This window comes from Sinorhizobium saheli (assembly GCF_001651875.1).
GTDB classification, from domain to species: domain Bacteria; phylum Pseudomonadota; class Alphaproteobacteria; order Rhizobiales; family Rhizobiaceae; genus Sinorhizobium; species Sinorhizobium saheli.
The window spans coordinates 57,672-115,342 of the sequence record NZ_LNQB01000083.1; the positions used below are offsets into that span (position 1 = coordinate 57,672).

Annotated in this window: 41 protein-coding genes and 1 pseudogene (1 of these 42 only partly in view); 17 read left to right on the forward strand and 25 right to left on the reverse strand. The window is 64.5% G+C overall.

Features of this window, described 5'->3' with window-relative positions; genetic code table 11:
* Nucleotides 1-103 precede the first annotated feature (103 nt).
* Complete coding sequence (locus ATB98_RS20170) at nt 104-295, forward strand: DUF2735 domain-containing protein (protein ID WP_066876754.1); 192 nt, start codon at nt 104-106, stop codon at nt 293-295.
* Nucleotides 296-373: 78 nt separating this feature from the next.
* Here the strand turns inward: ATB98_RS20170 and ATB98_RS20175 are convergent, their stop codons facing one another.
* The 8 genes from ATB98_RS20175 to ATB98_RS20210 form a co-directional block, all read right to left on the reverse strand.
* Nucleotides 374-1,369, reverse strand: coding sequence for a ScyD/ScyE family protein (locus ATB98_RS20175; protein WP_066876756.1), 996 nt, complete (start codon nt 1,367-1,369; stop codon nt 374-376).
* Nucleotides 1,348-2,166, reverse strand: coding sequence for a formylglycine-generating enzyme family protein (locus ATB98_RS20180; protein ID WP_084435617.1), 819 nt, complete (start codon nt 2,164-2,166; stop codon nt 1,348-1,350). Before ATB98_RS20180 ends, ATB98_RS20175 begins: the two co-directional genes overlap by 22 nt.
* Nucleotide 2,167: 1 nt before the next feature.
* The gene (locus ATB98_RS20185) at nt 2,168-3,241 is read right to left on the reverse strand and encodes an ABC transporter ATP-binding protein (RefSeq protein WP_066876758.1); all 1,074 of its coding nucleotides are present in this window, start codon (nt 3,239-3,241) and stop codon (nt 2,168-2,170) included.
* Nucleotides 3,242-3,261: 20 nt separating this feature from the next.
* A complete protein-coding gene (locus tag ATB98_RS20190; protein WP_066876760.1) occupies nt 3,262-4,125 on the reverse strand; it encodes a carbohydrate ABC transporter permease in 864 nt (287 codons plus the stop codon).
* Nucleotides 4,126-4,131: 6 nt separating this feature from the next.
* On the reverse strand, nt 4,132-5,022 hold the full coding sequence (locus tag ATB98_RS20195; protein WP_066876762.1) for a carbohydrate ABC transporter permease: 891 nt from the start codon (nt 5,020-5,022) through the stop codon (nt 4,132-4,134).
* A gap of 62 nt (nt 5,023-5,084) precedes the next feature.
* Nucleotides 5,085-6,344 carry an ABC transporter substrate-binding protein gene (locus tag ATB98_RS20200; protein WP_066876764.1) on the reverse strand — a complete coding sequence of 420 codons (1,260 nt, stop codon included), beginning with the start codon at nt 6,342-6,344 and terminating at the stop codon, nt 5,085-5,087.
* Nucleotides 6,345-6,774: 430 nt separating this feature from the next.
* Nucleotides 6,775-7,011, reverse strand: coding sequence for a hypothetical protein (locus tag ATB98_RS20205; protein WP_066876766.1), 237 nt, complete (start codon nt 7,009-7,011; stop codon nt 6,775-6,777).
* Nucleotides 7,012-7,251: 240 nt separating this feature from the next.
* Nucleotides 7,252-8,316, reverse strand: a complete 1,065-nt coding sequence (locus ATB98_RS20210; protein WP_066877383.1) for a glycosyltransferase family 2 protein — start codon at nt 8,314-8,316, stop codon at nt 7,252-7,254.
* A 420-nt stretch (nt 8,317-8,736) separates the two neighbouring features.
* Here ATB98_RS20210 and ATB98_RS20215 point away from each other — a divergent pair, with 420 nt between their 5' ends.
* Entirely contained in the window at nt 8,737-10,203 is a 1,467-nt protein-coding gene (locus tag ATB98_RS20215; protein WP_066876768.1) for a mannitol dehydrogenase family protein, read from the forward strand.
* A gap of 121 nt (nt 10,204-10,324) precedes the next feature.
* On the opposite strand, the gene ATB98_RS20220 is transcribed toward ATB98_RS20215, so the two are convergent.
* The 3 genes from ATB98_RS20220 to ATB98_RS20230 all read right to left on the reverse strand — a co-directional run bounded on the left by ATB98_RS20220 (nt 10,325) and on the right by ATB98_RS20230 (nt 14,515).
* Nucleotides 10,325-11,113 carry an ATP-binding cassette domain-containing protein gene (locus tag ATB98_RS20220; RefSeq protein WP_066876770.1) on the reverse strand — a complete coding sequence of 263 codons (789 nt, stop codon included), beginning with the start codon at nt 11,111-11,113 and terminating at the stop codon, nt 10,325-10,327.
* Nucleotides 11,106-13,361, reverse strand: a complete 2,256-nt coding sequence (locus ATB98_RS20225; protein ID WP_066876772.1) for an ABC transporter permease — start codon at nt 13,359-13,361, stop codon at nt 11,106-11,108. Before ATB98_RS20225 ends, ATB98_RS20220 begins: the two co-directional genes overlap by 8 nt.
* A gap of 71 nt (nt 13,362-13,432) precedes the next feature.
* Nucleotides 13,433-14,515 carry a substrate-binding domain-containing protein gene (locus tag ATB98_RS20230; RefSeq protein ID WP_066876774.1) on the reverse strand — a complete coding sequence of 361 codons (1,083 nt, stop codon included), beginning with the start codon at nt 14,513-14,515 and terminating at the stop codon, nt 13,433-13,435.
* Nucleotides 14,516-14,916: 401 nt separating this feature from the next.
* Here ATB98_RS20230 and ATB98_RS20240 point away from each other — a divergent pair, with 401 nt between their 5' ends.
* The gene (locus tag ATB98_RS20240; RefSeq protein ID WP_066876779.1) at nt 14,917-15,669 is read left to right on the forward strand and encodes a carbonic anhydrase; all 753 of its coding nucleotides are present in this window, start codon (nt 14,917-14,919) and stop codon (nt 15,667-15,669) included.
* A gap of 149 nt (nt 15,670-15,818) precedes the next feature.
* Entirely contained in the window at nt 15,819-16,568 is a 750-nt protein-coding gene (locus tag ATB98_RS20245; protein WP_066876782.1) for an SDR family oxidoreductase, read from the forward strand.
* A 131-nt stretch (nt 16,569-16,699) separates the two neighbouring features.
* Here the strand turns inward: ATB98_RS20245 and xdhC are convergent, their stop codons facing one another.
* From xdhC to uraH, 4 genes are read right to left on the reverse strand one after another with little or no spacing between them, the layout of a single operon-like run.
* Nucleotides 16,700-17,557, reverse strand: coding sequence for a xanthine dehydrogenase accessory protein XdhC (gene xdhC, locus ATB98_RS20250; protein ID WP_066877385.1), 858 nt, complete (start codon nt 17,555-17,557; stop codon nt 16,700-16,702).
* 18 nt (nt 17,558-17,575) lie between these two features.
* A complete protein-coding gene (gene xdhB / locus ATB98_RS20255; protein ID WP_066876784.1) occupies nt 17,576-19,921 on the reverse strand; it encodes a xanthine dehydrogenase molybdopterin binding subunit in 2,346 nt (781 codons plus the stop codon).
* Between the two features lie 12 nt (nt 19,922-19,933).
* Complete coding sequence (gene xdhA, locus ATB98_RS20260; RefSeq protein WP_066876786.1) at nt 19,934-21,415, reverse strand: xanthine dehydrogenase small subunit; 1,482 nt, start codon at nt 21,413-21,415, stop codon at nt 19,934-19,936.
* Between the two features lie 6 nt (nt 21,416-21,421).
* Nucleotides 21,422-21,784: a hydroxyisourate hydrolase gene (gene uraH / locus ATB98_RS20265; RefSeq protein WP_066876789.1), complete on the reverse strand. Its 363-nt coding sequence runs from the start codon at nt 21,782-21,784 to the stop codon at nt 21,422-21,424.
* 179 nt (nt 21,785-21,963) lie between these two features.
* On the opposite strand from uraH, the gene puuE reads away from it, so the two are divergent.
* The gene (puuE, locus tag ATB98_RS20270) at nt 21,964-23,391 is read left to right on the forward strand and encodes an allantoinase PuuE (protein WP_066876791.1); all 1,428 of its coding nucleotides are present in this window, start codon (nt 21,964-21,966) and stop codon (nt 23,389-23,391) included.
* Nucleotides 23,392-23,506: 115 nt separating this feature from the next.
* On the opposite strand, the gene ATB98_RS20275 is transcribed toward puuE, so the two are convergent.
* From ATB98_RS20275 to ATB98_RS20285, 3 genes are all read right to left on the reverse strand, one after another.
* A complete protein-coding gene (locus ATB98_RS20275; protein ID WP_066876793.1) occupies nt 23,507-24,799 on the reverse strand; it encodes an NCS2 family permease in 1,293 nt (430 codons plus the stop codon).
* Nucleotides 24,800-25,214: 415 nt separating this feature from the next.
* On the reverse strand, nt 25,215-27,755 hold the full coding sequence (locus tag ATB98_RS20280; protein WP_066876795.1) for an NAD-dependent epimerase/dehydratase family protein: 2,541 nt from the start codon (nt 27,753-27,755) through the stop codon (nt 25,215-25,217).
* A gap of 172 nt (nt 27,756-27,927) precedes the next feature.
* The gene (locus ATB98_RS20285; protein ID WP_066877387.1) at nt 27,928-29,517 is read right to left on the reverse strand and encodes a winged helix-turn-helix domain-containing tetratricopeptide repeat protein; all 1,590 of its coding nucleotides are present in this window, start codon (nt 29,515-29,517) and stop codon (nt 27,928-27,930) included.
* Between the two features lie 194 nt (nt 29,518-29,711).
* Between ATB98_RS20285 and ATB98_RS20290 the strand changes: the two genes are divergently transcribed.
* From ATB98_RS20290 to ATB98_RS20305, 4 genes are all read left to right on the forward strand, one after another.
* Nucleotides 29,712-30,464 carry an SDR family oxidoreductase gene (locus tag ATB98_RS20290; protein WP_066876797.1) on the forward strand — a complete coding sequence of 251 codons (753 nt, stop codon included), beginning with the start codon at nt 29,712-29,714 and terminating at the stop codon, nt 30,462-30,464.
* Nucleotides 30,465-30,535: 71 nt separating this feature from the next.
* Nucleotides 30,536-30,949, forward strand: coding sequence for a cupin domain-containing protein (locus ATB98_RS20295; protein ID WP_066876799.1), 414 nt, complete (start codon nt 30,536-30,538; stop codon nt 30,947-30,949).
* Between the two features lie 75 nt (nt 30,950-31,024).
* Nucleotides 31,025-32,119, forward strand: a complete 1,095-nt coding sequence (locus ATB98_RS20300; protein ID WP_066876804.1) for an HlyD family secretion protein — start codon at nt 31,025-31,027, stop codon at nt 32,117-32,119.
* Nucleotides 32,116-33,858, forward strand: a complete 1,743-nt coding sequence (locus tag ATB98_RS20305) for a DHA2 family efflux MFS transporter permease subunit (RefSeq protein ID WP_153435417.1) — start codon at nt 32,116-32,118, stop codon at nt 33,856-33,858. The genes ATB98_RS20300 and ATB98_RS20305 overlap by 4 nt, the downstream gene beginning before the upstream one ends.
* On the opposite strand, the pseudogene ATB98_RS30455 reads toward ATB98_RS20305, so the two are convergent.
* Together ATB98_RS30455 and ATB98_RS20310 are read right to left on the reverse strand one after the other, a co-directional pair.
* A pseudogene (locus tag ATB98_RS30455) lies at nt 33,783-34,712 on the reverse strand (PQQ-dependent sugar dehydrogenase); the annotation flags it as partial. The gene ATB98_RS20305 and the pseudogene ATB98_RS30455 overlap by 76 nt on opposite strands.
* A 237-nt stretch (nt 34,713-34,949) precedes the next feature.
* Nucleotides 34,950-35,735: a response regulator transcription factor gene (locus ATB98_RS20310; protein WP_066876805.1), complete on the reverse strand. Its 786-nt coding sequence runs from the start codon at nt 35,733-35,735 to the stop codon at nt 34,950-34,952.
* Nucleotides 35,736-36,478: 743 nt separating this feature from the next.
* Here ATB98_RS20310 and ATB98_RS20315 point away from each other — a divergent pair.
* From ATB98_RS20315 to ATB98_RS20350, 8 genes are all read left to right on the forward strand, one after another.
* The gene (locus ATB98_RS20315; protein ID WP_153435416.1) at nt 36,479-37,741 is read left to right on the forward strand and encodes an O-antigen ligase family protein; all 1,263 of its coding nucleotides are present in this window, start codon (nt 36,479-36,481) and stop codon (nt 37,739-37,741) included.
* Nucleotides 37,742-37,803: 62 nt separating this feature from the next.
* Entirely contained in the window at nt 37,804-38,622 is an 819-nt protein-coding gene (locus ATB98_RS20320; RefSeq protein ID WP_066876808.1) for an AAA family ATPase, read from the forward strand.
* A gap of 17 nt (nt 38,623-38,639) precedes the next feature.
* Entirely contained in the window at nt 38,640-39,662 is a 1,023-nt protein-coding gene (locus ATB98_RS20325) for a hypothetical protein (protein WP_066877389.1), read from the forward strand.
* Nucleotides 39,663-39,773: 111 nt separating this feature from the next.
* Nucleotides 39,774-41,954 (forward strand): pyruvate kinase, encoded by a 2,181-nt coding sequence (locus ATB98_RS20330; protein ID WP_066876809.1) that lies wholly within the window; start codon nt 39,774-39,776, stop codon nt 41,952-41,954.
* Nucleotides 41,955-41,986: 32 nt separating this feature from the next.
* The gene (locus ATB98_RS20335) at nt 41,987-42,541 is read left to right on the forward strand and encodes an adenylyl-sulfate kinase (protein WP_066876810.1); all 555 of its coding nucleotides are present in this window, start codon (nt 41,987-41,989) and stop codon (nt 42,539-42,541) included.
* Between the two features lie 65 nt (nt 42,542-42,606).
* Entirely contained in the window at nt 42,607-43,863 is a 1,257-nt protein-coding gene (locus tag ATB98_RS20340; protein WP_066876811.1) for a cation:proton antiporter, read from the forward strand.
* A 104-nt stretch (nt 43,864-43,967) separates the two neighbouring features.
* Nucleotides 43,968-45,071: an aldolase gene (locus ATB98_RS20345; RefSeq protein ID WP_066876812.1), complete on the forward strand. Its 1,104-nt coding sequence runs from the start codon at nt 43,968-43,970 to the stop codon at nt 45,069-45,071.
* Entirely contained in the window at nt 45,071-46,069 is a 999-nt protein-coding gene (locus ATB98_RS20350) for a nucleotidyltransferase family protein (protein ID WP_066876813.1), read from the forward strand. Before ATB98_RS20345 ends, ATB98_RS20350 begins: the two co-directional genes overlap by 1 nt.
* 1,016 nt (nt 46,070-47,085) lie before the next feature.
* On the opposite strand, the gene ATB98_RS20355 is transcribed toward ATB98_RS20350, so the two are convergent.
* The 5 genes from ATB98_RS20355 to ATB98_RS20375 all read right to left on the reverse strand — a co-directional run.
* Entirely contained in the window at nt 47,086-51,156 is a 4,071-nt protein-coding gene (locus ATB98_RS20355; protein ID WP_084435621.1) for a metallophosphoesterase, read from the reverse strand.
* A 172-nt stretch (nt 51,157-51,328) separates the two neighbouring features.
* Nucleotides 51,329-54,028, reverse strand: a complete 2,700-nt coding sequence (locus ATB98_RS20360; RefSeq protein WP_066876814.1) for an RTX toxin — start codon at nt 54,026-54,028, stop codon at nt 51,329-51,331.
* A gap of 236 nt (nt 54,029-54,264) precedes the next feature.
* Nucleotides 54,265-55,767: a lipopolysaccharide biosynthesis protein gene (locus ATB98_RS20365; protein ID WP_084435623.1), complete on the reverse strand. Its 1,503-nt coding sequence runs from the start codon at nt 55,765-55,767 to the stop codon at nt 54,265-54,267.
* Between the two features lie 84 nt (nt 55,768-55,851).
* Nucleotides 55,852-56,784, reverse strand: a complete 933-nt coding sequence (locus tag ATB98_RS20370; protein WP_066876815.1) for a sulfotransferase family protein — start codon at nt 56,782-56,784, stop codon at nt 55,852-55,854.
* A 39-nt stretch (nt 56,785-56,823) separates the two neighbouring features.
* Nucleotides 56,824-57,671 carry the 3' portion of an HlyD family type I secretion periplasmic adaptor subunit gene (locus tag ATB98_RS20375; RefSeq protein ID WP_066876816.1) on the reverse strand. It continues 472 nt past the right edge of the window, so only the last 848 of its 1,320 coding nucleotides appear in the window; its start codon lies beyond the right edge, outside the window; it ends in the stop codon at nt 56,824-56,826.

Consider the following 57,671-nt stretch of genomic DNA (forward strand, 5'->3'; position numbering starts at 1 on the left):
CCGGCAGGCAATTGAATATTTTTTCGGCATTTCGCGTAAATGATGTGCAAATCCCGCCGGCCCGTATTATCTTTCTCAAGCAGAACTCACGGGAGACCAGAACATGGCCACGAGTTTTCACGGCAAGTCCGCGAAGATCCTGCAGTTCCCGACGCGAGTTCCGCGGCGGGGTGAGGAACGCCGATCCGACGCGCAGTGGAAGACGGATCCCGCCGCGTCGGAGGTATGTGCCGCCATCGATGGCTGCTGGTATCACGAGGAAGCGGTTCGAGACGAATCGAGCACGAAGCACTGAGCGGGCGGTCTTCGCCGGTCCTCGCACCGTTTATAGCCCCCGAGACGTCAGGTGTTTCCACCTGACTGCAAAAACGCCCTAACGTTTCAGAAAATGAAGGTTGCCGACCAGATCGGAAACGACGAGTTGGCGCTCGTCCCACACGAGGACGGATACCGGCCGCGTCAGGCCGGCAAGGACGGTCTCCCGGCGGCGCGTCTTGCCATCGAACTTCAGCAGACGACCGGTGCCCTCCCCGAAACCGCGGCTTTGATCATAAGTCCCGTGCTCCAGGACGAGCATCGTCCCATCGTCGGCGAAGGTGATCGCCACCGGCGCATTCAGGCCCTGCGCCTCGACCCGCGGCGCTGATCTATCGCCGGTCTCCGGGACCGAGACGACCTTACCCGCGCCCGCCGCGAAAGGAAAACCGCTGAAAAGGGTGATATAAAGCCGGCCGTCGCGCCGCGCGATGCCGGCCGGTACCGCGTCGGTCTCGTACTCCTCGTCTTCCGAAAACTCCGTCGGCGACAGGCGCTGCAGCGTTCGCGCCGCCTGCTTCATGCGCTTGAAGCTGACGACGGTATTTCGCTCCCCATTTGCGCGCAGGTGCTCGACGCTGTTGCGCGCGGCGTCGACCACGTAAAAGCCATCGGCGGCCGCGACGAAATCGAAGGGGTTCCAGAAATCGTTGCCGACGACGCGGGTTCCGCCGGCCTCGTCAAGCGCGACGAGCGCGTGGTCGAGCCGCCCCGGCTCCGCATTGGCCGGCGTCCAGCCCTGGGCGACGACGAACACGTCACCCACCCGGGCGACACGGTACGGCCCGGTCGGATCGCCGATCACGTCCTTGCCGTGCGGGAAGATCGGGCCAAATGCGGCGAGGCGGCGCTCCGCGTCGCGGCGGTAAAGCCGCCCGCCCGCGAGATCGGTTACAAGCAGCGCATCGCCGTCGCGAGCGAGGCCTCCAAAGGCAGCAGCCGGCACATGAACGGTCTCGAGCCTGTAGTTCGGCGAACCCGACGGTCCGGCACCCGCATGGGGTGCCAGGAAGACAAGCACGGCGGCAGCGATCAGGGCGCGGAGCGTAGGCATCGGAAGCCGCCATTGGCAGAGAAACGGAAATCCGGATCGTAGGCGAGCCGGTAGGTCGCCGTCAGGTGACGTGGATCGCTGTTCCAGGCGCCGCCGCGAAGCACGCGGAACACAGCCCCGCCCTGCTGCGGGGCTTCTCCGGCCGGCTCGTCAGGGGCGTAGACATCGCTTGTCCACTCCCAGACATTGCCGACGAGATGGAGCACGCCCTCGCTGCTCGCGCCGCCCGGGAAAGAGTCTGCCGGCGCCGTCATCGCATAGCCGTCGCGCGCGTCTCCAGCGCAGCAGACCTCGGCACCGGCGTTGACCCGGGTCGCGTCCGGTGGCGCCGCCCCCCACGGAAACGGTTGGCCGGCAGTACCCCGCGCGGCCCGCTCGTATTGCTCTTCCGACGGCAGCGAGAGACCATAGTGGCGGCAGAAGGCGTCGGCATCGGCCCAACTGACGCCAACGACGGGACGCTCGTCGAGCCCAAGCACCGGGTGATCGGCATAGAAGGCGGGCCGATGACCGGTTTCGGCAACGAAGTGGGCATATTGCCGGTTGGTGATCTCCGTGCGGTTGATCGCGAAGGGCCGCCCCTCTACCACGAGGCGCGGGCGCTCGTTGTCGGGCCCGTCGTCGCGGCCGAAGACGAAAGGCCCGGCCGGGATATCGACAAGCGGGTTGCCGGTGATCGGCCCGCTCTCGCCGGCGAGCGCACCGGAGGCAATGAAGAGAGCGACTGCGGCTGCCCCTGCCCCTCTCCTAGGGACTATCGCGACAACCGCCGCGCCTTGTCCACCCGCATCCGGCATCTCAACCCTCCGGCTTGAAATCGACACGCCGCTCTGTGTCGGCATCGAACAGGAACATGCGATCCCTGGCGATCTTGACGCCGGCGGGCTGGTCGATCTGCCCGGCGAAATTCTTGTCGGCGCGCAAGGTCATGAGCCGGCCGCCCAGTTGCAGGCTGACGAGCGTATTCTCGCCGGTGAGCTCGACCGAATAGATCGGCGCGACCAGGTTGGCCTGGGCGTCGTCTGCAGCGGTGACGAGAGCGTCTTCGGGACGTACGCCGAGAACCGCGCGCGGGATGGTGACGCGGCCGGCACCGCCCACCCTCAAGCCCGCGCTCTCGAAGACGCCGTCCTTCACCTCGCCCGGGATCAGGTTCATCGACGGCGAACCGATGAAGCCGGCGACGAACAGGGTGCGCGGATCATTGTAGATTTCCCGCGGCGTCCCGAGCTGCTCGATCACGCCCTTGTTCATGACCGCCACACGGTTGGCAAGCGTCATCGCCTCGATCTGGTCGTGGGTGACATAGATCGTCGTCACCTGCAATTCGTGCTGCAGGTGCTTCAGTTCCGCGCGCATCTGCGTCCTGAGCTTGGCATCGAGGTTCGACAGCGGCTCGTCCATCAGGAAGACGCGCGGCGTGCGCACGATGGCGCGCGCGAGCGCCACGCGCTGGCGCTGGCCGCCGGAAAGCTCCTTCGGCAGGCGCTTGAGCATGGTATCGAGCTCGACCCGCCGCGCCACCTCGCTCACCCGGCGCTTGTATTCCTCCGGCGGCACTTTGCGGATCTTCAGCGGGTAGCCGATATTGTCCTCGACCGTCAGGTGCGGGTAGAGCGCGTAGGACTGGAAAACCATGGCCACGTCGCGGTATTTCGGCAGGACGTCGTTGATACGGTCGGCATCGATATAGATGTCGCCGGAGGTCGCCTCCTCGAGGCCCGCGACCATGCGCATGGTCGTCGTCTTGCCGCAGCCCGATGGCCCGAGCAGCACGAGGAACTCCTTGTCGCGGATCTCGAGGTCGAAGTCGTGGACGGCGACGAACTCGCCGAACTTCTTTGTGACTCTCTCGAACCTGACGGACGCCATAGGCCTCGACCCCTCTCCCTTCACCCCTTGACGGCACCGAGGGAAAGCCCCCGGACGAGATGCTTCTGGACGATGAAGGCGAAGATGACGATCGGCACGCAGGCCATGAAGCCGGCGGCGCTGATTTCGCCCCAATAGGTGTTGTACTGCGTCACCCGCCCTGCAATGCCGATCGGGAGCGTCTGTGACTGCTCGGTCAGCGTAATTACCAGCGACAGCAGGAATTCGTTCCAGGAGATGATCAGGGAGAAGATGGCCGTTGCCGCAAGTCCCGGCCGCGCGAGCGGCAGCGCCACATGCAGGAACGCGCCCCAGCGCGTATCGCCGTCGACGATCGCCGCTTCTTCGAGCTCGATCGGCAGGTCCTGGAAATAGCTCTTCATCATCCAGGTCGCAAACGGCAGGTTGAAGGCGGTGTAGGCGATGATCAATGCCGACTTCGTGTTGAGCATGTCGAAATAGTTGAAGAACAGGTAGAGCGGAATGATGCTTACGATCGGCGGCATCATCCGGGTCGACAGGATCCAGAAGGAGATCTGCCTTCGCCACTGCCAAGGATAGCTGAACCGCGCGAGTGCATAGCCGGCCATGGTGCCGAAAGTCACGGAGACCACGGTCGTGCCGACCGCGACGAGGAAGCTGTTCAGCGCATAGCGCAGGAACGGACGCTCGATGAAGGCTTCGTCGTAATGTTTCAGCGTTGGGTTCCGCGGCACCCATTCTGGCGGCACCGCGAAGATGTCGATGTCGAATTTGAAGGAGTTCGCCGCGATCCAATAGACGGGGAAGAGCGTCAGAACGAGGGCGACGAGGATCGTAAGATAGGCAGCGATGCGCAGCGCCCTCTCCCAGGCGCGGCTGCGGGTTCTGATCGCGGTCGCCATCGCCACTCACTCCGCCAGCCGCATGCGTTTCATGAACCAGGTGCTGAGGATGATCGTCACGAACAGCACGAAGAGCGATATCGCCGCCGCATAGCCGGGATCGGCGAAGCGGTAGGCAACCTGGTAGATATAGAGGCTCAGGACCTTGGTCCGGTCCGCCGGCCCGCCTCCCGTCAGAATGAAGACAAGATCAAAGAGACGCAGCGCGTCCATCACGCGAAGCAGAAGCGCGATGGCGATGACGGGCTTCAGGAAGGGGAGCGTCAGGTCCCAGAACTGCCGCCAGGATGAGGCGCCGTCGAGCGCCGCCGCCTCGTAGGGCTCGACCGGCAGGCTCGCGAGCCCCGCCAGCATCAATAGAAAGATGAACGGCGTCCATTGCCAGACATCCGCGACGATAATGGAGAACATCGCCAGGTTCACATCGCCCGCCCAGGCCTGGGTCGGAAGCCCGAGACGGAACATGATCTCGTTCAGGACGCCGAACTGCGGCTCATAGATAAGCTTCCAGGTGATCGCAACGGCGATCGGCGGCAGCATCATCGGAACCATCAGCACTGTCTTCAGAAACGTGAGCCGGCGGATGAACCTGTCGAGGAGCAGCGCCAGGCCAAGGCCGAGGAGGAACTCGATCGATACCGCGATGATGGTGAAGACGGCGGTGTTGCGAAGCGCCACCTGAAACTGCGCGTCGACAAGAAGCCTGCCGAAATTGTCGAATCCCACGAACTGCCAGGGCAGGTCCGGATTGGGGCTGACACGGTGCACCGCCGCATAGAACATGTAGATGCTGGGGAAGATCGTCAGCGCCAGCAGGATGAGCACCGTCGGAGCGAGCATCAGGTAGCGCAGATGACGCTCCGCCCAGCACTCCAGACCGCCTCCCGCCTTCACCATCGGACCCTCCCGTGAGCCGTGCGGGGGGCGGAAAAGCCCCGCCCCCCGGGCACGTTGGTCGCCTATTTGAGCCCGGTGATCTGCTCGATCGCGGCCTGCGAGTTCTTCAGCGCCTCTTCCGGCGTGATCGTGCCGGCGACCGCCTTGGAAAGCTCGATGCCGAAGGCATTCTCGATCTCAGGCCATTTCGGGTGGCGCGGACGCGGCGTCGAGGCCTGGATCGCCTCCATCAGCACCGGATAGTGCCGGAACTTCTCCTGCTTCGTCAGTTCCGGATCGGTGAAGACCGAGGCGCGGACGGGCGGATTGCCGCGCTCGGCGGAAACCTTGATCTGTTCGGCCGAGGTTGCCCAGAGCATGAAATCGAAGGCCTCCTGTTTGTTCTTCGAGGCTGCCATGATTCCCATGGTCCAGTGGCCGATTTCCGAGCTCCCCGGCTTGGTGCCGGCCGGGATCGGGCTGTAGGAAATCTTGCCGACCATCTTCGACTGGGTCGGATCCTCGAAGGTGGCGACCCAATTCGGCCAGTTGATCGACGAGGCGGCGGTACCGGCGGCAAGCGCGGTTCCCACCTCGTTGGCGTTATAACTTTCAACTCCCTTGGGCGAGACGTCGCGTAGCGCCATGAATGTCTTCATGGCCGCAGCGCCCTCGGGCGTGTCGATCGTCACCTTCGTCCGGTCCGCGTTGAACATGTCGGCCCCGTAGGACCAGAAGATCGGCATGAAATCGGCAACGACCGGGTTGCCCTGGCCGCCGCGGAAGACGTAGCCGAAATAGCGGCCGCCGCCCTGCTCCGTCAGCGTCTTCGCAGCCTTCAATACATCGTCCCAGGTCTTCGGCGCGTCGACGCCAGCCTCCTTGAATTTCGCGGCGTCATAGAAGAACATCTGGGCGTTGCCCACATAGGGCAGGCATACATACGGCCCCGTGTTGTAGGGATTGCGGCAGATCGCCAGCGACTTCGACAGGAAGTCGTCATCCGGGCCTTCCAGGCCGGCCTTCTTGAAGTATTCGGTCAAGTCCTCGAGGTGCCCGTTCTCGGCGAAGAACGGAATCCACGGATCATCCATGAGAATGATGTCAAAGACGCCGGACTTCGTCGCGCCTGCATTGGCGCCCTGTTCGAAGACATTGGCATAGGGCGCCTGGACCGCCTCCACCTTCGTGCCCTTCATCTTGGCGTAGTCGGCGGCGGCGGCTCTCAAGCCGTCGCCTTCGCTGCCCGAGGGCACGAGGATCGTAATATCGGCCCAGGCTAGCCCGCTGATCGCGAGCGCCGATGCCCCTACCGCCAAGGCGAGACACAGTTTGCGCACCATCATACACCTCCCAATCCGAGCTCCCTTGCGGACCGCCCCATGGAGGCCCGCCCGATCCGGCCGGCGGAGATGCTGGTGCAACGTTGACGGCGGACCGACCCGAAACCGGGCAGGCCACCATCGGGCTTCTCCACAAGCCGGCGTTGCTCCCGTCCCAAATCTACCACAACGCGCCTTGTTTATCGCGCTTTGTTTAGAGTGCTCTCATGCAACGAGCCCTTGCCTTCTTGGCTAAAGCGCGTAGCAATTGAATTCATGCGATGCGCTTAGGTTTTTGTTCTCATGCATGGCGTCGTCCCAAAACCGCTGCGCACTTTTGGGCGACATGCATTAGAGCGGGATGCGCTCACATGCGTTCGCGCCCGCCGCCCTATCTGTGTTTTGACGCATTGGTGCGACGTCAGGTGATTCCACCTGACTGCAAAATGCTCTAGAACCCAAACCCTCCAGGCGCGCCTTGGGAAACACTCGGGAGCCACAGGCCCTCGGCCCCACGCCAGCCGACAATCGGAATGTCGCACTTGCGATCGAACTTGCCGATCGGCGCCCGGCGCACGCAATTCTCCGCAGTTCGGAATTTGTGGCCCGGGATCTGGATCGTCCTGTCTGCCGCATGGGAGTTGGCCCACAATAGAAGGGCCAGCGCGCAAAGCGTGATCGTGCGCATGCCGCGTTCCTCCGCTGTTTGAGCGAAAGCTGATATTACATCAGACGCGGGAGGTTGGCCCTTAGTCCTTCCGACGTAGCGCGGCGAACATCCGGGGGAGCCGTGGGACTACCCGAGGTTTGGTGAAGGTCACCCGGCAGGAGCGGGATGCACTCACATGCGTTCGCGCCACCGCTCTACCTGTTTGCTTTTTTCCGCATTTGAGCGACGTCGGGTGATTCCACCTGACTGCAAAATGCTTCAGCCCACGACGTGGCGGATGGTCCTGGAAAGCCTCGCGAGAACGGCGGGCCTCGAGGAAGCGACGAGCTTCCATGACAGGACCGCCTTCGCCATGCGCTGCGGCAGCAGCCCGACGGACAGGAACCATGCGGCGAGCATCGCGCGGCGGCGCAGCGAGACATTCATGTCCATGCTGGCGACGGCGCCGGCGGTCGCCAGCGCCAGGCGGGAATCCTCCGCCACCGGATGGCGCCGGCTGTCCACGCAAAGGGAAGCCAGGCGCTCCTCCAGATGCACCGGATCGCGCAGATTCGCGTCGGGGCGAACCTCGAGCCCGACGTCGCCAGCCTGGTCCGCGAGCGCCTGCAGCCGGTGAAAGTCGTGCTCCACCCGCCAGCGCGCCCGCTGGCCGAGCTTCTCCGCGAAAACCGAATGATTGTTTCCGTGCATCCGATAGGCGCCGAGGCAGACGTCGAGCGACGTCACTTTCCCGTATAGTGGCGCGAGCGTGACCAGATAGCCGTCGGCCCCCTGCCGGAACTCGCTTTCCGGGACGGGAATGATGACATCGAGGGCCGAACGGGCGAAGGCGAGCCCGCTCGTGACGGTCGTCTGATAGCGCGCCCGGCGCAGCAATTGCGGCGTGACGTCGCCGGAATCGAAAGGCACTTGCGGCGGCGGGAAGATGTCCTTGATCCGCTGGCGCTCGTCGACGAGGTGCAGCCTGAATTGCATCTGCGCCGTGTCGTCTTCCCAGTTGGCGACGATCTCGGATACGGCCTCCGGGTACAGATAGTCGTCGGCGTCGAGGAAGAGAACGATCCCGCCCCGGCTTGCCGCGAATCCCGTGTTGAAAGCGGCGCCGTGGCCGCCATTCGCCTTTCGCCTGCACGCTTTGATCCGGTTTCCATAGGAGGCGATCACCTCGGCGGAGTTATCGGTCGATGCGTCATCGGCAACGATGACCTCGACATCGCCGTAATGCTGGGAAAGCGCACTGTCGATCGCGCGCGGCAGAAAGTGGGCGTAGTTGTAGTTGGCTATGATGATGGAGACGGAAGGGCGATCTTGGATGGAATGCATCGCGGTGAACCTCGCATATGGGCTTTGGTCGCGGCGAACCTTCTCATTCAGGTCCTTGGGGATGGTGCCCGTTCCGGCAAACGCAACGATCTCGGATTGCGACAGGAACGACCGGCGACGATGCGCCGAAGTGGAACGGGCGACGAAGATCGTACTCGATCCCGTGTGAGCCTCGTCAGTTTTGTGGCTTTTGATTGACGGAGGCGCGCTTTCGCCCTGCCGCGCCAACCCTACCGTGTCGACGCTTGCCCGGCTCCCGGATAGGCAGCAAGGCTCTTCGGTTGACGCGGGTTTACGGGCTCGTATATCAGTGAAGCCGACATCGGTCACGAGGGGATCAGAGCGCACCGGCCATGATGCCGCCGCGCTTGTCCAGGTGAGCGCATCCCGTCGTAGACAGTTCAAAGCGAGGCGGACCCATTGACCAGACTTTCCAGACAGGCACTCGACCGCCTTCCAAATGCCGTCAAAGGACCGAACTACGACCCCGCACGGGTGACGGTCGGCATCGTCCATCTCGGCATCGGTGCCTTTCACCGGGCGCATCAGGCAGCCTTCACCGACGCGGTGCTCGCCGATGACCCCTCCTGGGGCATTTGCGGCGTTTCGCTCAGAAGCCCGGACACGCGAGACGCGCTTCAACCGCAGGACGGTCTCTACACGCTTGCGGTCGTTGACGGAGAAGGCTCGCAACTGCAGGTGATCGGCAGTGTCGTCGAGCTCCTCTGCGCGCCGGAAGACCCGGAGGCCGTGCTGAGCCGCATGGCCGATCCCGCGACGCGCATCGTCTCGCTGACGATCACCGAGAAAGGCTATTGCCACAATCCCGCGACCGGCGCGCTCGACGAGAACCATCCCGACATCGTCCACGACCTTGCCAATCCGCGGCAAGCGCGTTCGGCGATCGGCTTCATTGTAGAGGCGCTCGCGCGCCGGGCAGCCTCCGGCGTCGAACCGTTCACCTTGCTCACCTGCGACAATCTCCCCTCCAACGGCCATGTGCTGAAACGCGTCGTCACGCGCTTCGCCGAGCTTCGCGATCCTGCGCTCGCCGCCCTCGCCGGCACCGTCGCCTCGCCGTCCACCATGGTCGACCGGATCGTCCCGGCAACGACCGATGCCGACCGCAGCAGGATCGCCGTGGCGCTCGGGCTTGAGGACGCCTGGCCGGTGATGACCGAGCCGTTCCGGCAATGGGTGATCGAGGACAATTTCCCGCTCGGCCGCCCGGCCTGGGAGAAGGCCGGGGCGCTTTTTGCCGACGACGTCTCCGTCTTCGAGATGATGAAGCTGCGGCTGCTCAACGGCAGCCACTCGACGCTCGCCTATCTCGGCTATCTCGCCGGTGCCGAGACGGTGGCCGAGGCGATGGCCCTGCCGGGCATGGAAGCGCTAATCGAGGGGCTGATGCGCGAAGAGGTGACCCCGACCTTGCCGCCCCTGCCGGGCATCGACCTCGCGGCCTACAGGGCCGAACTGCTCGACCGCTTCCGCAATCCGGCGCTCCGTCACCGCACCTGGCAGATCGCCATGGACGGTTCGCAGAAACTGCCGCAGCGCCTCCTCGGCACGATCCGCGACCGGATGAAGGCGGGAGCCGGCTACGATCGGCTGGCGCTCGGCGTCGCCGCCTGGATGCGCTATGCGCGCGGCCTGGACGAGGCCGGCCGCGCGATCGATGTCCGCGATCCGCACGCGGCGCGCATCACCGGGCTCGCGCAGGGGATCGGCGAACCGGATGGGATCGTCGCGGCTCTCCTGACGATGACGGACGTCTTCGGCCCGGACCTCTCGACCAGTGAGCCGTTCCGGCTGGCGCTCGTCAAAGCCTTGACGAGACTTCTCGAGGATGGGGCGGCAGCGACCGTTCGCTCCTACGCTCCGTGAAGTAATCCGCACCTCATCCGCCTGCCGGTACCTTTCTCCCCGCAAGCGGTTCGCAAGCGGGGCGAAGGGGCGATGCCGCGCCGTCTCAGTCCCCTCTCCCGTCCTTGCGTTCAAGCGGCGCTTACGGCCGGCGCGGGCTGGCTTCGTCTGCGGTCAGCGCCGTTTCGCGCGTGCCCGAGACGATGATCTCCAGCACCTCGTGTTCGTCGGTGTTCCTGACGTAGCGATCGCCGACATATTCGCCGCGTTTCAGCACCATCACGCGGTCGCCGACGGCGAAGATGTCGACGAGGCGGTGCGAGATGATGATCTGCGCCACGCCCTGGCGCTTGAGTTCGAGCATCGTCTCCAGCAGCCGTTCGGTCGCCATGGCGGAGAGGTTGGCGGTCGGCTCGTCGAGGATCACGACGGGCGGCTCGAAGGAGATCGCCCGCGCGATCGCCACGGATTGCTGGCGTCCGCCGGAGAGGCTTTCGACCTTCTGATAGACGGAGTTGACGTCGACCTTTAGCCGCTTCAGCACGCGGTCGGCTTCCTGATACATCCGCCGCCGGTCGACGAAGGGACCTCTGAGCGGCCAACGGCCGAGGAAGATGTTCTGGCCGACATCCATGTTCCCGCAGAGCGCAAAATCCTGGTAGATCATCTCGATTCCGGCCGCGCGGCTCTCGTGCGGGCTCCTGAAGTGCACCGGCCGGCCGGCGACGAGGATTTCGCCTGCGTCGCGCTGATAGGCGCCGGTGAGTATTTTCATGAGCGTCGACTTTCCCGCCGAATTGTCACCGACGAGGCCGAGGATCTCGCCGGGGTAAAGCACCAGGTCGACGTCGCGCAGCGCCTGCACGGCGCCGAAGGCCTTCTCGATGCCGCGCATCTCCACGATCGGCTCGATGGATGCCGCGTCAGCCATGCGTACCTCCTGGCGCCGAAGCGCGCTTTGCGATCCGAGCCCGCAGTTCTCCGAGAATGTTGGCCTGGCGCACCCAGATGTCGATCAGGACGGCGAGGATGAGGATGACGCCGATGAAGACGTTGATCCAGTGTTGCGGCATGCTGAAGCCCTGGACGTTCAATTGCAGCAGCGCCCGGATGAGGGTGATGACGGCCGCGCCTGCGAGCGAGCCGATCATGCTGCCATGGCCGCCGAAGATCGAACCGCCGCCGATGATCACCGAGGCGATGGCGTCGAGTTCGCGGAACTGGCCTGCGACCGGGTTGAAGCTGCGGAAATAGGCGATGTTGATGATGCCGGCCATGGTGGCGCAGAGCGCCGCCAGCAGGAGCGCGAGGAAGCGCACGCGGTTGGTGTTGATGCCGGCGTAAGCCGCGGCGCGCAGATTGCCGCCGGTGGCGTAGACCTTCATCCCGAAGGGGGTATAGGCAAGCACGATCGCGGCGATGACGGCGACGAGGAACATCCAGATCGTCTGGACGCTGATGACTTCGGCGACCGTGCGGACGATACCGGGCGGCAGCGAGAGGCCGAGATAGGTGAAAACGTCGTTCACCTTGCGACCGATAAGGTTGTAGCCCTCGCTCCAGCCGGTCAGCTGCCGGCCCGCCACCAGCCAGGCGGCAAGCCCCCGGGCGATGTAGAACATGCCGAGGGTGGCAATGAAGGAGGGCAACTTGAAGCCGACGGTGACGACCGCGTTGACGAGGCCCGCGAGCATTCCCGCAACGAGGCCCATCGCCACCGCGGTCATGGGATCGGCGCCGAGCACCTTGAGGAAATAGGCCGCCGTACTGCCGGCCAGCGCCAGCACGGCGCCGACGGAGAGATCGATGTCGCCGGCCGCGATCACGTAGGTGAGCCCGATCGTGATCAGCGCCAGTTCGGTATAGTTGAGCAGGATGGCGAAGGTGTTGGAGAGCGTCCACCAGTAGTCCGGCCGGAGCGCAAGCCCCGCCAGCCAGAGGACGGCGGCGAGCATGATGGCGAGCGCATCGCGCCGGGCGAGGAATTTGCCGAGCCCGGTCGCCGAAAACTCCATGTCGGCGGCCATCGCCCCCTTGGTCTGGACGCCTTCGAGCGCCACGCCGCCCATCTCGAGGGCCGGCGGCGGCGGCCGGCCCCTGAGCCAGGCCCAGAGCCGCGCGGCCAGTTGCCGACGCATGAGGTACGGCTCGATGAGCACGGCGAGCACGAGAAGGAGCCCGAGGAACACGAGCACCGCGCCCGCCGGCAGCGTATATCTGGCGCTGACCTCGATCGTCTCGCCCTCGATGACGACGCTGCGCGTGATCGGCCAGCCTTCGCGCAGCACCTTGTCGACCAGGACCACGAGGGCAGCCCCGAGGCACGAGCCGATCACGCGGCCGCGGCCGCCAAGGATCGATGCACCGCCGATCACGACGGAGGCGATGATCGTGAGCTCCCAGCTCACGCCGTAGAGCGGCGTCGCGCCCTTGTCCTGCGCCGCCGCGAGCAGCGCCGCCAGCGTCGCCGAGAGCGACGAGATCAGGTAGGCGCGCACGCGCACCCAATTGGTCGGGATGCCGGCATAGACGGCCGCCTGCTCGTTGCCTCCGGTTGCAAGGGTCTCATAGCCCCAGCGGGTCTTGGCGAGCACATAGGCGCCGATGACGGCGACGATGGCGAAGACGGCGATCTGATTGTTGAAGCCGAAAAGGTTCGGCTCGCCGAGATGAAAGAACAGCGGATACTCCCGGGCCTTGCCGGAATAGTAGATCGCCTGGCCGTGCGTCAGCGCGAGCACGAAGCCGCGGCCGATGAAGAGCATGGTCAGCGTCGCGATGAAGGCCGGCACCCTCAGGACCGTGACGAGCAGGCCGTTGACGAGGCCGATCGTCCCCCCCAAAGCCAGGCACAGGAGGAGGGTCGCGACGATGCCGAGGTCGAGGAAGCTCGAAGCGAAGAGCCGTGCGAAGACGACCGCGACCAGGCCGTAGGTCGAGCCGACCGAAAGATCGAGGTCCTTGTTGACGATGACGAAGGTCATGCCGACGGCAATGATGCCGACGCGGGAGGTGTCGCGCAGAAGCGCGTGAAGGGCCTCCGTGGAGCCGAAGAAGATCGGATTGACGATCGCGCCGCCGAGGTAAAGCAACACGAGGAAGGCAAGCAGGCCGAGCTCCCAGCCGCCGGCGAGCTGCGGCGGCGGGCGTTTGAGCGAAGTCGTCTTGGTCGGCGTCATGGCGTCTTCCGGGAGTGACGTGGAGCCGATACCCCCTCGCCGGGGAGCAGTCATACCGACGCGGCCACCGTTCAGTTCTCGAACCGCTTGCCGACCTTGCCGACCGTCTCCTTGGTCACGAGCTGCGCCCGCGTATCGAGGTTGGCGGCGGAGATGCCGCGGTCGATCTGCAGGTAGAGCTGCATCACCGGCCAGAAGCCTTGCAGGAAGGGCTGCTGCCCGAGCGAGCCGGTGAGGTTGCCGGCGGCGATGCCCTCCTGCTGCGCCGGGCCGAGGTCGAAACCGAAGGCGCAGAACTTGTTCGTCCATCCCATCTGCTCGACCGCCTTGACGAGCGGCGGGGTGAAGACGTTGTTGGCCGTGAAGGCGCCGACCACGTCGCCGCGCGACTCGAAGAGCGAGACGAGGGCGTTCACCGGATCGTTGGGATTGGTGTCGATGCCGACATTTTCCGGACCCGCATCGACCTTGAACGCTTCGAGCTTGCCGGCGTCCTTCAGGGTCTTGACGATGGCATTGAAGGCGGCGGTGACGCGGTTGTTGACCTCGATATTGCCCATCGCGGTCGACGAGGGCAGCACGATCGTGCCGCTCGTCTTGCCGCTGTCGAGCACGCATTTGGCCAGCGCCTCGCCGCCGATCGCGGCGGCCGAGGCATCCTGGCCGGTGTGGCTGATGCCGCTGCGGTTGAGGAGCGTCCCGTCAAAGGAGTTCGTGGTGGCAACCGGAATGCCGGCCGCCTCCGCCGCCTTGACGATGTCGTTATAGGCGCCGACCTGCGGCGTCGTCATGATGATGCCGTCTATCGTCGGGTCGCGGACGATCTGGTTCAGGATTTCGATCTCGCGGGCCGGATCGTCGACCGGCGATTCGGAACCCAGCAGCAGGATCGTGGCGCCGATCATGTTTCCGGCCACCTTCGCCCCGACATAGACCGGATCGAAGAAGCCGTTGCCGGCCGTGTGCGTGACGATGGCGAAGGTCAGGTGACCGTCGGCCGAATGGAAGTCCTTGGTTTCCGGAGCCTCCTTGGCCGCCTCATCGAAACTATAGCCGCCGACGGCCTTCTCGACGCTGCCCGACTGTGCGAACGCAGGTGTCACGCCAATTGATAACGCCGCGGCCGAAACCGCGGAGAGCAAAATTCGCCTCATGGCTTTCCTCCCTCGGATCACCGTGGCGCCGGCAGGAAAGACCGGAACCCGCGTGATCGCCTCCCATCGGCTAGAGTGGGATACGGGTGAAAAACCGCCGACACTTTGCCCCTCCCGCTCTGTCGTTTAGCGGGCGAAAGCCGTCCGAGCGCATGCCGAGAGGGCGCCGAACGCCTCCTCCCATGTGCTATTGTCTGCGCAAGTCGGCCGCAAGTAAATGGCGAAAAGTGCTACGAATGCGGGAGCTGTTATCTCCTCGAGACACCTCTTCCCGCAGGCTCTGTCCATTTCGCGCAGGTCCTTTTCGAATCCGTCGATTTGACAGTTGATGGACAGGTATCGAAACACAACATCCCGCCCGCGCGGGCGCATCCGCTCGTGCGCATTCGAAAGGACTGAGAATGGAAAGACGTAATTTCCTCCGGGGCCTGGCTCTGCTCGCCGCCTGCCCGCTCTGTGTCAAGACGACCTTCGCTGCCGAGGGCGTGCACTGGAGCTATGAAGGCGAAGAGGGCCCTGAGCATTGGGGTTCCCTGAGCAAGGAGAACGGCGCGTGTTCGGCCGGCTCGCAGCAATCGCCGATCGACATTCGAAGCGCGATCAAGGCCGATATTCCGGACCTCGCGACCGACTGGAAGAGCGGCGGCACGATCCTCAACAACGGCCACACGATCCAGGTAAAGGCCGCCCCGGGCGGCACGCTCAAGCGCGGCGACAAGACCTACGACCTGGTGCAGTACCATTTCCACGCGCCGAGCGAACATCTGGTCGACGGCAACAGCTTCCCGATGGAAGTGCACTTCGTCCATAAGCACGCCGAAACCGGCGCGCTCGGCGTGCTCGGCGTCTTCCTCGTGCCCGGCGCCGCCAACGCGACCTTCGCGAGCCTTGCGGCGAAATTCCCGCAGAATGCCGGCGAGGAAGTCGCGCTCGACGCCGTCGATCCGCGCGGGCTGCTGCCGTCTTCGCTCAAGTATTGGGCCTATGAAGGATCGCTCACCACCCCGCCCTGCAGCGAAATCGTCGACTGGATGGTGGCGATGGAGCCGGTCGAGGTCGATCCTGCCGACATCAAGAAGTTCACCGCGCTTTATTCGATGAACGCGCGTCCGGCGCTTTCGTCCAACCGGCGTTATGTGTTGAGCTCCAGCTGATCATTGCAGCAACCAGGGCCCCGGCGGCGCATCGTTTGCCGGGGTGTCCCTTTGCGCGCTTGCGAACGGCGCATTTGGCTGCAAATGTCCCCGTGCGGGAAATCGGCTCCATCCCGCGGTTCGATGATTGAAGGCAGCGAGGGCAAGCGATGTTCGACCTCAAGGGCAAGACCGCGTTGGTGACCGGCGGCGGGCGCGGACTGGGCCTCGAAATGGCGAGGGCGCTGGCAAGGGCCGGCGCCTCAACGGTGATCAACGGCCGCAACCGCGAGAGCCTCGAAGCCGCGCAGAAGCGCCTCGCCGGCGAAGGCGTTGCGGTCGGCATTGCGGCAGGCGATATCACGCGGGACGTCGACAGCATCATTGCCGGCGCCACCGAGAAGACCGGCCGGCTCGACATCCTCGTCCACGCGGTGGGCGAACGCGATCGCCGCGGCACGGAAGCGATGGAGCCGCACGCCTTCGCCGCACTGTTGAATACCGATCTCATCGCCGCCTATGCCGTCGCAAAAGCCGCGCTCCCCCATCTGCGGCGCTCGACGGCCGGGCGCCTGATCTTCGTCACCTCGATCGCCGCCTTCGCGGCACGGGCGGGCGACCCCGCCTATACGGCGGCCAAGGGCGGGCTTTCGGCGCTGACGCGCTCGCTCGCGGTCGAGCTCGGCGCCGACAATCTGACCGTCAACGCGATCGCGCCCGGCTGGTTCGCCACCGAGACCAACGCGCATCTCGCCGCCGATCCGGCCCTCCAGGCCTTTGTCGAGATGCGTATTCCGCTGAAGCGCTGGGGGCGGCCGGAAGAGATAGCGCCTGCCGCCGTCTTCCTCGCCTCGCCGGCGGCGAGCTTCGTCAACGGCATCACGCTTACCGTAGACGGCGGCATGACCGTGCAGATGTGAGGCCTGCGCGCGGCCGTAGAGCGAGAGCGGCTAGAGCGGGATGCACTCACATGCGTCGCGTCACCGCTCTATCTTTTTGTTTTTGCCGCGTTTGTGCGACGTCAGGTGATTCCACCCGACTGCAAGATGCTCTAAGCCTTCACCGGCTTTTGCCGTTCGGGCGATGTTGCTTTTTCCGGTAACGCTTGGTTCAGCGTCGCCGTCGTAATCTCAGCGGCGGCAAGTGCCGCGATCACTGCGGGGCGCTTGTCCTTCACCGCCGTGCCGCCGATCGGGCAGACGAGTCTTACGGAAAGCTCAGGGCGTCCGATTTCGCGCGAGAGCCAGTTGCGGAAGGTGGCGCGCTTGGTCTTCGATCCAATCATGCCGACATAGTGCGCGTCCTGCCGGGCAAGCGCTTCCGCCGCAATGAGGAAGTCGAGCGCATGGTCATGGGTGAGGATGACGAAGGCGCTGCCGGGCGGCGCATCGCGGACGACCGCTTCCGGCATGGCGGTGAGGCAGGTCTCGATCCCCGGGACGTCGGCTGACGAAAGCTCGTGCTCGCGCGTATCGACGAGAACGGTTCTGACCGGCAGCAGCGACAGCGCTTTAGCCAGCGCCTCCCCCACATGACCGGCGCCGAAAATATAGACATGCGGCCGTCGCGCGATCTCGCCGTCGCGACGCGCGACGAGCGCGGCCCGTATCGGCTTGTCGACGGTCTTGAACGAGAGCGTGACGCGGCCGCCGCAACATTGGCCGATCTCCGGACCGAGAGGAATGCTCAGCCGGTCCTCAGCGCCCGCGCCCTGAAGCTGTTTCCGGGCATGATCGATCGCCATGTATTCCAACTGGCCGCCGCCGATCGTGGCAAAGGTGCGGTCCTTCGAGACGAGCATCCAGGCATCCGTGTCGCGCGGCGTCGAGCCGGCCACGCCCGTCACCTCGACGAGGACGCAGCCCGCCTCGCGGTTCAGGAAATCCCGGATGTCCTCTTTCGGCGCCATGTGCCTCATCGATGTGCCTCATCCATCCGCCTTGCCGCACCATTCGGCGCGCAGGCGCTCGATCGCCATCAGCACCCGTTCCGGCGTCGCCGGCGCATCGAGGCGCGGCGGGATACGATACTCCGCAACGCTCGCCGCTGCCATCGATATGGCCTCCAGAACGGAAATGCCCAGCATGAAGGGTGGTTCCCCGACCGCCTTGGAGCGGCGGATCGTCTCTTCACGGTTGACCGACCATTCCGCCAGACGCACGTTGAAGATGCGCGGCCGGTCCGAGGCAAGCGGGATCTTGTAGGTCGACGGCGCGTGGGTGCGCAGCCGCCCCTTGGCATCCCACCAGAGCTCTTCCGTCGTCAGCCAGCCCATGCCCTGGACGAAGGCGCCCTCGACCTGGCCCAGGTCGAGCGCCGGGTTCAGCGACTTGCCGACGTCGTGGATGATGTCGGTGCGCTCCACCTGGTATTCCCCGGTCAGCGTGTCGACGCTCACCTCGGAGCAGGCGGCGCCATAGGCATAGTAATAGAAGGGGCGCCCCCTGCCCTCGGCGCGATCCCAGTGAATCTTCGGCGTCTTGTAGAAGCCGGCGGCCGAGAGCTGCACGCGCGCCGCATAGGCCGACCTGATGAGGTCGGTGAAGGCGATGCGTTCGGCGCCGATCCTCACCACGTTCGGCTCGAAGGCGATCTCAGCCTCGCTGACGCCGTAGCGCTCCGCCGCAAAGCGCACGAGCCGTGCCTTGATCTGCTGGGCGGCGTTTGCCGCCGCCATGCCGTTGAGGTCGGAGCCGGAAGAAGCGGCCGTCGCCGAGGTGTTCGGCACCTTGCCGGTCGAGGTCGCCGTCACCTTGATCCGGTCGAGATCGACCTGGAACTCGTCCGCGACGACCTGCGCGACCTTGGTGTAGAGCCCCTGCCCCATCTCGGTGCCGCCGTGGTTGAGCTGGATCGAGCCGTCGGTATAGACATGGACAAGCGCGCCGGCCTGGTTGTACTCGGTCTTGGTGAAGGAGATGCCGAACTTGACCGGTGTCAGCGCGATTCCGCGCCGGACCACGCGGCTCTCGCGGTTGAAGGCGATGACCGCCTGCCGCCGGGCGGCATAGTCGGCCGAGGCTTCGAGGTCCTCGATGATGCGGCCGATGATGTTGTCTTCCACGGTCTGGTGATAGGGCGTCAGATTGCGCCCGGCACCGCCGTAGAAATTGAGCTTGCGAATTTCGAGGGGATCCTTGCCGAGCGTATAGGCGATGTCCTCGATCATGCGCTCGCCGCCGACCATTCCCTGCGGCCCGCCGAAGCCGCGGAAGGCGGTGTTCGACACGGTGTTGGTCTTGAGCGGACGCGAGCGCAGCCGGACATTCGGGTAGAAGTAGCAATTGTCGGCGTGGAAGAGCGCGCGGTCGGTCACCGGGCCGGAAAGGTCGGCCGAGAAGCCGCAGCGGGCGGAAAAGACCGCATCCACCGCCTTGATGCGCCCGTCGCCGTCGAAGCCGATCTTGTAGTCGACATGGAAGTCATGGCGCTTGCCGGTTGCGACCATGTCGTCGTCGCGGTCGGGGCGGACCTTGACGGCGCGGCGGTATTTTTTAGCGGCCAGCGCCGCCACCGCCGCGAAGAGATTTGCCTGCGTCTCCTTGCCGCCGAAGGCGCCGCCCATCCGGCGGACGTTGACGGTGATGGCATTTGACGGCACGCCCAGCACCTGGGCGACCATGTGCTGCGTCTCGCTCGGATGCTGGGTCGAGGCGAAGACGGTCACTTCGTCGTCCTCACCGGGGATCGCGAAGGAGATATGGCCTTCGAGATAGAAGTGATCCTGGCCGCCGATCCGCATCTCGCCCTCGACGACGTGCTTCGCCTTGGCGAAACCCGCGTCGATGTCGCCGCGCTCGAGCTTCAAGGGGTCGATGACCAGCGGATAGTTCGCGGCCGCCGCCTCGACGACATCGGTCACATGCGGCAGATCGCGATAGTCGACCTTGACCTTCGCTGCCGCGCGTCGGGCGGCGTCGCGCGAGGTGGCGATGACGGCGAAGATCGGCTGGCCGTGAAACTCGACCTTGCCGGTCGCGAAGACCGGATCGTCATGCTTGTGCGCCGGGCTGATGTCGTTCTCGCCGGGTATGTCGTCCGCCGTCAGGATGCCGATGACGCCGGGGCTGCTCGTCACCGCCTCGAAATCGATCGACAGGATTTCCGCATGGGCACGCCCGGAGAGGCCAAGATAGCCGTGCAGCGTACCGGCGGGTTCGGGAATATCGTCGATATATTCGGCCGTGCCCGACACATGCTTGTGGCCGGACTCGTGCCGTTCCTTCTCGTGGACGCCGCCGCGGATGCGGTCGACAGGCTGCATCACATTCATCGCTTTCCTCCCTTAGACGGCCACCGCGGCGGTGCGGTCGATGCGGACGTCATGCGTGTCCTGCGTTTCGAGATAAAAGCGCCGCAGGAGGTTCTTGGCGACCAGCATTCGGTATTGAGCGGAAGCGCGCCAGTCGCTGAGTGGGGTGAAATCCTGCGTGAAGGCCGCGGCGGCGGTTTCGATCGTAGCCTCGTTCCAAACCGCGCCCTTCAGCGCCGCCTCGACGTTCGTTGCACGTTTCGGCGTGGCGGCCATGCCGCCAAAGGCGATCACCGCATCCGCGACCCGGCCGTCGCCGAAGAGCCTGACCCGGAACGCACCGCAGAGGGCAGAGATGTCCTCGTCGAAACGCTTGGAGATCTTGTAGACGGCGATGCGGTCGGCCTCGCAAGGAAAAGGGATCCTGACGCTTTCCAGGAATTCGCCCGGCTCGCGGTTCTGCTTGCCGTAGTCGATGAAGAAGGCTTCGAGCGGCAGCGTCCGGCGCCTCGCCCCCTTGCGCAGGGTTATCGAAGCACCAAGCGCGATCAGCGCCGGCGGCGTGTCGCCGATCGGCGAGCCGTTGGCGATGTTGCCGCCGACGGTTCCCATGTTGCGCACCTGCTCGCCGCCGATCCGGTCCCAGAGCTCGCGCAGTTGCGGGAAGTGGCGGACGATTGCCGGATAGGCCTCCGTGTAGCTGACGCCGGCGGCAAGCGTGACACCGTCCGCGTCCACCGAAATCCGGCGGAGCTCCTCGAGGTGCGAGAGGTGGACGACTGGCGCGATGTCGCGCATGAACTTCGTCACCCAAAGACCGACGTCGGTGGAGCCGGCGACGATCGTCGCCTTGGGTTTGCTTGCGAGAACCTCGGCGAAATCGTCGAGCGACGCCGGAAGCACGACGCGCTTGTCTTCGTCACCGATCTCGACGCGGCGGCCGTCGCGGAGGGCGGCCAGTTGTTGCGTGACCTTCTCGCGCTCGGCGACCAGCGGATCCTTGCCGAGCTCGCCGATCGAGGAAATCGTCTCTGCCGCACGAATGATCGCGGCGTAGCCCGTGCAGCGACAGAGATTGCCCTGCAGCGCCTTCTCGATCTCCGGGATGCCCGGCTTGGGGTTCGCCATCCAGAGACCATAGAGCGACATCACGAAGCCCGGCGTGCAGAAGCCGCATTGCGAGGCATGCGTGTCGACCATCGCCTGCTGCACCGGATGGAGCGGACCGTCCGGCCGGGCGAGCGCCTCGACGGTAACGACGTGGCAGCCGTCTAGCGAGGCGACGAAACGGATGCAGGCGTTGACGGATTCGTATTTGAGTTGCCCGTCGAGGAGCCGGCCGACGAGCACGGTGCAGGCGCCGCAGTCCCCCTCCGCACAGCCCTCCTTGGTGCCGCGGAGATTGCGATCGATGCGCAGGAAGTCGAGCAGAGTTTCGACCGGCGAGACATCGGCAAGCTCGACGAGCCGGTCGTTCAGCAGGAAACGGATCGTGTTTCGGATTTCGATCGTCATGGCCGGTCAGCTCCCGCGATAAGTGGAGTAGCCATAGGGCGAAAGCAACAGCGGCACGTGGTAATGCGCGTCGTTGTCGCCGATGCCGAAGCGGATGGGGATGACGTCCAGGAACGGGTTGGCGCCGTCGGTCCGAAGGTATTCGCCGGCATGGAAGCGCAGTTCGTAGACGCCGCACTGCATCGACGCTCCGCTGAGCAAGGGCTCGTCGCACCGGCCGTCGCCGTTCGTGCGGGCGGAAACGAGACGCTCCCGCCATTCGCCGTCGAGGCGATAAAGCTCGACGCGCAGGTTCGCGGCCGGCTTGCCGCTTGCGGTGTCGAGCACGTGGGTCGTGAGCCGCCCCGCGGTTCCACCTTGAGATTGCATGCCTCTCGCTCCTCCGATGGTCAATTCTGCCGCCGAGTATCCAGGGCTCGCGCGCCCATGTGTAGCAGGCTCAAACTTCGAGACTTTCAAATTTTTCGAGGGGAATAGGCGGGTGGATTTCTCGCTACCAATCGGCCCGGAAAGAATTTGCAAGACAATCTTCAAGAGGAGCTGTTGCGATGAGATATTCCCGCGATCTTTGGGGCCATGGTCCGAGCCCCCGTACCTCCTGGCCGGACCAGGCGCGGATCGCCGTGCAATTCGTCGTCAATTACGAGGAAGGCGGCGAGAACTGCGTGCTCCATGGCGACGCGGCGTCGGAAGCCTTTCTGTCGGAAATCGTCGGCGCTCAAGGATGGCCTGGCAAGCGCCATTGGAACATGGAGTCGATCTACGAATACGGCGCGCGCGCCGGCTTCTGGCGGCTGCACCGCCTCTTCACCGGGAAGAACGTGCCGGTCACCGTCTATGGCGTCGCCACGGCCCTCAAGCGATCGCCCGGCCAGGTCGCGGCGATGCAGGAGGCCGGCTGGGAGATCGCCTCGCACGGGCTCAAATGGATCGAGCACCGGGATTTCGACATCGAGCGGGAACGCGCCGAGATCGCCGATGCGATCCGGCTTCACACGGTCGTCACCGGCGAGCGGCCGCGCGGCTGGTACACCGGCCGCTGCTCGGAAAACACCCTCGATCTCGTCACCGAGGCCGGCGGTTTCGACTATGTGTCCGATTCCTACGCCGACGACCTGCCCTATTGGCACGAACATGCCGGCCGGCATCAGCTCGTCATCCCTTACACGCTCGACGCCAACGACATGCGTTTCGCGACGGCGCAGGGCTTCAACAGCGGCGACCAGTTCTTCACCTATTTGAAGGACAGTTTCGACATCCTCTATGCCGAGGGTCTGGCCGGCTCGCCGAAGATGATGAGCATCGGCCTCCACTGCCGCATCGTCGGCCGCCCGGGCCGCGTCGCCGCGCTGGAGCGCTTCCTCGACTATGTGAAGGGCCATGAGAGGGTCTGGCTCGCCCGGCGTGTCGACATCGCGCGCTACTGGACGGAAAGCTATCCGTTCCAGCCGAACGCCGATCGTCCGTCGCGACTTTCCGAGGAGGCCTTCGTCGCCCGTTTCGGCGGCGTCTTCGAGCATTCGGACTGGATCGCCAGGCGGGCCTTCGAGCGTGAGCTCGGCCCCGCCAACGACACGGCGATCGGCCTGCATGCGGCACTGGCCGCGGTCTTCCGCGAGGCGAGCGAGGCGGAACGGCTCGCCGTCCTGAAAGCCCACCCGGATCTCGCCGGCAAGCTCGCCGCGGCGAAACGGCTGACCGAGAGCTCGACCGAGGAACAGGCCTCTGCCGGCCTCGACGCACTGACCGATAGCGAACGCGAGCGCTTCGCGGCGCTGAACGGCGCCTATGTCGAGAAGTTCGGCTTTCCCTTTATCATGGCGGTCAAGGGTCGCAGCAAGGATGAGATCCTGGCGGCCTTTGAGTCTCGCATCGCCAACGATCGCCAGAGCGAGTTCGAGACGGCGTGCCGTCAGGTGGAGCGGATCGCGCTTCTGCGACTGCGCGGGCATGCTGAGGGAGTGACGAGACAATAATCTCGACGCCTTCGGATCCCGCTCCCAATGAAAATGGCCGGCCCGCGACGTGACGGGCCGGCCATTTTTCTCGTCTTGCAAAAGGGGCGCTCACACGCCCCTCCCGCAAAATCCGTCAGCCGCCGAAGAAGGCGAAGCGGACGACGAAGAGCGCGGCGACGATCTGGGTCGCCGGGTGAATGACGTTCCACTTGCCGGTGCAGACCTTCAGGATCACGTAGCTCACGAAGCCGAAGGCGAGGCCGTTGGCGATCGAATAGGTGAAGGGCATGGCTATCGCCGTCAGCGCCGCCGGTGCCGCCTCGGTCAGGTCGTCCCACTCGATATCGGTGAGCTCGCGCATCATCAGCCCCGCCACGTAAAGCAGTGCCGGCGCGGTCGCGTAGGGGGGCACGGCAGCGGCAAGCGGCGAGATGAAGAGCGCAGCGAGGAACAGCACCGAGATGGTGAGCGCCGTCAGGCCCGTCCGACCGCCGGCCTGGACGCCGGAGGCGCTTTCGACATAGGCGGTGGTGCTGCTGGTGCCCATCAGCGAGCCGGCGACGATGGCCGAGCTGTCGGCGAGCAGCGCGCGGCCGAGACGGCTCGGCTTGCCCTCTTCCACCAGTTGCGCGCGCTTCGCGACGCCGATCAGCGTACCGGTCGCGTCAAAGACCTCGACGAGGACGAAGACGAGGATGACGTGGACGAGGCCGCCATGCAGCGCGCCCATGATGTTGAGCTGCAGAAAGGTGGGAGTGATGCTCGGCGGCGCCGAGACGATGCCCTTGAACTCGGTCACGCCGAAGAGCATCGAGAGGACCGTCACTACCAGAATGCCGATGAGGATCGACCCACGCACCTTGAGCGAATCCAGCACGGCAATAACGAAGAAGCCGAGGATCGCGAGCAGCGGCCCGGTCTGCTTCAGATCGCCGAGGCCGACCAGTGTCGCCGGATTGTCGACGACGATGCCGGCATTCTTGAGGGCGATGATGCCGAGGAAGAGGCCGATACCGGCCGCGATGGCGCTGCGCAGCGAGTGCGGTATGCCGGCGATCAGCCAGCTGCGGACGCCGGTGACCGTCAGCAGCAGGAAGATGATGCCCGAAATGAACACCGCCCCGAGCGCCTGCTGCCAGGTGAAGCCGAGGGCGGCGACCACGGTGAAGGCAAAGAAGGCGTTGAGCCCCATGCCCGGCGCCATGCCGATCGGCCAATTGGCGACGAGCGCCATCACGGCGGAGCCGAGTGCTGCGGCAAGACAGGTGGCGACGAAGATGGCGTTGCGATCCATGCCCGTGGTCGACAGGATGTCCGGGTTGACGAAGACGATGTAGGACATCGTCAGGAACGTCGTGACGCCGGCGATCACTTCCGTGCGCACGGTCGTGTCGTGCTCTTTCAGCTTGAAGAGTCGTTCAAACATTTTTCCTCCCTTGGATCACGGCGACCCGGGGCGCGCCCGGGATCAGGACCGTGATCGACTCTCATCAGTTGGAGCGGGACACGGGCGCAAAACCGCTCCCACCTTTTCACCCCCGTTGCGGCCGCCGTCATCCGACGCTGCCGAACGGACAGGCCGGCGTTGCTCCTCCAACTGCCGGCCATTCGATTGCAATCACGCCGAACTTCTTCCGCGGTGATCCGGGCCCTTGACCCCACACCGGACCGAGCGCAGCCGCTCCTTGTCCGGCGCGATGATTGTGCGTCTTCACGGCCATCACCGCTAGCCGCCCATTTCGACGCCGGGAGCGAAAGAGTTTCAAATTTTCCGGGATATTCGGGAGCACTGCCGGCCGTCGCGGCCGGTCCAAATCTAGCGCCAAAGGGGGTTCGTGCGGTCAGACGATCGCCCGGTCCCAGCCGCCATAATGCTCTTCACTGCGCGCCCCGCGCGGCAGGCTGAGGGCGATCAGCGCCAGCCCGATCGCAACCCCCGCGAATGCGCCTGCCGTATTGCCGCCGGCCAGCAGGAATGGCGATGCCGCCACCCATGCGCCGAGCGCCGCGTTCAGGAAGCGCAGCGGACGCACAACCTCCGCCATCGCCGTCACCGCGACCAGGATGACGAGGCAGCCTGCGATGTGATCGCTGTAATAGAGAGGCGGATCGCTGCCGAAGACGAGCGGTGTTGCCATCAGCATCGCGCCGAGCGGAATGCTCGCCGCAAGGGTCCAGGGGAAATTCACGCCGCCCGTGATGAATTCCTTCAGCACTTGAGCGGCCGGACGGTCGAGGTCCGGTTCAGGCTTCTGGTCTTCCGAAAGCGCAGGGCCGCCCGTCCAGAAGGTCCGCCAGAACGGCTCGCCGGCCCTTTTTGCCCGCCACAGATACTGGATCGTCGCCAGCACCTCGTCGACCGAATAGGGGATCATCACGACCGTGACGGCCGCCTGGATGATGCAGAGCGTGCAAAGCGCGCCGATCAGCGGCGGTTGGATGATGATGAAGGAGACGCTGACCACGCCGAGCGGGATGATCAGCAGTCCGAACAGCAGCACCATCCAGGGCATGGTGCGCCATCGGCGGCGGTCACCGATCGCACCGGCGAGGATGTCGAGCGCGTAGGCCAAGGCGCCGAGCCCGGCATCGGCGATCGGGAAGCCCTTGGACACCGACGACGTGACGACCGCCTCGCTGCCATTGCGGACCGGAGCACCGCCCGGGCCGAAGAACGGCTCCCACAGGCCGTCGATATGGCCCATCTGGTAGGCTGCGAGATAGCGCGAGACGAACAGGCCGACGAAGGCGAGCGCCACGATCGGGATGCGCTGGGTGAAGGCGGACGGCGAATAGCTCCAGCCGAGCGGGCGGTCATCATCCGCCGCGAGCGACCGCACGCTGATGCCCGGCGTCGGCGGGATCATCACGGCGAATGCGATGATCAGCATGCCGGCGAGCATGTCCGTCGCATAGGCGGCGGCACTTGCCGTCCAGAAGACAAGCGGCGCGAGCATGACCCATACGCCGAGAGCAGCGGTGATCCATTGCGCCCATGACCAGCGGCGGTACATGCCGAGAAGCGCGAAGGCGGCGACAAGCAGCCCGGAGACGATTTCGCTCACGCCGAGCCGCGCGCTGCGCACATCGGCTGCGGCAATCTCGTGCCCGAGCGCCGGCGGCAGGGGCGCGTCGATGGGATCGAACAGGCCGAGCGTCACCGGCGAGGCGACGAGCCAAAGGCCGAGCGCGACGTTCGACAGCGGCGCCCAGAGCGTCCGCAGCCGGTGTCGTTCAACGGCGGTCTCGACCTCCTCGTCGCTGCGCTCCAGCGGTCGGTCGAGCCTTTTGGCGGCTTCTTCGATCTCCGGCCCGGAGGCGGCCACGAGCGAGGGTTCCAGCTTGTTCTTCGCGTACCACTCGGTCGGGTCTTCCTTCAACCGCCGGATCATTTCCGGCAGTGTTTCGCCCAGACCGTGACGCGGCGTCCAGCCGAGAAGCGAACGGGCGCGGGAAATGTCGATCTCGTAGTGGTCGTCCGAGCTCTCGATCATCCATGGCCTGATATCGGTGTCCTGGTCGAGCACCTCCGTCTGAAGCCATGCCCCGGATTTGGCGAGACCCTGGGGCAGCACGAGCGTGCGCCAGTCTTCGCCGTGAACCAGGCGCCCGATGCGCTTTTGCAGATCGCCGTAGGAAAGGGTCTCCTCCTCGCCGATCAGCAGCGCGCATCCGTCCGGAAGTTCGGCGCGACGCTCGACGGTGCGCCGGAAGGACTCGACCAGGTCGTCCTTGTGCAGGTACGGCTGCCCTGCACCAAGATCACCGCTGAAGAGGTAGGCGGTGGGGCGCCGCTCGAAGATGCGGGCGATCTGTTGCGCGATGAACGCGGCGCGGCAGTCCTCGTCATAGACGCCGGCGAGCCGCAGGATCACCGTCCTGATCTTGCCATGCTCTTTTGCGACGACTTCCTCGGTTTCGGCCTTCGACTTCGGGTAGGCCCAGGACGGCTCGAGCGGAGCGTTTTCGTCGATGCGCACGCCCTTCTCCGGACTTGGCGCGTGCACCAGCAAGGTGCTCGCAAAGATGAACTGCTCTGTCTCCAGCGCTTGCAGCGCGGCGAGCAGCCGGCGCGTCCCCTCGACGTTGACGGCATCATATTTGGGATTCTGCTTGCCGGTCGTATCGTAATAGGCGGCGAGATGGATGACCGAGGCCAGGCGGCCGCCGCAGCGCTTGCCAAGGGCTTTCACCGCCGCCCCCACGCTGTCATCGGACGTGAGGTCGATCTCGATCGTCTCGAGACTGTCGGGAGCCTTCGGAGCGACCACGTCGAATCCGATCACCCGGTAGGAATCGCTTAAGGCGTCAGCGATTGCCCGGCCGAGAAAGCCACTCGAGCCGGTGATGAGAATGGTCGGCTGATCTGTTTCTTTCGGCATGTCGACGTCTTTACGGGAAGGCTCTTCGCAAACGTCCGCTGCGGCGGGAATGTTCCGAGCCTCACACGCTTTCGATGCGTCGTTTCACCCTCGATCCTTGGAAGGCCGCCCCAAAAGCGGCTCCAGCCTGTTCGGTTGAACGCCAAACGCATCGTCGGCCGACCTGTCGAAGTCACTCGGGCAAGCCGGCCAGTCTCAGGCCATCCACAAACCGCGCGAGATCTTCCGGGCGATGGATGGGCAGCCAGTCCTTGAGGTTGGAAATGCGTAAGGACGGATCGAGCGTGCGTATTCGCCGCACCGCCTGCCGCGCTTCGCCGACGCGCCCGGCAAGCGCATGGCTCGCGGCCAGCAGGGCGACGCCGACGAGCAGGCTCGGCAGGTTCCCAAGGGCCTTTTCCGCCCAGGCCGCGGCGGTATCGAAGCGTCCGGCGAAGAAATGCGCCAGAGCCATCCCGACCTGCATCCGGAACATTTCCGGATCGAGCGGGCTCAGGCGGACGGCATGCGCCAGGTGCTCGATCGCTGCATCCGTTTCGCCGCGGAGAGCGCGCAGAGCCCCGCCGAGGAACCAGGCGATGGCGAGATTGGGGTTGAGCAGCACGGCCCTGTCGAGCAAGGCGATGCCGCCGTCGAGGTCGCCGGCGAGATGGGCGAATGCATGCCCGCCTCTGGTGAGGGCGACCGCATCGTCGCGGCCGAGTTCCACCGCCAGCCGCGCCAGCCGCACGCCCTCGGCGATTTCTTCGGCCCGCTCGGTCATCCAGCCGTTCAACTTGCGCCAGAAATGGCACCAGGCAGCCGCCGCGTAGGCCGATGCAAATTCGGGGTCGAGCTCGATCGCCTTGTAGAACGAGGGCAGCGCCGCCTCGATTGCCTCACGCGTTCCGTTGTGCAGCTTCGCCATGCCGCGCAAATAGTAGTCGTAGGCGTCGAGGCTCTCGGTCGGCTTGCGCTTCGCCCGCTCGATCTCCGCCCTTTCGAGCTGCGGCGCGATCGCGCCGACAACGCTTTCGGCTATCCCGTCCTGCAGCTCGAATATGTCATCGAGCGTGCCCTCGAAGCGTTCCGCCCAGAGATGCGTCCCGGTCGTCGCGTCGATCAGCTGTCCGGTGATGCGCACCCTGTTGCCGGCCTTGCGCAGGCTGCCTTCGAGCACGTAGCGCACCCCCAGTTCGCGGCCCACTTCCTTCACATCCACGGCGCGGCCCTTGTAGGTGAAGCTCGAATTGCGCGCGATGACGAACAGCCAGCGGATGCGTGACAGGGCAGCGATGATGTCCTCCACCACGCCGTCGGCGAAGTAGTCGTGCTCGGGATCGCCGCTCAGGTTCTGGAAAGGCAGGACGGTGATGGAGGGCTTGTCCGGAAGGATGAGCGCGGAGGGCGGCTCCCCCGATCCGGGATGTGCAAAGAGGTTTGAAGTGCCGTGCTGTCGCGCGTCCTCGATCTCGCCCAGCGTGATCTCGCCGACGAAGCGGAAACCCTTTCGCGCGACCGTCCGGACGAGGCGCTGTTCCTCGCCGCTGTCGCCGATGGCCTTGCGAACCGCGTTGATGTGGCTGGTGATGGTCGACTCGGAGACGATACGGCCGCTCCACACCGCCTGCAGCAGGTCATCCTTGCTGACGACGCGGTCGCGGTTGGTGACGAGATGCAGCAACAGATCGAAGACCTGCGGCCCGACAGCCACGACTTCCCCGCGCAGGGTGAGCTCCCGGCGTTCCTGATCGAGCACGTAGTCTCCAAACATGAATGGCAAGGCCGGCATCCCCTGTCCCGAGTGCCTTCGGCTCGCTCCGAGGCAACTGGCGAATACAGCGTTCCTTTGGACGGAAAAGCAAGCGTCCTTCAAGAACAATTCAAGCCCGCCACAGGGACTTCCCTTACGCCCGCGGGCATTCTCCATCCACATCGACGGCAATGGTTGCGGTCGGCAAATGTGGAGAGAAGCCCATGAAGATCGTCGTCATCGGAGGCACCGGCCTCATCGGATCGAAACTCGTGAAGAACCTCCGCGAGCGCGGGCATGACGTGCTCGCGGCCGCCCCGAACACGGGCGTGAACACCATCACCCGCGAAGGCTTGGCCGAGGCAATGGACGGCGCCGAGATCGTCGTCGACGTGGCGAACGCGCCGGTTTGGGAGGACAAGGCCGTCCTCGAATTTTTCGAGACCTCCGGCCGCAACCTGCTGGCCGCGGAAGCTGCCGCCGGCGTCCGCCACCACGTTGCCCTGTCGATCGTCGGCAGCGAACGGCTGCCCGACAACGGCTATTTCCGGGCGAAGGTCGCGCAGGAAAACCTCATCAAGGCCTCCGGCATTCCTTACACCATCCTGCGCGCCACGCAGTTCTTCGAGTTCGTCGGCGGCATTGCGCAGGCCGGGGCGGTCGGCGAGGAGATACGCGTGTCGCCGGCGCTGTTCCAGCCGATCGCGTCGGACGACGTGGCGGCGGCGCTCGCCGATGTCGCGCTCGCATCGCCGCTCAACGGCACGGTCGAGGTCGCCGGCCCCGAGGCGATCCCGCTCGATGAAGTGGTCAGGCGCTACCTGCGCGCGACTGACGACGCGCGCAAGGTCGTGCCGGACGTTCACGCACGCTACTTCGGCTCCGTTCTCGACGATCAATCGCTGACGCCCGGCGGCAACGCGCGCATCGGCGCGATCCGCTTCGAGGAATGGCTCGGTCGGCAAGCCGCGCGGTAAGGCCCCACGAATACGGACGTCGGCCCGGCGCGGGCCGGCCTTCACGTCAAAAGCCTCGAAGGAGAATTCCAATGCTCAAGCGATTTCTTTCGGCCGCCGCCTTCGCGGCGCTCACGATCACCGCAGCTTCGGCCGGCGACCGGCCGGCGGGCAAGGTGACGGTCGTCTTCGACCACCCGCTTCCGAACGTCCCCGGCAAGAGCATGCGGGGCGTGCTCGTCGAATACGGGCCGGGCGGAGGATCGCCTGCCCACACGCACCCGAAATCCGCCTTCATCTATGCGACGGTCATCGAGGGCGCGATCCGCAGCGGCGTCAACGGCTCGCCGGAAAAGGTCTACCAGGCGGGCGAAAACTTCTACGAAGAGCCCGGCTCGCATCATGAGGTCAGCGCCAATGCCAGCGACACCGAGCCGGCGCGGCTGCTGGCGGTGTTTGTCGTCGACACCGACGAAAAGGAACTGGTTACGCCCGACGGGCAATGACCGAACCGGTCGATGCTGGCAGCCCTGGGATGCCAGGGCTGCCTTTCCGATCGACATTCAGGAGGGATCGAGAAAATGGATTCGCTCGCCGACAAGGTCGCCATCGTCACGCGCGAAAAGCCCGGCACCGGGGTCGTGGCGCAACCCAGGAAGAAAAAGGTCGTCGGCCTGCTGCTGTGCGTCAGCGCCGTCGCCCTCATCGCCGGCGGATGGGCCTGGGCTCGTTCGGGCGGCGAGGCTGCAACCGACAATGCCTATGTCCGCGGCGACGTGACCTCGCTCGCCCCCAAGGTGGCGGGCTACGTCACCGCCGTCGAGGTCGAGGACAACCAAACCGTCCGAGTGGGCGACGTCCTGTTCCGCATCGACGATCGGGATTATCGTGCACGGCTTGCGCAGGCGGTCGCCAATGTCGAAGCGGCCAAGGCTCGGCTCATCAATGTCGATGCGGAAACGGAACTTCAGCATGCCCTGATCCGGCAGGCCGAAGCCCAGAGACGTTCGGCCGTGGCCGAGTTGAACCTGGCGATCAAGGCCTATGACCGGCGCCGTGAGCTCATTCGCAGCAACACCATCAGCCAGGCTCATGTCGATGAAAGCGACGCCGCGCGGTCGAGAGCCGAGGCGAGCGTGTCGGCCGCCTCCGCATCGCTGGAGGCTCAGCAGCAGCGCCTCGCCGTAATTGCCGCTGAGCGCGAGGCAGCCGTCGCCGCCGTTGCGCAGGCAGAAGCCGCGCGCGATCTCGCCCGGATCGATCTCGACAGCACGGTGGTCCGGGCGCCTGTCGGCGGCGTCATCGGCAACCGCCAGGTCCGCCTCGGCCGGCTCGTCGCGCCGGGTGCCTCCCTGCTCGATATCGTTCCGGTCAACGATGTATGGATCGTCGCAAATTTCAAGGAAACCCAGCTCGAACATATCCGGCCCGGCCAGCGCGCCCGCATCACCGTCGACGGCTACCCGAGCGGCGCTCTCGACGGCGTGGTCGACAGCTTTGCGCCCGGCAGCGGGTCGGCCTTCAGCCTGCTTCCCTCAGACAATGCCACCGGCAACTTCGTTCGCGTCGTCCAGCGCGTTCCGGTGAAGATCCGCCTTGCCGAAAATCCATTGCCCGGCCGCCTCGTGCCCGGCCTCTCCGCGCGTGTCGAGGTCGATCTCGGGAGCGGGTCATGACCACCGCCGTCGCCATTACGCCGAACCGCGCCGGATCGACGCCCGGTGCGCTCCTTGTCGCCGGCATAGTGCTTGCCACGCTGACGGAGGCAATCGCCAGCACCGTGCTCTCGCTCGGGCGAGCCGACATCATCGGTGACACCTATGCAACGCCCGACGAGTTCGCCTGGCTGGAGGTCGGCTACACCGCATTCAAGCTCATCGGTTTCATGGCAGCCTCCTCGCTGATGAACCGTATCAACCCGCTGAGCCTCGTCGTCGGCTCAACGCTTGCAATGGGCGTGGCGTGCGGCCTTGCTGCGGTAACGACCCGGTTGGACCTGCTGGTCGCGCTTCGGATCATTCAGGGCTTCTCCGGTGGTACCCTCATCGTCGGGGGCCAGGCGATCATTTTTCTCGCCTATCCGCGATCTCGGCAGCCGATTCTCCAGGCTCTCTTCGCCATGGGCTCCGTTGTCGCCCCCGCGACGCTTGCACCCGCCCTTCAGGGATGGCTGCTCGATAGCCGGTCCTGGGCATGGATATTCTTCAGCGTCGTGCCGGTGGCGCTCTCCGCTACGGGACTTCTGCTGATCGCGGACGGACCGGTGCCGGCCAGAACCCCGCACCGTCCGTTTGACAGGATCGGCTTCTCGCTCATCTCCGTCACGCTTTGCTGCTTTACCTACGTCTTGAGCCAAGGCAGCCGGTGGGACTGGTTCGAGGAACCTCGCATCCTGTGGCTGACGGTGATCGGTGCGACCACTCTCGCGGCATTCCTCGGCCGGCAAGTGTCGGCCAAAGGCCGGGGACTGCTCGACTTCACCCTGTTCAAGTCGGAGGATTTTTCCTTTGCCTTCATCGTCAGCTTCGTCGCCGGCGCCGCATTGTTCGGGAGCGCCTATCTCATCCCGTCCTTTGCCGTGTCCGTCCTCGCCTTGACGCCGATCGATGCCGGCCTGCTCCTGTTGCCGAGTGGCGCGCTTTTCATCGGCGCGCTCCTCCTTGCCGCCTTTCTCGTGCAGGTTCGCCGCCTCCCTCCTTTCGCCACAGTGCCTTTTGGCATCCTGATGATCATGATTGCGATGTGGATGCTGTCCGGATCGACCAGCGAGAGCGGGGCCGACGACATGATGGCCGCGATCCTGTTGCGCGGCCTCGGCCTTGGCTTCCTGTTCCTGTCGATCACCCTGATCGCCTTCATGAGCCTCAACAGCCGGAACCTCGCCTCCGGCATCGGCCTCTTCAACACGGGTCGCCAGCTTGGCGGGCTGATCGGGGTAGCCGCGCTCCAGACACTGATCGAGCACAACGTCGTCGCCAATGTCGCCGTGCTCGGCGCCAACGTCACCGCAGGGCGGCCCGCCGTTTTCGAACGGCTGGCGACGACAACAGCCATGCTGGCGGCGAAAGGGATGGAGCCGGCTGCCGCCAGCCGGGCAGCGACCAGCCTTCTGGACCGGCTCGTGACTGGTCAGTCCACCGTAATTGCCTTCGACACGGCGTTCAACGCAGTCGCCCTGCTCTTTGTAATCGCCGCCCCCGTGCTGGTCGGCATCAAAATCGCGCTCGCCCGGCACGCGAAGCGTGCCAGGCACACTCACCGCCTGAAGATGTGGATCGCGCCGCCGGCGTCGTCGGAGACGAGGACGGAACCGTCGGGCGCTTCCTTGACGTCCACTGGACGGCCGACATTCCGCAGGAAAGTCTCCGCGGATACCGGGCGGTTGCCCCGGAAGCGCACCCGCACCACCTGGTAGCCGACCGGAACCGATCTGTCCCAGCTGCCGTGCTCGGCGACCAGCGCGTCGCCGCCGAGACTGCGGAAGAAATGGATCCCGAGCGCTGCGACATGCGCCTGGAACTCGAAGACCGGCGGAATTTGCCGCTCGGGCGGCGTTGCGTCCTCAAAGCCTGTGAGCCGGGTTCGGCCTCCGAAATAGGGAAAGCCGTAAAAGCCGCCCGGTCGAAGCGCGTTCAACTCGTCGGGTGGAATGTCGTCACCCATCCGGTCGGCGCCGTTGTCGGTAAAGAACATGGTGCCGCCGCGCCAGTCGAAGCCGACCGAATTGCGCAGGCCCCAGGCGACGCGCCGAAGGTCGGATCCGTTCTGGTTCATGCTGACGATCGTGCCTTGCAGGCCGCGCGGCAGGCAAATGTTGCACGGCGATCCCAGCGAGACATAGAGCCGGGAATCGGGGCCGACGCCGATATAGCGATAGCTGTGGCCGCCGGAATCCGGCAAGCCCCGACGAATGTCGCGCCTGCCGCTGAGCGTGCCTCCCGGCCCGATGTCGAAGGCGGTGATGCGGCTCCTCGAAGCGACGAACAGACGCCCGCCGGCGCAGGCGACCCCGTTCGCAGCAGAGAACCCCGAGGCGGCGCGCCGGGCGCGGCCGCCGGTCAGCGGCACGGAATAGACCGAGGAACCCTTGGTTCCGACGAACAACATGTCGCCGCAGACCGCCATTTCGCGCGCGGCCGGAACACGGGCGAGCAACTCGGCCCGCGCCGGGCCGAGGCCCAAGGCGCAGGCGATCGTTGCGATAGGGGCGAGAGCGAGAAACCTCGATCCGGTGGAGAGAAATCCGGCCCTGAGGGACAAGAGGTCCATCGCACCCTCCGACTGCTGGCGGAATTTTCGAAGGAGATGGAGCGGCCCGCTCCCCTTTCAAGCCGGAGCCCCGGTCTCACGGCGAAGTGATCTGCCGGAGGGAGGAGCGGCGCCCCCAGGGCCTCGACGCGCGAAGAACGAATGCGGGCGCGGGGAAATTTGGGGGCGAACGGAGCGGCGCTGCGGCGGTTCCGCTCTGAGGTGAAGCATGATCGGTGCTCCGAGCCCGTCCCCGGATCAGGTCGACGGATCGGCGGCCAATTCCATTGTTCCCAGTTCGACGGGGAACGCGTCGTTGAGCTTGTAAGCCACCTCGGTCCTGTTCGTGGCCTTCAGCTTTTTCATGATATTCCGGATGTGAACCTTTACGGTGCTCTCACGCAGATTGAGCTCATAGGCGATGATCTTGTTCGACTTGCCGCGCCTGAGCGCCTGGATGACTTGTTCCTGGCGTTGCGTGAACATGCCGGCCATGGGCCGCGGCGCGTTCCCGGCAGCGACGGTGGCCTTTCGCATGGTGAGAACACTGCTGGCGGGCACGAAGATTCCACCGGCCCGCGCCAGGCTGACGGCTTGCACGCAGACGTCAAAACCGATTGAGGACGGAATATACCCCCTGGCCCCGCACTCCAGTGCCTTCAGGACTTGTGCCAGTTCGTCGGAATCGGAAAGGATCACCACCGGAATCGGGTGAAATTCCCTTACGCGCGCCGATATCTCAGCCGCGTTGCTCGAGTCGGCGATTTTCTGGGCACCGATGTTCAGGAGGACTGCGGCGATGGGCGGATGGAGATCCTTGTCCTTCCGCCATTCATCGATCGATCCGAAGGCCAGGACCTGCATCCCCGCCCCATGCGACACGAGACATTGGGCCAGGCATTCCCTGTCGAGTGTTCGATTGTCCAGTACGAGCAGAGCGGAGTTTGATTCCGTGTGGTCACGAGCGTCATTGCCAGGACGGGATGTGCTCAGGGCATCGATTTCAGGCGCACGTTCATCATGAAATCGAGCTATTGAATGCATGCTACCCCCCAACCGGTAAATCAGCGCAAATCAAACCGGAAGACGCGCCTCAACGACCTGTTCACGTCACCATGCGCTGATGCCGTTTTAAACGCCGCCGGCAAGCATCGATCCTTGCTGTATATGGTATGAATCTTATAGAACGACCCTGCCTAGAAAATATGCACGCCTAGCCACCTAAGTTATCACTTTAAAAATATACCACCAAACCGAACCCATTGAAACAACTAAACTAGTCTAATCGCCCAATCATACTTTCGTGATTGCTTCCTATACTGCAATCCTTTTGAGCTAAAATATTGTAACCCTTTTGAGCTAATATTTGAGCTCGCACGGCGCTTCACGCATGCACAGGTCTGCAGGGCAAGGCGAGGTGCTATTGGAGCGTGTCCGTGCGTCGCCCCCGGTGCAGGAACGCTCCGCGGCGCACCATGGACCGAGGCGCCTCGAGTCCGGGGATCTATTGCGCATCCGCTGCTTTCAGTTTACCTTTTGCATTCTTGCTTGAACGACTTTTGTTGGTACTGCAGGCAGAAAGCTCAGTGACAGTGCGGAATTTCACCCGCCGTGCGGTAGCTTGTCGTTCGCGAACCGAATTGGCCTTTCATCCCCTTCCCTTTTTGCCGGCCTGCCAACATTCGCGCGAGTGGGCGGCGACAGTCATTACCTCACGGACCGGAAGCTGAGCCGCTGAACCAGCGGCATGTACCCTCGGATCACCATTGCTGCAGGTCTCCCTTCTGTTGCTCGTCGGGTCGATCTGGTTCCCTGGCGCCACGCGGATTGCCGGGACCGATGGCTCGCTTTCCTTCCTGATGGCGCTGTTCTGCGCGGTCATCAGCGTCGCGTCCTATGGTGAGGTTGCCAAGCGCGTCCATCGGTCCGAAGCGACGCTCGCGGTGGCTCTGCTGACGACCGCCGGATTGATCATCATTCTCTCGCTGCTGTCGATGCTTTACACGGGCAGCCCGATGAGGACCATGCGCGCAATTTTCGCGCAGATCTTCGGTTTCGCCACGATTCCGGCGTTTGCAGCCTTGTCGGCGCGGCCCAACGGCGCCGAAACGCTGGACAGGATCGTATCGGCGATGATCCTCATGAGCCTCGCAACGGCCGGTCTCGTCATCCTTGGGCTGGGCGGCGCCAAGTTCGCCGATCGGGCAGCCGGGTTTTTCAAGCATGCAAACCAGCTCGGAATCGCCATGTCGGCGGCCCTTCCGCTCGTCGCCGCCAGACTTGTCACGTCGCGCAAACACCGGCTTCTTCTCGCGGCCTGCCTTGTCGCCGTGCTTCTCGGACTGGTGAAATCCGGATCGAAGACAAACTTCGTCGTTGGCGTCATAGGGCTTGGCATTTTCTTTGTCCTGTACGCCATTTACCTCATTCTCAGGAGACAAAGGCCGTTGGCGATCATCGCCGGCGCGATCACGGCTCCGTTGCTGCTACACGCGGCGTTGTTGGCACTGCAGGCGCTCAACCCGCGAGCCTACCGGATATTGACCACGCAACTGTCGGGCGGCGAGGCGGATTCCATGGTGGCGCGCGAGCGGCTGTGGTCGATCTCGATCGATCTCGGCCTCGCACACCCGTTTACCGGGGTGGGCGCCGGACAACCGATCGGCGACATCGCCCCGCACAGCCACAACCTGTTCGTCGAATATTTCCGAACGCTCGGCGTCCCGGGTGTTGCGTTGATAACGGTCATGGTCCTGCTGGTCCTGATCTGCCTCATCAACGCGGTCATGGCAGGGTTGATCGCGAAAGGCAGAACCACCGACGCCACCGACACGAACGTGATGGTGCTCGGGACATCGGTCTGCGTGTTGAACTATCTCGTCGCGAACCAGATGAGCGACTCTTTCGGTCCGTCGACCGCACCGTTCTTCTGGATCCCGCTGGCATTGCTGATCGCCTACCGCAACGTGCAACGATCACTTGTAGACAAAAGCATCGGGCGGGTGCCGGATCCCGTGATACCCGGCGCCTTTCACACATTGAGAACCTGAGGAAAGCGCGAGGCTCCCCCTCGCCCTTTCCCGCGCCCGAACCTACCCCAGGATTGGATTAGATGAACCCGCACGAGCCGCACGAGAGGGACACGCGCGATAGGCCAGGCGCGGCAGGTTCCCTGTTTCCCGAGCGCATCCGCTTCGTCGAGTTCTTCGGCCTTCCCGGCATCGGGAAGACCACCGCTTCCCGTCTGTTCGCCAACAGGTTGCGCCAGTTGGGGATGCCCGTGGACGAGGCAAGACAGGAAAGAAAAGGTTTGATCGTTCGACAGATGGACAGGATCGTCCTCGTTCTTCCCAAACTGCTCAACAGAGAGTTTCGTTCGCTGGCCGCGAGAATTGCGCGGTTCGTTGCGCAGGGCGGGCAGGAAACGCCGATCGATGTGCTGCGCGTAACGTGGAACCTGTGCACGGTTGCCGCTTATATCGAGGAGCAAAGATCAAGGGGCGGGCCCCTGATGGTCCTTGACCAGGGATTGCTGCAGGGCTTCTTTTCGGTCCTTTTGCAGCACAGGGATAGGGCCACATCGGAGCCGTGGCTCGATATCCTTTCTGCCTTCGGCGTCGAGGATTTCGTCTTCGTGGATCTGCGGGGCGGGATCGACGTCGCACACGGCCGGCTCCGGGCCAGAGGCGATCGCGTCTCGCGGCTTCAACGAGCGGCCCCCGATCGCGATGTCGGTCTGCGGATCATGGCGGAGCGCGCTTACCAGAGGATCACCGCGGAAATTGCGCAGAGATCGGATGCGTCCGGTAACGCGCCACTCATCGTCTCGGTCGACATCGACTCCTCCATATCGCCGGAACAGGTCGCCGACCGCGCGCTTCAAGCCGTGTTCCACGCCTGCCGCGGCTGGCATTGGGCGCAGAATTCGTGAACGCGATGGGCGTGAAGATGGACAGACGGACATTCCTGCGCATCGCCGGCGCATGTCCTGCCCTTGCCTTGGCGCCGATCTCCGCTGAAAACCACAGGGAGCGGATGTTTGCCGTCGGCCAACTTTCGGAAGGCCCCGAGATCGTCCTGAGTGGCGAATACGGCTACGCACAGAAAAACATTCGCAACCTTCCGGTCAGGGCGATGATCGATGCGAGAAATGCGTCCTTCACGGTGGCGAACAGCAGGAATTCCGCTCCGAACGCGCTTATCGGCTGCGACATGGGTTGGCAGCCGATCAATCGATACCCTCTCGTCATTCGCAACTGCCCGGGTGTGCATTTCATCGGCGGAAGGTTCGATGGCCGGGTGCCGCTCACGACCGACTGGCGACACACCTATTGCAACAGTGCCGCCATGCTCGTCAGAGATGGAACGAGCCATGCGACGATAGAGGGTGTGCGCGCGCGGCGCTGCTGGGACGGCGTACGGTTCATCGACCATGTGAACGACTTTCGCCTGAAGGGCTCCTGGCTCAGTGAAATCAGGGACGATGCGGTTGAAAACGACTATCTCGCGAGCGGCGTCGTGGAGGATTGCCTGTTCGACGGGTGCTTCTCCGGGATCAGCCTGGACCCCGGTTCTCGCGAAGGGGACGGCCGACAGGAAACCGTGACGATTGATCGATCGCTCATTCGCATGGGCGCCTATCTCGCCAAAGGCGAGGTCACCCATCAGGCTCCCGTCAAGGCCGCCGACGTGTCCCCCAGGCTGAAGATAACGGAAACCATTTTCGCTCTGACGGCTGCAAACATGCGGGGCTTTCGACGGCTCGAGCGGACCTGGGCACGGATGATCGAGAGCCGCGACAATGCTCTCTTGTGGCTGCCCGACGAACCGATCCCGGCCGAGTTGCCGCTACCGCGCGCAGGCTTCGCGTTGCACACCGGCGCCGACGCCCGCGAGTGTTGGGACAAGGCGCGCCGGCAGTGGATCACCTCTCATCCGGATGTGCCGCGATTCCCGGACGACGAGCCGTAATCGTCCATCGAGACCCGAGCGCAAACCCTGACAACCCTGTCCGCTTTGGGCGGGGCCACGTCGGCCCGCTCATCAAGAACAACAAGTCGAAGCGATGCAAAGGTAGGAGCCATGAAGGTCAAAGAAGTCGAGCTCTTGTGCACACTGGGCCCAGCGTCCCTCAACGACCGTGTGATCCATTGGCTGGAACGGGCCGGCACCTCGATACTGCGCCTCAATCTGTCGCACACGAAGGTGGAGGATCTGGAGCGGATCATCCATTTCATCCAGAAGCGCACGTCCCTGCCCCTTTGTCTCGACACGGAAGGTGCCCAGGTCCGCACGGGACCGCTGGCCGACGGCAGGGTGAGCGTTCGGGAAAACCGGTTCCTGACCGCTCATGCGCGGCCGGTGGCGGGCGACCAGTTCTCGATCAGCCTCTACCCCGCCTATATCGTCAACCAGCTGGAAGTCGGAGATTTCGTCAGCATCGATTTCAACTCGGTGCTGTCGCAGGTCGTGGAGAAGCGCAATGACGAAGTCGTCCTCAGGATCCTGAACGGCGGCGAGATCGGCCCGAACAAGGCGGTGACGGTCCAGCGGCCCATCGAGATGCCGCCGCTTACCGACAAGGACCGCGCGGCGATCGCCATCGGACGCCGGATGGGGATCCGCCACTTCGCGCTCTCCTTCGCCCACCGGGCATCGGATGTCGATGCGATCCGTTCGCTTGCCGGTGGCGAGGCGATGATCATCTCGAAGATCGAATGCCTGACCGGCCTGCGCAACCTCGCAGCCATCGCCGAGAAATCGGACGCAATCCTGATCGACCGCGGCGACCTGTCCCGGGAGGTGCCGATCGAACAAATCCCCGCCATCCAGAAGATGATCATTCGCGGCGCAAAGGCCCACGGCGCCAAGGTCTATGTGGCGACGAACCTGCTCGAGTCGATGACGACCGCGCCGACGCCGACCCGGGCGGAGGTCAACGACATCTACAACACGCTGGCGGATGGCGCCGACGGGCTCGTCCTCGCCGCGGAGACGGCGATCGGCCAGTATCCGGTGAACTGCGCCAGGATGGTCATGAAGGTCGCCCAGCAATACCAGCGGAACCTGAATGCCGCCCCGCGCAGCATCCGCGTGCGCCCCTCCTCGCTGATGGCGGGCGTCGAGCCGCATGGCGGTCGTCTGGTCTGCCGCACGGCGGGTCATGCCGAGCATCTGGAAATCGCGGGCTTGCCGACGATCACGATCGGCGACGAGGAATTGACGGATGTCGAGCAGATCGCACGCGGCACGTTCTCGCCGCTCCGCGGCTTCATGGACAAGGCGTGTCTCGAGAGCGTCCTCGAGGACAACCAACTGCCCACCGGACTGGTCTGGACGATGCCTGTCGTACTGGCCGTGCCACTGGAGGCGGCATGCCGCTACTCGAAAGGCGATCGCGTCGTGCTCGCCACCGGATGCGGGTCGCCGCATTCCCTCCTCGAAATATCCGAAACCTACTATCTCGATCCCGAGCTGCTCGCCCGCAAATGGTTCGGTACCGACTCCAGCGACCATCCGGGCGTTGCGCGCGTCATCGCGCGCGGCGGGCACTTTCTCGCCGGCGAGGTCACGCTCATTCAGCCGCTCCCCTTGCCGTACCGGCGCTACGATCTGACCCCGGCGCAGCTCAGAACCGTTTTCGCCCATAAGGGCTGGACCCGGGTCGTCGCCTTCCACAGCCGCAATCTCGTCCACCGCGGTCATGAGCGTATCCAGATCGAGGCCCTGGAGCGCACCTTCGCCGATGGCCTGCTGATCAATCCCATCGTAGGACACGGCAGGCGCGGAGATTTCCTCCCGCACCTGATCCTCGACGGCTATCAGGCCATGCTGGACTACGGGGTCTACCCGGCGGGCAAGGTCGTGCTCGCAAGCTTCATCACGTACCCGCGCTTTGCCGGGCCGCGCGAGGCGGTCTTCACGGCCCTCTGCCGCAAGAACATGGGCTGCAGCCATTTCATCGTTGGACGCGACCACTCCGGCGTCGCCAGCTTCTACGGGCCCGACGGTGCCAAGGCGCTGTTCGAGGAGCTTGGGGATCTGGGCATCGAGCCTATCTTCTTTGATGCCGTCGGCTACGACACCCAGTCCGAACGCTATGTCGATCTAAATGCCTGCGAGACCGCCAAGCCGATCAGCGGCACCGAAATCCGCCGCGCCCTGATGGCGGGAGAGGCGCTGCCGAACTGGATGATGCGCTCCGAAGTGCAGGACGTCGTGCGCGCCGAACTGATGATGAAGCATGCGCTGTTTCAGGAATAGCGCCCAGCTCAGAGGAACCGAGGGATAACGGCATGGAGTTGAAGCGCGAAATTCGGCGAGAGCCCGCCCGTCCGCAAGCCGGAACGGTGCTGTGGCTGCTCGGCCCCACTTCGGCCGGCAAGACGACGCTGGCGACGCGCGTCGTGGCGGATCTGCGAAAGAAAGCGATCCCCGCCATTCTCTTCGACGGCGACGAGGTCCGCGATTTCTTCGGCGACGGGCTGGGGTTCGGCGCGGAAAGCCGACTGCGCGTCGTCTCGGTCCTAGTGCATCTGGCCAACAAGGCCGCCGAGGCCGGCCTCAATGTCGTCGTCGCCGCGCTGACGGCCGGGCAGGATGCCCGTGCCCATGTCCGCGCAAACGTGAAGAACCTGACGATCGGCTACGTTTCCTGCTCCATCCAGGGCTGCGCGCAAAGAGATCCGAAGGGCCTCTACCAAAAGGCGATGCGCGGCGAGATCGACACTCTCATCGGATTTAACAGCGCCTATCAGCCGCCGGACGATCCGGACCTTGTCCTCGATACCGAAGCGCATTCGCTGGACGCGCTCGCCGCGCGCATCGTGGCTTCCTATGCGCAAGACTGAGGCGAAAACGCGCGGCGAGACGGCGCGCCGGCGCCGCGCCGGACGCGCCCACCTTTGAGACCATCATGACCGATACCGAACTCACGCGGTTCTTCCTCTCGCTGGTCCTGCTGCTCGTAGCGGCGCTCGGCGGCGGCCTCGTGTTCGAGAAACTGAAGATGCCGCGTGTGATCGGGGAGATCGCGGGCGGGATAGTGCTTGGTCCATCCGTGCTGGGGCTGATCGCGCCCGGGGCCCATCAATGGCTGTTTGCAGGGTTTCCGGCGCAGGGTGCCCTGCTTTCCGGCTTCTATTGGTTCGGCCTGGTGCTGTTGATGTTCACGGCCGGGTTCAAGATGCAGGCGGAAGGCGCGGGCGGATCGGCGCGTATCGTCCCGGCTTTGGTGGTCGGGGCGCTGATGATCCCCTTCGCGCTCGGCTATGCGAGCGCCCCGTTGTTTGAGGATACGCAGCGCGGCGATCCTTTCGCGTTCAAGCTGGTGATGGGCATTGCCATGGCGGTCACGTCCATCCCGGTCATCTCCCGGATCTTCCTCGATCTCGGGCTGATGGCGACGCCATTCGCACGCCACGTCATCGGCGCGGCCACGATTCAGGATCTCATCCTATGGACGATCCTGGCCGTTGCCACCGCAGTCCAGCATGGCGATGCGGCCGACGCCGCCGGCATCGCACGGGTGGTCGCCATCACCCTCGGCTTCGTCCTCGCCTCGCTGTACTTCGCGCCCGCCGGCATGCGTCTCATGCGCCGATGGCTCTTCGGGAAGTTCAGCGAAGCGTCCCTGACCGGCTACAGCATGCTGCTCTGCCTTGTCTTCGTCGCCGCGGCAAGCCTCCTGAGCGTGAACATCGTCTTCGCCGCGCTCGTCGCGGGCCTGGTGATGGCGCGCCTGACCTCACGCCAGCTTGTCGCCGTCAAGCAACATATCGCCGACATGGCCATATGGTTCTTCGTGCCGATCTATTTCGCTGTCGTGGGACAGAAGCTCGATCTCGCGCAGCAGTTTGACGGCGGCCTGACGCTGCTCTTCATCGGCGCAAGCACGGCGATCAAACTCGCAAGCTGCACGCTTTCCGCCTGGAGCGCCAATGCTGGCTGGGCGAGAGCCTTCGACTACGGCGTCGCCATGAACACGCGTGGGGGACCCGGGATCGTGCTCGCGAGCGTCGCGCACGCGGCCGGTATCATCGACGCGCGCATGTTCACGGCGCTCGTCCTCGCCTCCATCCTCACCTCGTTCGCCACGGGACTGTGGCTTCGCTGGCGGCTCGTGCGCAATCCGGCAGTCTTCGCCAATCTGGCGCGACTGCCTGCCGAGTGACGAGACGCCCGGGACGGCGGCGCGACAGAAGGATGTATCCTCGAATGAGACATCAAGGCCCACACGCAGTCGGGAGCAGACCCGTGACACCGAGCGAGCAAACCATGGCTCTGCAACGCGCCGACGGCAGCCGGGCTACCTTCGTTGCCCAGGCGCGGCTGGTGCGTGTCGGCGATCAGAACATCCTGTTCAGTCCATCCCGGCGCGCCATGTTCGCCCTCAACGATTCGGCCGCCGAGATCTGGCGGGCACTGCAGGAGGGCGCGGCAGGAAAAACGATCCAGCGCAGGCTCATGGAGGCGAGCGTCGAGACCGCCCTTGACGATTGGGAACGCCTAGGGCTCATCCGGCCGCTGGCGCCCTCGCCGCCCGTGTTCTCGCGCGACTATGTGAACCAGGTGCTCGCGATTGCCGGACGCCGGATCCGCATCGTCTATCCGGCGGGCATTGCCCACCCCACGGCCAGCGTTTTCGCGCATCTGCAGGTTCCAGGCGAAGCCGCCGATGTCCTGTTCCAGGCCGTTCAGCACCGCGAGCGGATTCACCTCTTTCGAAATGGCGCTTGGGTTCTCTCCTGCCCGCCCGCGGGGCTCGCTACCGCACTCAAGGGCGAGTTGCTGGCGGACGCGCTCGGGCGCGACGATTACGAACTTGCGCTCCACGCCGCCGCCCTCTTCAACGGCGAACGCCTCATGCTTCTCTGCGGCCAACCCGGTGCCGGCAAGACGACACTGACATTGGCGCTCGCCCATGCGGGGTTCGGCTTCGCTTCGGACGACGTGACGCTGCTCAACGCCAACGGGCTTGGCGTCGGGCTTCCCTTTGCCGCCGCGGCCAAGTCGGGCGCATGGCCGCTTCTCGGCGAATTCTGTCCCGACCTCGATGCCGCTCCCGTCTTCCGACGCCCGGACAACAAGCGGGTGCGTTACGTCCTGCCGCAGCAATTCTCGCCATCATCCATGTCACCCCGGGCCGTCGGCTGGGTGATCCTGCTCCGGCGCGACCGCACCTCGACTCCGCGTCTGGATCCGGTCGATCCGGTCGCTGCGCTGCGCGGCCTGCTCACCGGCGCCTTTGCACCGGCCCAGGAGCTCGGCAGCACCGCTTTCGACGCGCTCGCACACGTCATCGGATCGGCGCAGGCCTATTGCCTGACCTATTCCAGCCTGGCGGACGGGGTGGAACTGATCCGGGGAGCCTGCCGGTGATGCGGGCCGGCAGTGCGCTTGACGCGTTGGTCGCCGGACTTCGCGGCAGCCTGGCCGCGGAGGTCGACTGGCAAGCCGTGATTGCGCTTGCCAACCATACCCTGGTGACGCCGGCCTTGTTTTCATCGCTCGCTCATGCGGGCGAGTTGCACCGGCTGCCGCCTGACGTGCGCGAATATCTCGCGTTCATTCACGACCGCAACCGGGAGCGGAACCTGCGCCTCAAGGCGCAGTTGGGCGAAGCCGTTGCCGCCCTCAACCGGCGGGGCATCGTTCCGGTTCTGCTCAAGGGGGCCGTTCCGCTGTTTCTGTCGCCGCCCGACCGGCTCCCCGACAGGATCACGAGCGATCTCGACCTGGCGGTGGAGGCATGTGAGCTGGCGACCGCCGAAGCCTGTCTGGCAGAACTTGGCTATCGTCCGGTGCCGAACGACCGCGGCATGGCGCGCCCGCAGGACGTTGGCGTCCTGGAACTGCGTCCATGTCGGGCGGGCGCCATCGAAGATGTCCGATCCACCCGGCAAGGTGACCTTGAGGTGAATGTCCCCTCGGCTCAATCGCGTGCCTTGCACTGGATCCTGCACGACCTCCTCAAGGAAGGCGACTATTGGCGCGGAAGGATCGATTTGAGGCACATGCACGATCTGGCGCAATTGGCCGACGGCGAGGAGATTGATTGGACGGCGCTGCGGGCGATGGTGTCGGACAGGACGGCGCGAAATGCGCTCGACACGCAGCTGCTGACGTTGCACCACTTCTTCGGCACGAGGATCCCGCCCACCTGCGCGAAGCGCCCGATGGCGCGCCTTCAGCACTGGAGACGCGTCTTCACGGCCAGACACCCCGTATTTGGCGCCCCGCTGCGCTTCGCCGGCAACCTGGTGTGGGGGACCCAGCGGCTTTCGCGCGCGCGTGAACTGGCGCAACGCGACCCGGTCGATCTCCTGCGCCGTGCTTTTCTCATCCTGATCAACAAAGGTCTTCGTTCCAAGATCTAAATTGCTAAATATGATTGTTGATAACCATCCTGCGTGATAAAATTAGAGCATGTATACTACTCAGGAAGTAGACAAGGTGGACGCCATGCCGGAAGATAATACTAATGGATTAGAGAAGGCGCCCGATAACCTGGCGTCTGAGGATCATGCACGCCGCGACTTCCTGGCCAAGGCGGGACGTTTCGCTCTTGTGACACCTCCTGCCATAACGCTATTGCTTGGAACAAGCTTGAGCTCGCGCGCCATTGCAAAGTCGAACGGCTCTTCGCGCCCTGGTTATGGTTGGGGTGATAAGAATCATTATCACTCTGGCCCTCCCGGTCTCAACAAGCCATAGCGACGGCTGCCCGATTCCTTGAATGCTACAGCGCGGCGCGTCTTGATGGACGCGCCGCGTGCGGGTTTGCGCAGCATAAAGCCTATTTCTGAGTATTTCACGCACTAAAATCTGGTTGCAAATAGTAACTTTAAGTCGTATATTAGATTTTGATAATTTAATTGCCAGTAGAAAGAGGTTTCTCCGTGTCGGCAGATCACGAAAATGGATTAGAAAAGACCCCCGAAAGCCTGGCATCAGAAGCCCAGGCACGCCGCGATTTCCTGGCAAAGGCCGGGCGTTTCGCGATAGTGACCCCCCCTTCCGTAACGCTGCTGCTGGGAACAAGCCTGAGTTCCCGCGCGATCGCCAAGTCGAGCGGCTCGAGCTCCGACGGCTACCGCCCCCATGGTGGGCAGGATCGGAACCGCGACCGCGTCGAGAAATAGCCGCTGCAGCAGCCGCGCGTCTTCATTCGGACGCGCGGCGCTGTAGCACCTTGCGTTGAGGGCTGAAGGCACTCTTCGCGCCCTGAAGCATTTTGCAGTCAGGTGGAATCACCTGCCGTCGCAGAAAATGCAGCAAAAACAAGCAGATATGGCGATGGCGCGAACGCATGTGAGCGCATCCCGCTCTGGACGCGCGGCGAACTACCTTGCTGACGTGGACAGCACCGTATTCTCTTCCGGGAGGGATGGCTTCACGCAAGGAGCAGGTCGGTCCGAAAGTCGCTGTCCTGGAACTGGGCCACCTGAACCCCGACCAGCGTGATCCGATCGCCATTCCCGAGCTCTAACACGACATCAGAACCCTGGTTCGTTGCAAACTGTCGGAATTCGGCCGCACTGTCGATGCCGAAGGCCCTGAGATCGAGAACGTCGTCGGTGTTCGTGCCAGGCACGAAATCGGCAATGATGTCCGCGCCATCGCCGAGGCGGAAGATGTAGAGGTCGTTGCCGGCGCCGCCGATCAGCATGTCGTTGCCCCGCCCGCCGGTCAGCGAATCGGTGCCGCCAAGCCCCCACAAATAGTCGGCAGCGGCCGTGCCGTTCATGACGTCGTTGCCGTTGACGAACAGCGGATTGCCCCCGACCGGTGCCTGCATGAAGTAGGAATCCCGGCGGACGCCGTCGACCGTGTAGAACTCGATCAGCATGCCGGCATCGGTGACCGTCACCAGGCTCGCACCGACATTCGGCGGGCTATTGCCGGCGCCGCCAAGCCCCGTCGTGGTGTAGGGGAGCGGGACCCCGTCGCCGTTGTCGTCGCGCATGACGCGGAAATATTCGTGATCATGGCCGGCGAAGACAGCGTCCACCCCCCAATTCTCGAAGGGCCATCGCATGTCGCTTTCGCCGCCTCCCGGCGTGTACGGCGTGTGATGGAAGTAGGCCACGTTGAACAACGCCTCGGAAGTTGCGAGTGCGGATTGCAGCCATTGGCCCTGGACCGAGCTGGCGCTGTCGCCGTCCGGTTCCTCGCTGTTGCTGTTGAGCGCGAAGAAACGAACCGATCCTACCTGGAAATCGTAATAGCGCTCGTTGTCCGGCAGGGTAAAATAGTTCAGATAGCCGGGCACGTTCCCGTCGTCGTATTCATGATTGCCGATGGTTGGAAAGAAGCGGTTGACCGCGCTGCCGCTACCATACGCGCCCTTATAGTTGCCGATATAGTCGTGGTAGAACTGGCCGATCGCGTTGTCGATCGTTTGCGGCGCATAGACATTGTCCCCGACGGTGAGGATGAAATCCACGTTCCAACCGTGGACGAGCTGGGCGACGGCCTGCTCGCCGGAGAGTGACGTGTCGCCGTAATCGCCGAAGACGGCGAAGCGGAACAGAACCTGCGGGGCTTCCGGAGCGACATTGACGGTGAAGTTCTGGGTCGCGCTGGTCGTATCGGAGGACGTTGCAGTCACGGTGAGGGTGATCGTCGGCTCGGACTGGGCATTGAGCGTGCCCGATCCGGAGCGGGTGATGACGCCGGCCCCGTCGATCACGAAACGCGGGTCGTTGATGCCGTAGGTCACCGTCGAGCCCGCATCGGGATCCCTGGCCGAGGCCGTGATGCCAATCCTCGTGCCGGCAGCAGCGTTCTCGACGATCCGATTGGTGGACGCGTCGGCATCTGCCGGCGTGTTGAAGGCGACCGGTTCCGGGCTGTCGAGAATGCCGAGAGTGAAGGTCTTCGTCGCGGTGCTGCGATCGGACGAGGTCGCCGTCACCGTGAGGGTGATCGAACTCGAGGTCTCGAAATCGATCGTGCCGGTGCCGGAGCGCGTGATGACGCCGGTGTTGGCGTCGATCGCGAAGCGAGAATCGTTGATGCTGTAGGTTACCGTCGAGCCGGCATCGGGATCGCTGGCCGAGGCGGTGATGCCGACCTTCGTGCCGGCGATCGCCAGTTCGGCGATCTGGCTGACGGCGGGATCGGCGTCCGCCGGGGTATTGAAGACGACGGGCGCGCTGCTTGGGCCGGGGAGGATGTATTCGACATGCAGGAGCGGCGCGGCCTCCGGCCGGCTGTCATAGGCCCGGGCGATGCGCGTGCCGCTGCCGGTGACCAGGAACACCATGTCATTGAGCGCTGTCCAGCCGAGGCGGTCGACGATCTCCTGCACGATTGCCGTGAGGTCCGGCGTGCGCTGGGCAAGACCAGCCTCGCCGCGCGTCGTCCAGCTCGGCGGCTGCCAGGCGACCGATGCACCGGTGGTAGGGCGCGAAGAGGCATTGAACTGGGCGGTCGTGAAGGCGGCCGCGTTGTCCGCATCCTGTCCGCGGATCAGGAGCGACACCGCCCCGCTGCTGACGGAGTCGACCGTGAACTGGATATAGGCGTTGGTGATGATCGCGCCCTGGGGAATGTCGAGGCCGGTGAAGCGCATCCCGACCGTCTGAACCTTGGTGCCGTCGACGGCAAGCTCGAGATCGCTGCTGGCGATGGACATCGAGCCGGAGGCAGCCTCCTCCACGTCGTCGGTGCTCGATGCGACCCTTCTTTCGAGTATCGTCGGGGTGCTGCCGCTGACCACGGAAACATTGAAGCTTTCGGTGTCGCTGCTGCCGTCGGACGAGGTCGCCGTGACGATAAGGGTGATGGTCGGCTCGGATTGGGCGTTGAGCGTCCCGCTGCCCGAGCGGGTGATGACGCCGGTATTGGGGTTAATGACGAAGCGCGGGTCGTTCAGGCTGTAGGTGACCGTCGAGCCGGCGTCGGGGTCCCTGGCCGAGGCGGTGATCCCGACCTCCGTGCCGGCCGCCGCGTTCTGGGCGACGCGATTGACGTCCGGATCGGTGTCGGCCGGGGTGTTGAAGGCGACCGGCTCCGGGCTGTTGAGAATGTTGAGGGTATAGGTCTGAGTTGCGGTGCTTCGGTCGGACGAGGTCGCCGTCACCGTGAGCGTGATCGACGTCGCGGTTTCGAAATCGAGCGTACCGGTATTGGAGCGGGTGATCACGCCGTTGGCGTCGATGGCGAAGCGCGAATCGTCGATGCTGTAGCTGACCGTGTCGCCGGCATCGGCATCGCTCGCCGAAGCGGTGATGCCGACCGCCGTGCCCGCGATCGCCAGTTCGGCGATCTGGTTGACGGCACCATCCGCATCGGCCGGATTATTGAAGACCACCGGATCGCCGGCGAGCGGCACATAGTATTCGATGTGCAAAAGCGGCGCCGAAGCGGGCCGGCTGTCATAGGCGCGTGCGGTGCGCGTGCCGGTGCCGGTGATCAGGAACGCCATGTCGTTGAGCGCCGCCCAGCCGAGGCGGTCGACGATCTCCTGCACGATCGCCGACAGGTCCGGCGTGCGCTGGGCGAGGCCGGCCTCGCCCCGAATCGTCCAGTCCGGCGGCAGCCAGGCGACCGATGCACCGGTGGTCGGGCGCGAGGAGGCGTTGAACGGGGCGGTGGTGAAGACCCCCGCGTCGTCCGCATCCTCGCCGCGGATCAGGAGTGACACCGCACCGCTCGCCACCGTGTCCACCGTGAACTGGATATAGGCGTTGGTGATGATCGCGCCTGGCGGAATGTCGATGCCGGTGAAGCGGATCCCGACCGTCTGGACCTTGGTACCATCGGTCGTCAACTCGAGGTCGCCGCTGTTGAGCGACATCGTACCCTTCGCCACTTGTTCGACGTCATCGGCGCTGGATGCGACCCTCCTCTCGAAGATCGTCGGGGTGACGCTGCTCGTGACGGCCAGCTGTTGTCCTGTCGTCGCGGCGAGGACGACCGCATTGCCGGCACCAGATGTTGAAGGGGCCGGTTTTTGGAATGACGCCCCCTGCTCTTCTTCGCCGGTGGCCGTGGCGGCCCCGGTCGTAACGGGGGCGGCAGCATCCGCAGTCACCGTGGCGAGCAACGTATCGTCACGAAAGATATCGATGCCCCGTTCCCGCTCGGCGCCGGATATGCGGTGCAAGCCGCTTTCGTCGGGCATGATCGGCGTGATCCCGGGTGCGGCGGTGTCGTCGATTGACGTCACCAGCGGGTCCGAAGCCTGCCGATCCCTGCCGCTGCCGGTTTCGGCGACGAGACCATGGGTATCGTCAGGCACCTCAGGGGTCACGTAACGCCAGTTGCCGCTCTCGTCGGAGATTGTCGTCCCCAGAAGGACGCCATCGGCATACAAGCGCACGGTGACATTCGGAGCGGCGAGGCCGGCAAGCGTGACCGACGCGTCATCGGCCAGCCGATCGCCTTTGACGCCGGTATCGACGCTGAATGCCGTGATGACAGGTTTTATGCCAGGAAATCGATCCAATCTCGTCATATCGAATCTCCTTTGCGCGCGCGTTTCCCCGTCTTGAGGACGCGACAGCGCTCAAGTGTTTGCAATTCGCGGCTGCCGACCTTGCCGCGGGCACGGGCGAGGCCATTCCGGAGGCCGCAGGATGATCCGGCGCGGTGGCGCCGATCTTCAGATGGGCATTTGCCCCCGCAACTCAGGAGAGCAGCCAGTTGTCGATGTGGAACTCGTACACCTTGCCGTCGTTCTCATTCGGATTTGAGTCGTTGTCGACGCCGCGATCGACGATGTAGAGGCTCATCTCGTTCGGATTGCCGCTGCTGGGGGCCAGCGCCAGTCCCGCCGGATTGCGGGCGCCTGCCGCCGAGATATCGAGCATGCCCAGCAATTGCCCTGTGGTCGTCAACATCGCCACCTTGCTACGCGAGGCAATAACGTAGAGGAGGTCGTGGGCGGGATCGTACTCGACCCCTTCGGGATCATTGATGCCCAGGGAACCCACGGAAAAACTCGTGACAATGTCGTCGCCGCCGACGGACGGCACGCCGTCGAACTTGCCGTTGGCGCCGGGCTTGACCGTGTAGATGGTGTCGCTTACGCCATCGGCGATATACAGCACCCCACGCTTCGTGTCATATGCTATCCCTTCCGGATCCGTGCTGCCGAAGGCCGATGTCTTGAACGAGGTCACGATGTCGTCGGAGGTATGGTAGAGACCGTCGGCTCCCGGGTTCAGTTCGTATACGCTCTTCGTGCCGGTATCGTCCGTGTAGAAGAGGTGCCGGTTGGCAGGGTTGTAGGCGACCCCCGTCGGCTCATCGGAAAAACCGGTTGTCGATCGCGACCCGACGAGCTGGCCGCTGGGGCTCATTTCAAAGACATTCTTGCCTTTGAAGATCGACATCTCGTCGACTTCCCCGTCGGAAACCAAAAACGTGCCCAGATGCGGGATATAGGCGATTCCCGAGGGGTCGGGGCTCGCTGGCGACCATTGTGAAGTGAGGATTGTCCTGACCAGGGTTACCGATGACGGGGGCTGATTGCTCGTGCCGCTCGTGACGCCCAGGTTGAAGCTTTCCGTGTCGGTGCTGCCGTCGGACGAGGTCGCCGTGACGGTAAGCGTGATGTTGGCCTCGGACTGGGCATTGAGCGTGCCGGTCCCCGAGCGCGTGATGACGCCGGTCGTGGGGTCAATGACAAAGCGCGCGTCGTTGAGGCTGTAGGTGACCGTCGAGCCCGCGTCCGGATCCCTGGCCGAGGCCGTGATCCCGACCTCCGTACCCGCGGCCGCGTTCTGAGCGATGCGATTGGGGTCCGAGTCGGTGTCGGCCGGGGCGTTGAACGCGACCGGCTCCGGGCTGTTAAGGATATTAATGGTATAGGTCTTCGTTGCGGTGCTCAGGTCGGACGAAGTCGCCGTTACCGTGAGCGTGATCGAGGTCGCGGTTTCGAAGTCGAGCGTACCGGTGTTGGAGCGTGTGATCACGCCGTTGGCGTCGATGGCGAAGCGTGTGTCATCGATGCTGTAGCTGACCGTATCGCCGGCATCGGGGTCGCTGGCCGAGGCGGTGATGCCGACCTTGGTGCCGGCGATCGCCAGTTCGGCGATCTGGTTGGTGGCACCATCCGCATCGGCCGGATTGTTGAAGACCACCGGATTGCTGGTGGTCGGCAGGTAGTATTCGATATGCAGCAGCGGTGCGGTCGCGGCATTGCCCTCGAAGGACGTTGCCGTGCGCGTGCCGGTGCCGCTGATCAGGAACGCGATATCGTTGAGCGCCGCCCAGCCGGACCGGTTGATGATCTCCTGTATGATCGCCGAGAGGTCCGGCGTGCGCTGGGCGAGACCCGCCTCACCCTCCGTCGTCCACGGGGCCACGTCCCACGCAACCGACGCGCCCGTCCTCGCGCGCGAGGAGACATTGAATTTTATGTTTGCAAAGGCGGCCGCATCGTCCGCGTCTTCTCCCTCGATCCGCAGCGATGCGGCACCGGTCTCCACCTCGTCGGCCGCGAACTGGATGTAGGCGCTGGTGATGATCGCGCCCTGAGGAATGTCGATGCCGGTGTAGCGCAACCCCAAGATCTGAGCACTCGTGCCATCAAAACCCATGTCGAGATCAGAAACGTTGCTGGAAATCCCGCCGGAGACCCGTTGTTCGATGTCATCGCCGGCGGCGGCCACTCTTGCCTCGAAGATGGTCGGCGTGCTGCTGCTCGCGGCAAAGGTGGTCATCATCGGGGCGGTCGCGGCCGTACTGACGAGGGCCTGCGACAGCAGACTGGTCTCGACGCTCGTATCGACGGTGGTGTCAGCTGAGGTCGCGAGCCGCATCTCCCCCGAATACGGGTCGGCGTCATTGCCCGTCGGGGGCGCCGGCTCCGCGCTGTCGGCATCGGCCTTGCCAGGGTCGACGTTGGCCTTGCCGACGTCGACGCGCGGCCTGCCCACATCGGCGACATCGTGGTCCTTGGCCGAGTGGTCCCTGATCACAGTGTCGGGCTCCCTCGGCTCGTCAGGTACCGCACTCACGCGATGGCCGTCGGCCCGCGTCGCCGGGGCGGTACCCGGTCCGTCTTCGTCCGCTATGACCGGGGTCAGGTCGGGCGTGAAGTCGTTATCGGGCGCGGAGGGTGCGTCCTGCCGGTCCTTGCCTTCGTCGGTGTCCGAGGTGGAGCGCTGGGGATCGTCGGCGAACGCCGGTGGAGTGACGCGCCAGCCGTCAGTGAGCGGAGGCAAGGTCGCCAGCAACGCGCCTTCGGTAAAGAAACGCGACGCGTTGTTCCGATCGGCGGCCCCGAGCGGCGGAACTACCCCGTCGATCGCCAGCCGGTCGCCTTTGAGGCCAAAATCGATGCTGAACTCTGTTACAACGGGTTTAGACAGTTTAGACATCTCCAGTCTCCTTTCCGTTGCATGGCCGGCCCGTCATAGCGGCTGCCGGCCCATGGTGCGACGCGCAGTTGCCGCCGCAGCGATGATGGTGGAATCGTCGGAACGTTTTGCCTGTGAACGCCTTGGTAATTCCCCGTCCCCTGAAACGCGCCTGCGAGCCATTGCCGGCACCCGGCAGTGGCTCGCAGTCGAAGACGGTAATGTGATGGATCGCCCCGGGTCGGGCGTGCCCTGCACTATCCCGGGCGACTGCGCTGCAGAAAGGCCGGTGTCATTGCCGCCAGCATCCGCAGCACCGACCGGCCTTCCCGTCCGAGAAACAGCGACGGCAGGAGCCAGCAAAGCACCAGCCCGGCGGTCGCTCCTACCAATGCCACCTCGATGAGCAGGGTGAAGGGACCCACCTCCGCCCGGCGCAGCTGCTCCGTCATCGCCCAGACCGGGGTCGCGACCGCGACCGCGAGGGCGAGCCCCGGCAGGTGCGCCACGGCGAACTCGGTCCAGGACATTCCGGTGACACGCAGGCTGAGCTGCGCCATCAGGAAGAAGTTGAGCGCGACGGCGGCGACGACGCCGAGCGACATCCCCGCCACCCCCCAACGCTGCCCGGTTGTGGCCCCGACCGCGACGGCGACGGCGAAGATCGCCTGTCGCCAGGCGCGGGCATAGACGGCGCCGGTTGCCCGCACCAGGGAGTCGCTGAGCTTGTAGCTCGTGCGAAACAACATGCCCGAGGCGAGGATCTGCAGCGGGATGACGACGCCTTCCCATGCCGGGCCGAGCATCACGCGCACGAGCTCCGGCGCCACGATGACCACGATCGCGCTCGTCGGCAGGGCGAACAGCGCGCAAGCCGCAATCGCGCTGCGGTAGGCGCGGGCGAGCCGGGCGGGCTCCTGCTGGATGAGCGCCATGGTCGGAAACAGCACGCGGTCGAGAATCTGGCCGACGAGCATCGCCGGTGCCGTCATGAGCTGCGAGGCAAGCGAGTACGCGCCGAGCGTATCGGCGCCCAGCCAGCGGCCCGCGACAAGCCTGTCGATTTGCGTGGCGAGATAGTTGAATATCCTCGCAAGCGTGAACCCGCCGCCGAAATAGAGCAATTCGCCGATCGCGGGGCGTTCGAGCATCGGCCGCTTCGCATGCGGCTGGCCGAGCACCAATACGACCATACGCACGAGGTTCTGGATAACCAGAGCGCCGATAAGCGCCCAGATGCCGAAGCCGAGCCAAGCCAGCACGGGAGCGGCGACGACATAGCCGATGGCAAAGGCGGCCGCATCGACGGCCGCGAGCCAGCGGAACCGCAACGCGCGCTGGGCGCTAGCCTGCGCGACCATCGCCACCCCTTGGCAAAGGAACACGACGCAGGAGGCCCGCACCACAGGCGTAAGACCGGGAAGGCGCAGCAAATCCGCAATTACCGGCGCCACCGTCCAGACGAGCGCGGCGACGGTGAGGCTGAGGACGAGCGACAGGGTGAACCCGACCCGGAGATGGCGCTCCTCGAGTTCGTGCCGCTGCACGATCGCCGGGGCGACGCCGAGGCCCTCGAAGATTGAGGAGAATTTGATGACGACGAGCGCGGCGGCGTAAAGGCCGAATTCATTGGGCGACAGGAGCCGCGCCAGGACGAGCAGCGCGACGAGCTCCGCCACGGCAAGGGCACCCATGGACAAGCCTGTCCAGAATATGCCCACGACACTCCGCTTCGCCAGTCCTTGCCGGATGTTGCTCACGCGTTGCTCCCCTCACGCGGCCGACTGCATGTCCCCTTGGATCGCCCTCTATGCAAGGACAAGGACACGCAGCGATTCAAAGTGCTACAGCGATCTTTGCGCATCCGACGGAATGCGCGGCGCCGCCGAAACTCCGGCTAATCGAAGGGGCTCCGGGATTTCGTAGCCGTAAAACCCCATCTCCTCCTCGATCTCCGGCAGGATCGCCCGCAGTTCCTCCCGGTCGAGGCGCAGCCATTTCTCCTGCCGGGTCGGATCGACCATCTCCTTCGCCGCGCGGACGATGTCGTCGCTGCAGGCCAGTCCGCAGTGCTCATAGATGCGCCGCAGGGTGGCCTCGGTGTCCTGCATCAGATCCTCGTAGCGGAACCACAACACCCGCCCGTTCCCGAGCCTGGCGAGGTCTTCCCGGGCCTTGCGATTGCCTCGCGCCCACTGCCGCGCGATCACCTTCATGTTGTTGCGCTCGTTCAGGTCGTGATCGATCCCCCGATATCGCGGCCCATAGCTCGGGGTGTATTTTCGCCTCAGCAACTTCTTCACGATCATTTGCTTCACGAAGCCGCCGACGTAGTAATGCAATTGCGTGATCGGTGTGACGGCGAGCGTTCTGCGCAAACCCTTTATCGTTTTTGTTCTCTGCCACTTCAATTCCATCGAACTGATGCACGAGAACGGATTCCGAGTTATGTAAAGATATGTCGCTTCCGGGAAGATCTTATGGACGTAGGGCACGCGCAAGACGTTTGACGGCGTGTTTTCCATGATCTGCCGGTTGCCGGACCGCACCTGGAATTCGAGGAATCGACCGCGGATGTAGCGGATCACCTTTTCCGTGGCATCGCTCTCGGAAAACTCATCGTGACGCCGCCCCGGATCCGCATAGAGCCAGAGCGTCCTCGGCTCGTACCAGGTCACGACGTCCGGGTGCAGCCCGATCAGATTCTGCGCGATCGTCGTGCCGGAGCGATAGTTGCCAATCAGGAAAATCGGAGGCCTCAAATTCGTTGCCAGCATGGGCAAAATCCCCCTTCGATGAAATACCAACTTCTGCGTCTATTGGTCCCGGAAGGCGCGCATCATCTGGTCCGTCAGGGGCTTCGTCAGATAGGAGATCACCTTGCGCTCGCCGGCCTTGATGAAAACCTCGACCGGCATGCCCGGAACGAGCGCCATGGAGCCGAGGCTCTCCACCTTGCTGGGATCGGGCATGACGCGCACGACGTAGTAGTGCTCATTCGTCCGCTGATCGCGCGTGACGTCGGCCGCGATAAGCGAGACCACCCCTGGAATCTCCGGCGTGCTGCGCTGGTTGAAGGCGGTGAAACGCAAGAGGGCGCTTTGGCCGACGAGAAGCTGGTCGATATCTTGCGGGGCAATCCTCGCTTCGACCGTGAGGGTGTCGGCGTCGGGCACGATCAACATGATCGGCTCCCCGGCGCTGATCACGCCGCCGACGGTATGGACGGTCGACTGGTGCACGATGCCGCTCGCGGGAGCGCGGATGTCGATGCGCGTCAGCTGGTCCTGCGCCATCACCCTGCGCTCCTCGAATTCGGCGATCTTGGCGTCGACCTCGCGCAGCTCGCTTGCCGTCTCGCTGGAGAATTCCTTGTCTAACTGCAGGATCTGGAGCTCCACCTCGGCGATCGCCCCTCGCGCCTGCGCGATGCTCGAGAGCGTTTGCGCGCGCTCGCCTTCGATGCGCGTCGCCTCGCGTTCATAGGACGTCAGCTTCGATAACGACACGAGCTTGCGCTCGACGAGGCTGCGGATGCCCTTGAGCTCGCTCTTTATCAGTTCGATTTCCTTGCCCTTGGATATTTCCTGCGCCGTATAGCCCTCGATCTGGTTCAGCAGCTGGTCCCTGCGTTCGCGAAGCCGCGCCTTGTTGCCCGTCCTGG

Excerpts from the sequence above, each read along its gene's own strand:
- ATB98_RS20280 (WP_066876795.1), bottom strand. The coding sequence starts at position 27,755 with ATGCCGAAAGAAACAGATCAGCCGACCATTCTCATCACCGGCTCGAGT.
- xdhA (WP_066876786.1), bottom strand. The coding sequence starts at position 21,415 with ATGACGATCGAAATCCGAAACACGATCCGTTTCCTGCTGAACGACCGG.
- ATB98_RS20175 (WP_066876756.1), bottom strand. The coding sequence starts at position 1,369 with ATGCCTACGCTCCGCGCCCTGATCGCTGCCGCCGTGCTTGTCTTCCTG.
- ATB98_RS20310 (WP_066876805.1), bottom strand. The coding sequence starts at position 35,735 with ATGCATTCAATAGCTCGATTTCATGATGAACGTGCGCCTGAAATCGAT.
- xdhB (WP_066876784.1), bottom strand. The coding sequence starts at position 19,921 with ATGAATGTGATGCAGCCTGTCGACCGCATCCGCGGCGGCGTCCACGAG.
- ATB98_RS20330 (WP_066876809.1), top strand. The coding sequence starts at position 39,774 with ATGAAGGTCAAAGAAGTCGAGCTCTTGTGCACACTGGGCCCAGCGTCC.
- ATB98_RS20220 (WP_066876770.1), bottom strand. The coding sequence starts at position 11,113 with ATGGCTGACGCGGCATCCATCGAGCCGATCGTGGAGATGCGCGGCATC.
- ATB98_RS20355 (WP_084435621.1), bottom strand. The coding sequence starts at position 51,156 with ATGACGAGATTGGATCGATTTCCTGGCATAAAACCTGTCATCACGGCA.
- ATB98_RS20290 (WP_066876797.1), top strand. The coding sequence starts at position 29,712 with ATGAAGATCGTCGTCATCGGAGGCACCGGCCTCATCGGATCGAAACTC.
- ATB98_RS20350 (WP_066876813.1), top strand. The coding sequence starts at position 45,071 with ATGCGGGCCGGCAGTGCGCTTGACGCGTTGGTCGCCGGACTTCGCGGC.
- ATB98_RS20325 (WP_066877389.1), top strand. The coding sequence starts at position 38,640 with ATGGACAGACGGACATTCCTGCGCATCGCCGGCGCATGTCCTGCCCTT.
- ATB98_RS20245 (WP_066876782.1), top strand. The coding sequence starts at position 15,819 with ATGTTCGACCTCAAGGGCAAGACCGCGTTGGTGACCGGCGGCGGGCGC.
- ATB98_RS20210 (WP_066877383.1), bottom strand. The coding sequence starts at position 8,316 with ATGCATTCCATCCAAGATCGCCCTTCCGTCTCCATCATCATAGCCAAC.
- ATB98_RS20300 (WP_066876804.1), top strand. The coding sequence starts at position 31,025 with ATGGATTCGCTCGCCGACAAGGTCGCCATCGTCACGCGCGAAAAGCCC.
- xdhC (WP_066877385.1), bottom strand. The coding sequence starts at position 17,557 with ATGGCGCCGAAAGAGGACATCCGGGATTTCCTGAACCGCGAGGCGGGC.
- uraH (WP_066876789.1), bottom strand. The coding sequence starts at position 21,784 with ATGCAATCTCAAGGTGGAACCGCGGGGCGGCTCACGACCCACGTGCTC.
- ATB98_RS20170 (WP_066876754.1), top strand. The coding sequence starts at position 104 with ATGGCCACGAGTTTTCACGGCAAGTCCGCGAAGATCCTGCAGTTCCCG.
- ATB98_RS20345 (WP_066876812.1), top strand. The coding sequence starts at position 43,968 with ATGGCTCTGCAACGCGCCGACGGCAGCCGGGCTACCTTCGTTGCCCAG.
- puuE (WP_066876791.1), top strand. The coding sequence starts at position 21,964 with ATGAGATATTCCCGCGATCTTTGGGGCCATGGTCCGAGCCCCCGTACC.
- ATB98_RS20370 (WP_066876815.1), bottom strand. The coding sequence starts at position 56,784 with ATGCTGGCAACGAATTTGAGGCCTCCGATTTTCCTGATTGGCAACTAT.
- ATB98_RS20200 (WP_066876764.1), bottom strand. The coding sequence starts at position 6,344 with ATGGTGCGCAAACTGTGTCTCGCCTTGGCGGTAGGGGCATCGGCGCTC.
- ATB98_RS20340 (WP_066876811.1), top strand. The coding sequence starts at position 42,607 with ATGACCGATACCGAACTCACGCGGTTCTTCCTCTCGCTGGTCCTGCTG.
- ATB98_RS20295 (WP_066876799.1), top strand. The coding sequence starts at position 30,536 with ATGCTCAAGCGATTTCTTTCGGCCGCCGCCTTCGCGGCGCTCACGATC.
- ATB98_RS20230 (WP_066876774.1), bottom strand. The coding sequence starts at position 14,515 with ATGAGGCGAATTTTGCTCTCCGCGGTTTCGGCCGCGGCGTTATCAATT.
- ATB98_RS20205 (WP_066876766.1), bottom strand. The coding sequence starts at position 7,011 with ATGCGCACGATCACGCTTTGCGCGCTGGCCCTTCTATTGTGGGCCAAC.
- ATB98_RS20180 (WP_084435617.1), bottom strand. The coding sequence starts at position 2,166 with ATGCCGGATGCGGGTGGACAAGGCGCGGCGGTTGTCGCGATAGTCCCT.
- ATB98_RS20240 (WP_066876779.1), top strand. The coding sequence starts at position 14,917 with ATGGAAAGACGTAATTTCCTCCGGGGCCTGGCTCTGCTCGCCGCCTGC.
- ATB98_RS20195 (WP_066876762.1), bottom strand. The coding sequence starts at position 5,022 with ATGGTGAAGGCGGGAGGCGGTCTGGAGTGCTGGGCGGAGCGTCATCTG.
- ATB98_RS20335 (WP_066876810.1), top strand. The coding sequence starts at position 41,987 with ATGGAGTTGAAGCGCGAAATTCGGCGAGAGCCCGCCCGTCCGCAAGCC.
- ATB98_RS20320 (WP_066876808.1), top strand. The coding sequence starts at position 37,804 with ATGAACCCGCACGAGCCGCACGAGAGGGACACGCGCGATAGGCCAGGC.
- ATB98_RS20305 (WP_153435417.1), top strand. The coding sequence starts at position 32,116 with ATGACCACCGCCGTCGCCATTACGCCGAACCGCGCCGGATCGACGCCC.
- ATB98_RS20275 (WP_066876793.1), bottom strand. The coding sequence starts at position 24,799 with ATGTTTGAACGACTCTTCAAGCTGAAAGAGCACGACACGACCGTGCGC.
- ATB98_RS20185 (WP_066876758.1), bottom strand. The coding sequence starts at position 3,241 with ATGGCGTCCGTCAGGTTCGAGAGAGTCACAAAGAAGTTCGGCGAGTTC.
- ATB98_RS20225 (WP_066876772.1), bottom strand. The coding sequence starts at position 13,361 with ATGACGCCGACCAAGACGACTTCGCTCAAACGCCCGCCGCCGCAGCTC.
- ATB98_RS20360 (WP_066876814.1), bottom strand. The coding sequence starts at position 54,028 with ATGTCTAAACTGTCTAAACCCGTTGTAACAGAGTTCAGCATCGATTTT.
- ATB98_RS20190 (WP_066876760.1), bottom strand. The coding sequence starts at position 4,125 with ATGGCGACCGCGATCAGAACCCGCAGCCGCGCCTGGGAGAGGGCGCTG.